Origin of the sequence: Fibrivirga algicola (assembly GCF_011742925.1) — a bacterium.
GTDB classification, from domain to species: Bacteria; Bacteroidota; Bacteroidia; order Cytophagales; family Spirosomataceae; genus Fibrella; species Fibrella algicola.
Genome location: NZ_WAEL01000007.1, coordinates 346,030 through 403,700, shown reverse-complemented (window position 1 = coordinate 403,700; position 57,671 = coordinate 346,030). Strand labels below are relative to the sequence as shown.

The 57,671-nt window shown below is 52.9% G+C and carries 42 protein-coding genes (2 of these 42 only partly in view); 25 read left to right on the top strand and 17 right to left on the bottom strand.

Annotated elements, in window-relative coordinates; all coding sequences use genetic code 11:
* The 3 genes from gyrA to F7231_RS19830 form a co-directional block, all read right to left on the bottom strand.
* Window positions 1-952, bottom strand: the start of a protein-coding gene (gene gyrA, locus F7231_RS19840; RefSeq protein WP_166693270.1) for a DNA gyrase subunit A. Its footprint begins 1,586 nt before the window's first position; 952 of the gene's 2,538 nt are visible here — the first part of the coding sequence; the start codon lies at window positions 950-952; the stop codon falls past the left edge of the window.
* A gap of 331 nt (window positions 953-1,283) precedes the next feature.
* Window positions 1,284-1,727, bottom strand: a complete 444-nt coding sequence (locus F7231_RS19835; protein ID WP_310589359.1) for an RES family NAD+ phosphorylase — start codon at window positions 1,725-1,727, stop codon at window positions 1,284-1,286.
* A gap of 9 nt (window positions 1,728-1,736) precedes the next feature.
* Window positions 1,737-2,120 carry an Xre family toxin-antitoxin system antitoxin gene (locus F7231_RS19830; protein ID WP_085413908.1) on the bottom strand — a complete coding sequence of 128 codons (384 nt, stop codon included), beginning with the start codon at window positions 2,118-2,120 and terminating at the stop codon, window positions 1,737-1,739.
* 188 nt (window positions 2,121-2,308) lie between these two features.
* On the opposite strand from F7231_RS19830, the gene F7231_RS19825 reads away from it, so the two are divergent.
* Window positions 2,309-3,025: a DUF4488 domain-containing protein gene (locus tag F7231_RS19825; protein WP_166693268.1), complete on the top strand. Its 717-nt coding sequence runs from the start codon at window positions 2,309-2,311 to the stop codon at window positions 3,023-3,025.
* A 23-nt stretch (window positions 3,026-3,048) separates the two neighbouring features.
* On the opposite strand, the gene dapA is transcribed toward F7231_RS19825, so the two are convergent.
* Entirely contained in the window at window positions 3,049-3,945 is an 897-nt protein-coding gene (dapA, locus tag F7231_RS19820; RefSeq protein ID WP_166693267.1) for a 4-hydroxy-tetrahydrodipicolinate synthase, read from the bottom strand.
* 149 nt (window positions 3,946-4,094) lie between these two features.
* Window positions 4,095-6,164, bottom strand: coding sequence for an NAD-dependent DNA ligase LigA (gene ligA / locus F7231_RS19815; protein ID WP_166693266.1), 2,070 nt, complete (start codon window positions 6,162-6,164; stop codon window positions 4,095-4,097).
* A gap of 170 nt (window positions 6,165-6,334) precedes the next feature.
* Between ligA and rpe the strand changes: the two genes are divergently transcribed.
* The 10 genes from rpe (at window position 6,335) to F7231_RS19765 (ending at window position 21,616) form a co-directional block, all read left to right on the top strand.
* On the top strand, window positions 6,335-7,006 hold the full coding sequence (gene rpe, locus F7231_RS19810) for a ribulose-phosphate 3-epimerase (RefSeq protein ID WP_166693315.1): 672 nt from the start codon (window positions 6,335-6,337) through the stop codon (window positions 7,004-7,006).
* Window positions 7,007-7,078: 72 nt separating this feature from the next.
* Window positions 7,079-8,509, top strand: a complete 1,431-nt coding sequence (locus F7231_RS19805) for an alpha-amylase family glycosyl hydrolase (RefSeq protein WP_166693265.1) — start codon at window positions 7,079-7,081, stop codon at window positions 8,507-8,509.
* A 20-nt stretch (window positions 8,510-8,529) separates the two neighbouring features.
* Window positions 8,530-10,668, top strand: a complete 2,139-nt coding sequence (locus tag F7231_RS19800) for an OmpA family protein (protein ID WP_166693264.1) — start codon at window positions 8,530-8,532, stop codon at window positions 10,666-10,668.
* A 62-nt stretch (window positions 10,669-10,730) separates the two neighbouring features.
* A complete protein-coding gene (locus F7231_RS19795) occupies window positions 10,731-12,524 on the top strand; it encodes a glycosyltransferase family 39 protein (protein WP_166693263.1) in 1,794 nt (597 codons plus the stop codon).
* Window positions 12,525-12,537: 13 nt separating this feature from the next.
* Window positions 12,538-14,304: a hypothetical protein gene (locus F7231_RS19790; protein ID WP_166693262.1), complete on the top strand. Its 1,767-nt coding sequence runs from the start codon at window positions 12,538-12,540 to the stop codon at window positions 14,302-14,304.
* Window positions 14,305-14,317: 13 nt separating this feature from the next.
* On the top strand, window positions 14,318-15,481 hold the full coding sequence (locus tag F7231_RS19785; protein ID WP_166693261.1) for an acyltransferase family protein: 1,164 nt from the start codon (window positions 14,318-14,320) through the stop codon (window positions 15,479-15,481).
* A 135-nt stretch (window positions 15,482-15,616) separates the two neighbouring features.
* Window positions 15,617-16,378, top strand: a complete 762-nt coding sequence (locus F7231_RS19780; protein WP_085413917.1) for a glycosyltransferase family 2 protein — start codon at window positions 15,617-15,619, stop codon at window positions 16,376-16,378.
* Window positions 16,379-16,428: 50 nt separating this feature from the next.
* The gene (locus F7231_RS19775) at window positions 16,429-17,820 is read left to right on the top strand and encodes a protoporphyrinogen/coproporphyrinogen oxidase (protein WP_085413918.1); all 1,392 of its coding nucleotides are present in this window, start codon (window positions 16,429-16,431) and stop codon (window positions 17,818-17,820) included.
* A gap of 62 nt (window positions 17,821-17,882) precedes the next feature.
* Window positions 17,883-20,588 (top strand): hypothetical protein, encoded by a 2,706-nt coding sequence (locus F7231_RS19770; protein WP_166693260.1) that lies wholly within the window; start codon window positions 17,883-17,885, stop codon window positions 20,586-20,588.
* Window positions 20,585-21,616, top strand: coding sequence for an alginate O-acetyltransferase AlgX-related protein (locus F7231_RS19765; protein WP_166693259.1), 1,032 nt, complete (start codon window positions 20,585-20,587; stop codon window positions 21,614-21,616). Before F7231_RS19770 ends, F7231_RS19765 begins: the two co-directional genes overlap by 4 nt.
* On the opposite strand, the gene F7231_RS19760 is transcribed toward F7231_RS19765, so the two are convergent.
* The 5 genes from F7231_RS19760 to F7231_RS19740 all read right to left on the bottom strand — a co-directional run bounded on the left by F7231_RS19760 (window position 21,611) and on the right by F7231_RS19740 (window position 31,000).
* Entirely contained in the window at window positions 21,611-22,393 is a 783-nt protein-coding gene (locus F7231_RS19760) for a hypothetical protein (protein WP_166693258.1), read from the bottom strand. The two genes, F7231_RS19765 and F7231_RS19760, sit on opposite strands and share 6 nt — an antisense overlap.
* A 235-nt stretch (window positions 22,394-22,628) precedes the next feature.
* The gene (locus tag F7231_RS19755) at window positions 22,629-24,119 is read right to left on the bottom strand and encodes a glutamate synthase subunit beta (RefSeq protein WP_166693257.1); all 1,491 of its coding nucleotides are present in this window, start codon (window positions 24,117-24,119) and stop codon (window positions 22,629-22,631) included.
* A gap of 79 nt (window positions 24,120-24,198) precedes the next feature.
* Window positions 24,199-28,794: a glutamate synthase large subunit gene (gene gltB / locus F7231_RS19750; protein WP_166693256.1), complete on the bottom strand. Its 4,596-nt coding sequence runs from the start codon at window positions 28,792-28,794 to the stop codon at window positions 24,199-24,201.
* Between the two features lie 444 nt (window positions 28,795-29,238).
* The gene (locus tag F7231_RS19745) at window positions 29,239-30,048 is read right to left on the bottom strand and encodes a sialate O-acetylesterase (RefSeq protein ID WP_166693255.1); all 810 of its coding nucleotides are present in this window, start codon (window positions 30,046-30,048) and stop codon (window positions 29,239-29,241) included.
* A gap of 109 nt (window positions 30,049-30,157) precedes the next feature.
* Complete coding sequence (locus F7231_RS19740; RefSeq protein WP_310589358.1) at window positions 30,158-31,000, bottom strand: sugar phosphate isomerase/epimerase family protein; 843 nt, start codon at window positions 30,998-31,000, stop codon at window positions 30,158-30,160.
* A 200-nt stretch (window positions 31,001-31,200) separates the two neighbouring features.
* On the opposite strand from F7231_RS19740, the gene F7231_RS19735 reads away from it, so the two are divergent.
* Both F7231_RS19735 and F7231_RS19730 read left to right on the top strand, forming a co-directional pair.
* Window positions 31,201-32,196, top strand: coding sequence for a glycoside hydrolase family 43 protein (locus F7231_RS19735; RefSeq protein WP_166693254.1), 996 nt, complete (start codon window positions 31,201-31,203; stop codon window positions 32,194-32,196).
* A gap of 57 nt (window positions 32,197-32,253) precedes the next feature.
* The gene (locus F7231_RS19730; RefSeq protein ID WP_166693253.1) at window positions 32,254-33,384 is read left to right on the top strand and encodes an FG-GAP repeat domain-containing protein; all 1,131 of its coding nucleotides are present in this window, start codon (window positions 32,254-32,256) and stop codon (window positions 33,382-33,384) included.
* 89 nt (window positions 33,385-33,473) lie between these two features.
* Here F7231_RS19730 and F7231_RS19725 read toward each other — a convergent pair whose 3' ends face one another.
* The 3 genes from F7231_RS19725 to F7231_RS19715 form a co-directional block, all read right to left on the bottom strand.
* Complete coding sequence (locus tag F7231_RS19725; protein ID WP_085415203.1) at window positions 33,474-34,268, bottom strand: acyl-CoA desaturase; 795 nt, start codon at window positions 34,266-34,268, stop codon at window positions 33,474-33,476.
* A 94-nt stretch (window positions 34,269-34,362) separates the two neighbouring features.
* Window positions 34,363-35,040, bottom strand: a complete 678-nt coding sequence (locus F7231_RS19720; protein WP_085413927.1) for a DUF4159 domain-containing protein — start codon at window positions 35,038-35,040, stop codon at window positions 34,363-34,365.
* Between the two features lie 46 nt (window positions 35,041-35,086).
* Window positions 35,087-35,806 carry an RsmE family RNA methyltransferase gene (locus tag F7231_RS19715; RefSeq protein ID WP_085413928.1) on the bottom strand — a complete coding sequence of 240 codons (720 nt, stop codon included), beginning with the start codon at window positions 35,804-35,806 and terminating at the stop codon, window positions 35,087-35,089.
* Window positions 35,807-35,902: 96 nt separating this feature from the next.
* Between F7231_RS19715 and F7231_RS19710 the strand changes: the two genes are divergently transcribed.
* Both F7231_RS19710 and F7231_RS19705 read left to right on the top strand, forming a co-directional pair.
* Window positions 35,903-38,128: a S9 family peptidase gene (locus F7231_RS19710; RefSeq protein WP_085413929.1), complete on the top strand. Its 2,226-nt coding sequence runs from the start codon at window positions 35,903-35,905 to the stop codon at window positions 38,126-38,128.
* A 321-nt stretch (window positions 38,129-38,449) separates the two neighbouring features.
* Window positions 38,450-39,004 (top strand): fasciclin domain-containing protein, encoded by a 555-nt coding sequence (locus F7231_RS19705; RefSeq protein WP_085413930.1) that lies wholly within the window; start codon window positions 38,450-38,452, stop codon window positions 39,002-39,004.
* A gap of 90 nt (window positions 39,005-39,094) precedes the next feature.
* Here the strand turns inward: F7231_RS19705 and F7231_RS19700 are convergent, their stop codons facing one another.
* The 3 genes from F7231_RS19700 to F7231_RS19690 form a co-directional block, all read right to left on the bottom strand.
* Complete coding sequence (locus F7231_RS19700; protein WP_229370133.1) at window positions 39,095-39,973, bottom strand: DUF4249 domain-containing protein; 879 nt, start codon at window positions 39,971-39,973, stop codon at window positions 39,095-39,097.
* Entirely contained in the window at window positions 39,974-42,424 is a 2,451-nt protein-coding gene (locus F7231_RS19695) for a TonB-dependent receptor (protein ID WP_229370131.1), read from the bottom strand.
* Between the two features lie 95 nt (window positions 42,425-42,519).
* Window positions 42,520-43,365 carry an AraC family transcriptional regulator gene (locus tag F7231_RS19690; protein ID WP_166693251.1) on the bottom strand — a complete coding sequence of 282 codons (846 nt, stop codon included), beginning with the start codon at window positions 43,363-43,365 and terminating at the stop codon, window positions 42,520-42,522.
* Window positions 43,366-43,547: 182 nt separating this feature from the next.
* Between F7231_RS19690 and F7231_RS19685 the strand changes: the two genes are divergently transcribed.
* Window positions 43,548-44,531 (top strand): phytanoyl-CoA dioxygenase family protein, encoded by a 984-nt coding sequence (locus F7231_RS19685; RefSeq protein WP_166693250.1) that lies wholly within the window; start codon window positions 43,548-43,550, stop codon window positions 44,529-44,531.
* 106 nt (window positions 44,532-44,637) lie between these two features.
* Entirely contained in the window at window positions 44,638-45,972 is a 1,335-nt protein-coding gene (gene mtaB / locus F7231_RS19680; RefSeq protein WP_085415206.1) for a tRNA (N(6)-L-threonylcarbamoyladenosine(37)-C(2))-methylthiotransferase MtaB, read from the top strand.
* Window positions 45,973-46,231: 259 nt separating this feature from the next.
* On the opposite strand, the gene F7231_RS19675 is transcribed toward mtaB, so the two are convergent.
* Window positions 46,232-47,602 carry an NAD(P)/FAD-dependent oxidoreductase gene (locus F7231_RS19675; protein WP_166693249.1) on the bottom strand — a complete coding sequence of 457 codons (1,371 nt, stop codon included), beginning with the start codon at window positions 47,600-47,602 and terminating at the stop codon, window positions 46,232-46,234.
* A gap of 138 nt (window positions 47,603-47,740) precedes the next feature.
* Here F7231_RS19675 and F7231_RS19670 point away from each other — a divergent pair, with 138 nt between their 5' ends.
* The 8 genes from F7231_RS19670 to F7231_RS19635 form a co-directional block, all read left to right on the top strand.
* A complete protein-coding gene (locus F7231_RS19670; protein WP_166693248.1) occupies window positions 47,741-48,817 on the top strand; it encodes a Gfo/Idh/MocA family protein in 1,077 nt (358 codons plus the stop codon).
* 324 nt (window positions 48,818-49,141) lie between these two features.
* Complete coding sequence (locus F7231_RS19665; protein ID WP_166693247.1) at window positions 49,142-49,681, top strand: gluconate 2-dehydrogenase subunit 3 family protein; 540 nt, start codon at window positions 49,142-49,144, stop codon at window positions 49,679-49,681.
* A 44-nt stretch (window positions 49,682-49,725) separates the two neighbouring features.
* Complete coding sequence (locus F7231_RS19660) at window positions 49,726-51,444, top strand: GMC oxidoreductase (protein WP_166693246.1); 1,719 nt, start codon at window positions 49,726-49,728, stop codon at window positions 51,442-51,444.
* A gap of 89 nt (window positions 51,445-51,533) precedes the next feature.
* Window positions 51,534-54,083, top strand: a complete 2,550-nt coding sequence (locus F7231_RS19655; RefSeq protein WP_166693245.1) for a family 20 glycosylhydrolase — start codon at window positions 51,534-51,536, stop codon at window positions 54,081-54,083.
* A 28-nt stretch (window positions 54,084-54,111) separates the two neighbouring features.
* On the top strand, window positions 54,112-55,287 hold the full coding sequence (locus tag F7231_RS19650; protein ID WP_166693244.1) for an acyltransferase family protein: 1,176 nt from the start codon (window positions 54,112-54,114) through the stop codon (window positions 55,285-55,287).
* 148 nt (window positions 55,288-55,435) lie between these two features.
* Window positions 55,436-56,488 carry an FUSC family protein gene (locus F7231_RS19645; protein WP_166693243.1) on the top strand — a complete coding sequence of 351 codons (1,053 nt, stop codon included), beginning with the start codon at window positions 55,436-55,438 and terminating at the stop codon, window positions 56,486-56,488.
* A gap of 50 nt (window positions 56,489-56,538) precedes the next feature.
* Window positions 56,539-57,594: a sialidase family protein gene (locus tag F7231_RS19640; protein WP_229370129.1), complete on the top strand. Its 1,056-nt coding sequence runs from the start codon at window positions 56,539-56,541 to the stop codon at window positions 57,592-57,594.
* Between the two features lie 56 nt (window positions 57,595-57,650).
* Window positions 57,651-57,671, top strand: the 5' portion of a protein-coding gene (locus tag F7231_RS19635) for a sugar phosphate isomerase/epimerase family protein (RefSeq protein WP_166693242.1). 903 nt of this gene lie beyond the right edge of the window; the window shows 21 of its 924 coding nt (coding positions 1-21); its start codon is at window positions 57,651-57,653; its stop codon lies beyond the right edge, outside the window.

Below are 57,671 nucleotides of genomic sequence, written 5' to 3'. Positions count from 1 at the left end.
TGGCGTTGGCATCCCGCTTGATGTCATACACGACACGCATCCCGTCACGGTCCGATTCATCCCGGAAGGCAGAGATACCCTCGATCTTCTTTTCGTTGATCAGATCGGCCGTTTTTTCAAGCATCACCGATTTGTTCACCATGTACGGAATTTCCGTTACGATGATCTGCGTCTTGCCCCGGTTTTCTTCGATCGTTGCATTGGCCCGGATAACCACCCGGCCACGCCCCGTATGAAACGCCGAGTGCACGCCGCTCATCCCGAAGATGGTTCCGCCCGTTGGGAAGTCAGGTGCCACAACAAACTTGATCAGTTCGTCGATGGTGATCTCCGGATTATCCAGGAATGCGCTGATGCCATCGACGACCTCGATCAGGTTATGGGGAGCCATGTTAGTAGCCATACCAACGGCAATACCCGACGAACCATTGAGCAACAGGTTGGGCAACTTGGCCGGCATGACCGTCGGCTCCTCCAGCGAATCATCAAAGTTAGGCTGGAAATCAACCGTTTCTTTATAGATATCGCCCAGCATTTCATCGGCAATCCGCTTCAGGCGAGCTTCTGTATACCGCATGGCCGCCGGTGAATCACCGTCTACCGAGCCGAAGTTGCCCTGGCCGTCCACCATCGGGTAGCGCAGTGACCAGTCCTGGGCCATACGTACCATGGTATCGTAAACCGACGAGTCACCGTGCGGATGGTATTTACCCAATACCTCGCCAACAATACGGGCTGATTTTTTATGCGGTTTGTTATAGTTTACACCCAGTTCAGCCATGCCAAACAATACGCGGCGGTGAACGGGTTTAAGGCCATCACGCACATCGGGCAAGGCCCGGGAGATGATAACCGACATCGAATAATCGATGTATGCCCCACGCATTTCATCTTCGATGTTAATCGAAACGATGCTGTTGGGATTCTCCATTTCGGGAGTCTGTTCTGCCATAAACGGAAGGGGGGAATTTCGCGAAAATTTGCAATTTCTGGCCGCACCGTTTCACACGGGAGGGCTATATACAAATATACAAAATTTTCATCAAACGGTGAAACCAAACGCGCAAATCCACTCTGTAAGGGCGTATACGGTCCACGCTCACTCCACTCCTACCAGGTACGTTCGTCACCGTGGAACACTAGTATATTCTTACTGAAATACAATTATCCGTTTTCTAAAACAGTACCGAAATAGGCCGCTGTTTATTTACCTTTTTCCGCTTGACATTGAGTTGGTTACCAAGTGAATTGCCTGAAAAACACACAACTACATAGCCTGTTTTTCAACGCGTCAATCGGGGGTCGAACGCAAACGCTTCCGTTCGAACCAGCTCAATCGTTGAGAACTGGGGATGAGCTGGATTAAGCAAATAATTCCATTCCTGGGTAACAATCGCCGACGGCACACGCAACACCGGGCTGGCTCCGCGGAGAAGCCACATTTCGCCGCGTTGCTGGCAGACATCATAGTTCTGGTAATCGGACCAATCGGGTGGTAAATCGGCAAGCGTTATCGTTTCTACGGGTAGCGTGTCAGGTACGTCGATCACCATAACCCGAAATAAATCCTGCAAGCCCTCACCGCTCCGATGCACTACGTTTTCCAGACAGGCGAGTGCCCGACTGCCCGCTGTGTAAATCACGAAGCGACCACGTGCATTCCAGCGGGCTGCCCCACCCGACGCTACCAGCCTGTCAGTATACAGGGCCCGGGTGATTCGATACACTTCCACAGACTAGGCCAGATCACCGTAATCGATACGGATTAACTCGTCCATAATCAGGTCAATCCCCCCGGAAGTATGGAGCAGCGCAAACGGTACCTGTCCACCTAACCCGAAAGCAGGTTTATCCATCCAACGCCGAAAAGCCTCGGCCGAACCAAACACATCGGCTCCCCGGCCGAAAAGCGCCTGAATTTTAAGGATCTTTTCGCTATCCTGTGGATTTAGCTTCCGTTGCTCCCGTTCATACCGCTGAAAGGTTTTCAGAGACGTATCAAATACCTCTGCTACCTGCTCCCGCCGATAACCAGTCTGGTCCGCCACTTCAAAGAAAAGCAGCGCCGGTACACCCCGCAATGCGGCTAACACCAATCTGTTTCGATCCTGAACTACCATACATTTCATTGGTTACGTTGCCCAAAGGTAGGCAATAGACATTTGTCTGACAAACGCAGAATTTTGTCTAAATGTTCGAATACTGCTCGTCACCTAATCAGTAGGTACGGATGTTTCATTGATTTAATAAGCAAACAAGCGGCTTATCTGCTTCGTTTTCACCCTACAACCAAGACCCAAGACCAGTGATGAAACGATACGTACCTAGTCTATTGCTACTCTTAGTCAGTTGCCTACAGGGGTTTGCACAAACAGCGACTAAGCTAGAGGGTGCCTGGACAGGCACTGACAACACAAGTGCATCGGTGCTGTTAACGATTGTAGACGGATATCTGATGCAGACAACTTATACCCCCGATAAATTTATAGCTACCCGTGGCGGAACATGGCAACGCAACGATACAGGAAACCTGGTGCTAATGGTTGAATTCGACTCGCAGGACAGCAGTCGTGTTGGACAGGAAGAACAGTATCCCGTGGTCATTACGGGCGGCCGGCTGACGATCACGGGCACGTCCGGCAAGCAGGTACTAAATCGGATGACTGAATCCTCAGCCCAAAGCTCCCTTACTGGCCTCTGGCGAATTACCAGGCGGGTGAATGAGCAGGGAGAGCGAACCACGATGCAGGCAGGCCCCAGAAAAACAATCAAGCTTCTGACGGATAGCCGCTTTCAATGGGCTGCTATTAACCCGAAAACAAAACAGTTTATGGGAACCGGGGGAGGTACGTACCGGGTAGATGGGAATCAATACACCGAAACGATTGATTTTTTCTCCCGCGATAACAGCCGCGTGGGCCGATCACTTACGTTTACCGTTAATCTGACGGGCACTGATTGGCAGCATACCGGGAAAAGCTCAACCGGTGGCGCAGTTAATGAAGTATGGAGCCGGGAGAAGTAGCGCTTCCCCCGGCCTGAATCTGTTTAGGCTACTAACTCCAGCAGGTGATCCTGTTGAAGAACCACTTTCATCCGTTCACCAAGGTCGTCAGACGCCTTCATCAAGGGCAAACGAACCTCTGAACTGCACAGACCCATAATTTCCAGGATCTTCTTCACACCAACGGGGTTTCCTTCTTCGTAAAGGAGCGGATCGATACGCAGGAAATGACCAAGTTCACGACCAGCGGTGCGGAAATCACCTTGCAGGGCCGCGTCGATAACGCCGCAGAAACGAGCTGGCAAGGCGTTGGCAATCACTGACATTACGCCTACCCCGCCAATACTGATGATGGGTACACCCTGCACATCATCACCGGAGATCAACAGGAAGTCCTCAGGCTTATCGCGGGCAATTTCCATACACTGCTCAATCACGCATGACGCTTCTTTAACACCAATGATGTTGGGATGCTGCGCGAGTTCGACGATCGTCTCGGCCGACATGTTGATGCCCGTACGGAACGGAATGTTATAGAGAATGACCGGTACCGGACTGGCATCGGCTACGCGCGTGAAGTGCTCAATCACGCCCCGTTTTCCCGGCTTATTGTAATAAGGGCATACCGACAGAATAGCATCGACCCCTTCGAAATCGATATCCTTCATCCCGGCAACAACATCGGCTGTTACGTTGCCGCCAACGCCGAAGACGATCGGCAGATTTTTTGGGTTATTCTCTTTGACGAATTGGAGCAGTTGCTTCTTTTCAGCTTTGGTCACCGTTGGCGACTCTCCCGTAGTGCCTTGAAGCACAATGTAGCGCACACCTCCTTCTGAGATGTGATTAATAACCCGGCCAAAACCATCGAAATCGATAGTGTGGTCCGTATTGAAAGGTGTTACGATGGCAACACCCACACCGTGAAACTGTGTGTGCATGAGCAGAGAAAGGTCATATTGGCCACTACAAAGGTAAGGGATAAGGGTTAAGTTTCAGGTCTCACGTGACAGGTTTCAGGTAACGCTGCCTAACTACCATCAGATTGACTGGCAACACCACCTAAAACCTGTAACGTGAGACTTAAAACTTAACCCAACATAGCGATGAACTCATCCTCACTAAGTTGAGTAACGTTCAGTTGCTGAGCCTTCTGCACCTTAGAAGGGCCGGCGTTCTCGCCAACAATCAGGTAATTCAGTTTCTTGGAGACCCCGCTCAGCAAACGCCCTCCGTTGGCGGCAATTCGCTCTTCGAGTGCCTCGCGACTAAAGTTGGCGAACGTACCGGTATATAGAAAGGTCTTACCAACCAGCGACTCGCTTTCCTGAGCTACCTCTTTTTTCTCAGAAATGAATGTCAGCCCAGCCGCCCGCAATCGGTCAATGTAGCGTTTATTCTCTTCGTCCTGAAACCAGAGATAGGCACTTTCGGCAATACGCGGCCCCACATCCGGAACACCAGACAGGGTGTCAAGCGGAGCAGCCATCAGGGCATCGATTGAACCAAAATAATCGACCAGCCGATCGGCGGTGGTAGTACCAACGTACCTGATCCCCAGCGCAAACAGCACATTGGCAAAAGATTGTGCCTTCGACCGTTCGATCGCAGACAGGATATTATTCACCGTTTTCTGCCCAAATTTTACCGTCCTGGTTTTACCAGGCTCTTCCGCTCCATCTTCATGAACAACCGGAGCAGCTGGGTACGTCTTCTGAAGGCCCAATAGTTTTTCGTTCGTCAATTCATACAGATCAGCAGGCGAGTCAACCAGACCTCGATCGATGAGCAGTTCGATCTTACCCTCACCCAGGCTTTCGATGTTCATGGCTCGCCGCTGGATAAAATGCTCAAAGCGGGCCTGTCGTTGCGGCGGACAGTGCTTTTCGTTGGTGCAGTAGAAATGGGCTTCTTTCTCACGGCGAACTAGTTCGGTACCGCAAGCGGGGCAGTGAGTCGGGTAAGCGATCGGTTGTACGGCATCTGTCCGTTGCTCCAGGTCGACGCCCGTTATTTTCGGAATGATCTCCCCACCTTTCTCCACAAAGACCGTATCTCCCAGCATGATACCAAGGCGGGCAATCTCATTGGCGTTGTGGAGCGACGCCCGCTTTACCACAGTACCGGCCAGCAACACCGGAGTCAGGTGCGCCACGGGCGTTACCGCGCCCGTACGGCCTACCTGGTAACTAACACTGTTAAGCGTCGTGGTAGCAGCCACGGTCTTGTATTTATAGGCAATTGCCCAACGCGGACTCTTGGCTGTATAGCCCAGTTCGCGCTGCTGATCATAGCGGTTCACTTTGATCACGATCCCATCGGTATTGAGCGGCAACGAAAACCGCTTGGTCTCCCACTTGGCAATGTAAGCCATAACCGCATCAATATCGGCGCATTTCTCCCAGGTTGGCGACACATTGAATCCCCATTTGGCCATTTGCATCAAACTTTCTTCATGCGTACTGAACACACTTTCGTCGGAAAGAAACGAGTAGAGGTAACAGTCCAGACGGCGTTTGGCCACGGCCGCCGAATCCTGCTGCTTGAACGTACCTGAAGCCGCATTACGGGGATTAGCCAGTAAGGGCTCACCAATATCTTCCCGCTCCTTGTTAATCCGTTCAAACTCGGCCAGGGGCAGAAAACCCTCACCACGCACCTCGAAAAGAGCGGGCAAGGACTCAGCCGAAATACGGAGTGGCACCGTTCGAATGGTACGGATATTGTTGGTGATATCATCGCCACGAACCCCGTCACCACGCGTGGCTCCCTGCACCAGGAGACCATTCTCGTAGGTCATGCTGAGCGCAACCCCATCAAATTTTTGTTCACAGATATACTCATACACCTCCCCATTCAGGCCTTTACGCACGCGTGCATCAAACTCGGTCAGGTCAGCCTCAGAGTACGTATTACCGAGCGAGAGCATCGGAAAACGATGATAAACTGTCGGAAACTCTTTACTAATCGTGCCCCCCACACGTAGTGTTGGCGAATCGGGCAACGTAAATTCAGGATATTGCTTTTCAAGCGACTGGAGTTCAGCCAGCAGCTTATCGAACGTAAAATCATCGATAACCGACTGACTATGTTGGTAATACTGATCGTTGTAATAATTGAGCTGAGCGGTCAACTCCTGGATACGGTCTTGTGGAGACATGGACAAAGGGGCAATAGCGGCAATTGAGTCGCCGTTTAGAAATGGCAGATTCTGAAAGTTACGAAGATGGGAGCGTTTCGGCGTTCAGGCAAAAAAACTTAGTTTTACAGACGTAGCTTTACAGTCCGCAGGCGATTAAAGGACTACCCATGCCTGCTCACGAGTTCATGATGACCGATTTTCTACTGGCCCCGTCGATATTAGCCGCCGATTTTGCCAATTTACAACGTGATGTTGAACTGATTAACCGCAGCGAGGCTGACTGGTTTCACATTGATGTGATGGACGGTGTTTTTGTGCCGAATATCTCGTTTGGCTTTCCCGTGATGGAAGCCGTTCACCGTTTTGCCACCAAACCACTCGACGTTCACCTGATGATTGTGCAGCCCGAGCGCTATGTCGATGCCTTTGCAAAGGCGGGAGCCGCCGCCATCACCGTGCACTATGAAGCCTGTACGCACCTGCACCGAACACTGACCCAAATTCGGGAGGCTGGCTGCCGGGCGGGTGTGGCCCTGAATATGCAAACCCCGGTAGATGTACTGGCCGACCTCACCGACACCTTCGATCAGGTACTGATTATGACCATCAACCCTGGATTCGGCGGGCAAAAATTACTACCACTTTCCATTCCAAAAATACAGAAGATGCGCCGATTGCTTGCTGAAGCAGGTAGCCCGGCGTTGATAGGCGTTGACGGGGGCGTTGACCTGAAGACAATTGGCTCGGTACTCGCTGCTGGCACCGATTATGCCGTAGCAGGAACAGCCGTGTTTGGCGCCGACGATCCCCTACGAGCCATTGAACAACTAAAAAGTCCCCCGACCCCCACGCTCGCTTAACTTGCTTACTCCGAATTGGCAAGCAAGATTAGGCACCTCAACGAGACCACCGTACTGATACGATCATCCCTTATGAAACTTACCTTTATTCACCTGACCTTACTGCTGGGATTATTGACTGCAGGGGGGTGCAGAAGCACAACCGAGCAGACAGAAACCCAGACAGGATCGCCCAGTGATACTACACTTGCTGACACAACCGCTCAAACTGGCAGCACACTTCCTACGCCAGAGTGGACCAAGAACGCTACCATCTACGAAGTCAATGTACGGCAGTTTTCGGCTAAAGGGGATTTAGCGGGCGTAGAAACGCAATTACCCAGACTCAAAGAACTAGGCGTCGATATATTGTGGCTGATGCCTATTTACCCAATAGGAACCGAGAAAAAGAAAGGAACGCTGGGCAGCCCCTATTCAGTGGCAGATTACAAGGCGGTAAATCCCGAATTCGGCACGTTCGATAACCTGAAGCAGCTCGTACAGCGGGCGCACGACCTGGGCATGCGCGTCATTCTTGATTTTGTACCAAACCACACCGCCTGGGATCATCCGTGGGTGAAACAGCATCCGGACTGGTATACACTCACTAACGGTAAAATGACGGCTCCACTCGATGAAAAAGGTAAACCTACTGGCTGGGATGACGTTGTTGACTTAAACTACAACAACCCGGACATGCGAGCTGCCATGATCGATGCCATGTCATACTGGGTCCGGGAAGCCAATATCGACGGCTACCGGATGGATGTGGCTGGCCTGGTCCCTAATGACTTCTGGCAGGAAGCCCGCCCCGCTCTCGATAAAATCAAGCCGGTCTTCATGCTGGCCGAATCAGAGGGTGATCCTGCCCAATTCCGTTCGTGCTTTAATATGAACTACGGGTGGGCTATGCACTCCCTGCTGAAGAACATTGCCAAGGGCAAAGCCAAAGCTACCGACATTGATTCCCTGCTGGCACTACATAAGAAGAAATACCCACGTTGGGCGTATCAGATGAATTTTACGCAGAATCACGACGAGAACACCTGGAACGGAACCCTGGCGGAGTCTTTTGGGGCCGGTGCCAAAGCATTTGTCGCACTGACCAGTACCTTCAACGGCATGCCATTAGTCTATAATGGCATGGAATCCGGACTCGACAGACGACTGCCCTTTTTTGAGAAAGCCCCTATTGAATGGGGTACGTACCCAGATGCTACCTTTTACAAATCGCTGCTGACGCTAAAGCACCGGAATCAGGCCCTCTGGAACGGTGAAGCAGGCGGCGATCTGGTCAAGATTCCGACCGGCCGCGACGAACAGGTATACGCCTTTTTACGGCAGCGCGACAATGACCGAGTGGCCGTAATAGTCAACCTGAGCAATCAGTTGCAGACAATTCGGCTGGGCGGTGATGGGTATGCGGGCCTGTACACCGATGTATTCGAGCATAAGCCACTGGAATTGAAAACAGGGATGACCATGACTCTCAAACCCTGGGAATACCACGTGATGACCAACTGATTTCTTCTTTTCATCAACTTATGCAATCGGCTCTTTCTCTAGTTTCTCATCTATTTCGGGTACGCCGGTGGTGGCTGCTAGCCCTGCTATGGCTACCAATGGTGGGGTACGGGCAACCCATTCAATGGGCAAACCGGGTCGTGGCGGTTACCTCAGAAGGCAAGGGAGACGGCGGTGGCCGGCAGATGAAAGCATCGCAGGCCCTAGGCCCCCCAAGCGTACTGCAACCGATAAAACTTAATCCCTGTGCCTGGGCTCCAGCCACTACCGACGGAAACACCGAAGAGTGGATTACCGTAGAGATGGCCCGGCCACAACCCATTCGTCAGGTCTTGATCGCCGAGTCCGGTGCGGTTGGGGCCATTGTTCGGGTGATCATTATCGACAGCAAGCAGGGAGAGCACGTTATTTTCTCCGAGAAACAGGCCGCCATCCGGGCAACCGACAAACCGATCGACCCCATGCTGCGCGTTATTCTGGGCGACAGTTCATTGGTTGGCCAGCGCGTGAAGGTGGTGATCAACCCAGGCCGGGTGAAAGGGCTGAACCAGATCGATGCTATCGGAATTACCTCGGCCGATAAACCGGTGGTTATGAGCGTGCCCTTAGCCCCAAACATTCCAAAAGCAGGTGAACGAGAAAACCTTGGTCAGGCCGTCAACTCAACCGGTCAGGATGTAGCGCCAGTCATTGCTCCTGATGGCAAGACCATTTACTTTACCAGAACGCATAAAGACAATATCGGTAACACCAAATTACCAGAGAAAGATAGAACGCAAGACGTATGGTATGCCACACAGACTACCGACCGGACTTGGGGCGAAGCAAAAAACCTGGGTGCACCGATTAATACCACGGGCAACAATGCCATCAGTAGTATCTCACCCGACGGCAAAACGATCTACCTTCTAAACATTTACAATCCAGACGGAACTCAGGATTTCGGTGTATCGAAATCCACGTTTTCGAAAGGAGGATGGTCTTTTCCTCGCGAGTGCAAAATTGCGAACCACTATAACGAGTACCAGAAAGACCCGGAGGAGGAAAAAGAAGGCAATAACAAAGAGAAAAAGGCGAAAAGTTACAGTAAAATGGAGTTCACTGTTTCGCCCGGGGGAACAGCTATGGTATTAGCTATTCGACGAAAAGATACAGAGGGCGATCGCGATTTGTATGTTTCATTCCGCCAACCCGATTTTACCTGGAGCGAACCTATATCAATGGGAGCTACTGTGAACACAGCGGCCGAAGAATGCGCGCCGTTTATTGCTCTCGATGATAAAACAATATACTTCACCTCGGAAGGACATCCAGGATTTGGCGATGGTGACATCTTCGTTAGTCACCGCCTAGACGATACCTGGACAAAGTGGTCTGTACCCGAAAATCTTGGTCCAGTTATAAATACCCCGTCGTGGGATGGTTATTTTACAATTCCAGCATCGGGCGACTACGCCTACCTGAGCTCACGAGCTAATTCGTTGGGCGATGACGATATTTTCCGTCTGCTCCTCCCCCCTTCCATGCGTCCGGAGCCTGTTGCCATCATTTCGGGACAAGTACTTGACGCCATCAGTAAAAAACCGGTTTCGACGGAGGTGGTTTCGGGGCTACTCGAAAATGACAAAGACTTCAGCAAAGTAGAATACGACCCCGAAACGGGTGAGTACAAGATGGTGCTGCCCACGAAAAAAGCCTATCGGCTGTCGGCCCGCAAAGATGGGTACTTTCCCATGACCGAAACGATTGACCTCAGTAAAGACAAACGCTTCCGGGATATTCGGCGTAACCTCTACGTGATGCCCGTTCAACCGGGGGCTAAAGTTGTCTTACGGGGCGTACTCTTTAAGCAAAGCGAAGCCGAGTTGTTACCGGGTTCTGAAGATGAACTGGATCAGCTCACCGGTCTGCTGACCCAATACCCGAACATGACAATTCTGGTTGAGGGGCATACCGATAACCAAGGTGAATGGAACCTGAATATGAAGCTGGCCGAAGACCGGGTTCAGCGGGTAAAGAAATACCTGGCAACCAAAGGAATTCCGGAGGCCCGCATTCAAACGAAGGCCTGGGGACCAAGCAAACCCATTGCCAGCAACGAATCGGAGGAGAAGCGAAAACTTAACCGGCGGGTAGAATTCACCATCCTGACTTTGTAAGTTAGAGGGGGCTTGGCTTACTTTGTAGCCATCCCCCGATCGCCTGCGGGCTAATCTCACCCATGAATTTTCGCCAAACCGGCTCTGATTTTGCTTCCCGAAATGCCCTGCTCGTCCTCTCGTTGATTTTGTTGGTGGCAGTCGGTTTACGTCTCTATAAACTAGACGCTCACGGCATTTTCCTCGACGAAAAGTTTACCCTGGTGTGTACGCAGGGCGTTGTGCAGGAAGGCTCCAATCAGAAAGACGTCTTTTTTACCCCCGGTAAAACCTACTTCACTCCCGCCGAATTCTGGAAGCCAAAAACGCTGTCTGACTACAACGAGGCCATTATTCGCAGCGACATCAGCAACAGCCCGGCCTATACGGGTCTGCTAGCGCTCTGGATCGAGGTGTTTGGCATCGGCGACTATGCCATTCGGTTTTTGTCGGTTCTCTTTAGTCTGGGCGTTGTGCTGTTAACGTACCTGCTGGCCGTTCGTTATACAGGTTCTGAGCGAGTGGGGTTATTCAGCGCCGCCCTGGCCGCTACCGAGCCTTTCTTTGTAGCCTATGCTCACGTTGCCCGAAGCTACAGCATGACCATCCTCGTGTCGCTGCTCTCAACGTACCTGTTCCTGTTGATCCTGGAACGGCGTAGCGCGGGAAAACACCCCTGGGGACTGTACATTGGCTATGGCGTCACCTATGCATTTACTATTCTGGGACATAGCCTGGGGGCTACCGTATTTGTCGCCCATGGCCTTTACTTACTCTTCTACGTACGCGACATAAAGACCTATGTCGCGCTGGGCACCACCTGGCTGATCGCAACGGCTACGTTGTTGGTTCCCTGGTTTACGATTGGTGGTGGCCGCTACATCTTTATGACGATGGCGTATCAGGCCCAGTTTTACCGGAACCTCGCCTATACCAACCCAACGGGCAATAGCTTCGGCTACATGTTGCCCGGCACATTACCCAATGTGCTGAAGATGGCTCTGCCCGTTTTTGCCGATCTGTTTTGGCTTACCAACGGCCTAACGCTCGATGCACTGGGTCGACGCAATACAATCATGGGGCTTGTTGCGGGTCTGCTGGCGTTAGCGATTGTATGGCGTTACAGACGGGCTGTGGTCGCACCGGTTTGGGTGCCGGCTGCCGTGTGCCTTCTGCTGGGCGGCGTAATGCTGGTAGCTACCATCAAAACAGGCCAACAGGTTGTACTGGCCGCCGTGCCGCTATTCGGGTACGTCCTTTACGAAGCAATCAACTACTACCGCCAACCCGACCAACGCCGTTTTGTGGTGTTGATGGCTATGTTGCTCATCACCCCGTTGCTGTTTCTGCTACTGATGGCCCTGAAAAACGATCACACGTATGGCATTACCCAACGCTACACCAGTTTTTCGTTTCCGTACGCCCTTATTTTGCTGGGTATGTTGTTGGACCAATTGTTCCGGATGCCCCGCTTCCTGCTGGGTGCGTTAGGTGCTATTGTCCTCATCCAGGGCTATTACATTCTGTCGCTCAATAAACGGATTCTGGATGACCAGGCCCCTAAGTACACGCAATTCGGTAACCCCCGCGTCAAAAACCCATACATGACCGCAGCCGCGTCTATCAAGCAGCAGTATGCAGTCGGTGATACAGTGCTTTACCCGGCTATCCGCCTTCAGCCCGCCGATGAGATTGAGAAAACGTATTGGCCATTCTCGATTAAAGATGCCCAGATGACCAACCTCTACCTCCCCCGCGACGCGACATACTACCAGCGAATGGACACGACTCAGCAGGATCGCATTTGGCTGGTGAAGGGGAAAACCGGGGAACGGGTGCTTATCTTTGATTTTAAAGGTCAAACGTACCGGTATTAAGGCCACGAGTCATATGTCGTTTACCCAGAGCCATACCCCCCAGCAACCAGCTCATACGCGCCTGTCCACACCTAGCAGTTCTACTGAATGGGTTGGCTGGGTGTACGCAGTGCTGTTCACCGTTGGGCCCATCGCGGTCCTCATCTGGGCCTGGACGACTATGGCCGTCAACGTACCCAAGTGGGATGATCATGCGCTCAAAGCGTTTCTAATTGCGCTCGAACAAGAGACAGCGCCTCTAGGCTGGTTCAGGCAGGTGGTTAAACAACATAACGAACACCGTATTGCTTATGACCGATTGCTGACCTGGGCCGATTATACGCTGTTTGGCAAGCTGAGTTTTAAGCGGCTGATGGTCTATGGAGACCTAAGCCTCCTCGCGCTGGTCGCCCTATTTGGCCTGTTTTTGAGACGCTACAGCAAGCAGTGGTATTTATTTCTGCCACCCGTAGCGCTGTTTATCATCACACTGGCGCAGTGGGAAAACCTCTACTGGGCCCTGTCATCTATCCAGAATTTCTCAATCGTTGTCTGGTCACTGACTTGTTTGTATGTCTTGACGCACCAGCCTAAAATCGGGTGGGCAATTGGTCTGGCCATAGTGGCTACACTCGTCAGTGGCAATGGGTTTTTAGTCTGGCCAATCGGGTTTGTCCTGCTACTCGCACAGCGCCGGTTTTCCCTGTTACTCCCCTGGGGGATTGCCGCCCTGATCCTTATCGCCGTGTACTTTGGTGACTATGTGCAACCCACCACCCACCCGGCAACAAGGGGAAGTATTCTTGAGCTGGTGGGCGGCTGTCTGGCCTTTTTAGGTGCCGCCGTTGAGGCCTTGCCAATCACTAATCCGTACGGTCTCAGCATGCTGCTTGGTGGTGTTCTGCTGCTGTATTGGGCTTTCATTTTCAGTCGCTCACTGACAGCTTTTAGAACAAAAACCAGTTGGACACCCTTACAGGCATTTGGTCTGGGGGCCGTTGCATTCATGGTCGGCACGGCCTTCGTTGTGGTGTGGGGCCGGTTTGGCTACGGCCGCGACACATTGCTCACAAGCCGATACAGGATTTACTCCCTAACACTGTTAGCTTTAACATATTCCTACTGGCTATCAGCTTATTATATAAAACGGCCGGTTTCCTTAAAAATGGCGTGGACCGCTGCCCTGATTGGCCTTTTTGGTAGTGGTATCCTATGGTGGAGTGCCTTTCGACTCAATACACACGAGAGCATCGCTCTCCGTAAAATGCTGCTGACCGGTCAGTACAACTGGACTTACACAACTACTACACCCGTCTCGACAATCGATGCCACAACCCGTCGGCTGATCGATAATGCACCGGCTTTTTATGATGCGTCACTGGCGCGCTTTTTTACAGCCGTTCAGGGCGTACCCTTTCCTATCGATTCGCTTTACAAAACAGAGCAGTCGTACCGGATCAGGCTTGGCGACGATGTACTGGCGAAAGGCCTTGTGCCCTCCCTGACTCAGCCCGATGCAGGGCTACACGTGGTACTTCGCTCGGCCAAACGTACCTACCTGTTTGCCGCCCTACCGGCACCGCGCCGCCATTGGCGCGTACTGCTTAATTTGCTTCCACTCTACCCGGAGAACCAGCCAATCGAGGTTGTGATTCCAACAAATGAAATCGATGCGGGTACGTATCAGGTCGCTGTGGTCCTCTATAGCGCAGCGCAGCCGCAGGGCGTTATCAGACCAACCAACCAGCTGCTTACGGCGGCTCCTCACCAACTTGTAACTGGCCCAGCCAAAAACTGGTAGATCAGCAAACGTTATGACCCCTACTCAAAAACCAGCGACCCGTGCTGCTCTTGGCCACCTCACCCAATTAGATGGTGTCCGGTTCCTTGCCGTAGCTCTTGTTCTGGTTGATCACTGGACCGCTGAACGACTACCGGCCGCCATAACTTTTCCACTTGGCTCATTAGGCGTAACCATCTTTTTTGTTCTAAGTGGTTTTCTCATTTCGCGTATCTTACTGGCCGGGAAAGACAAGCTGCCCGAGCCCAAAACAAACTCCCTGGGGGGCTACCTTAAGACGTTCTATATCCGGCGGACTCTACGGATTTTCCCGATCTACTACCTTACCCTGTTTCTCCTGTATCTGCTGAACGAGCCACCTGTTCGCCGGACCATCGGGTGGCTCGCGCTCTACGCCAGCAACATCTACATTGCCAAATACGCCACCTGGATGGGTACCGTTGACCACCTCTGGTCACTGGCCGTTGAAGAACAGGTCTATTTATTTATGCCTCTGCTGCTGTTTCTGATTCCCCGCTCGTGGGTGATGCCAACGGCACTGCTTATGCTGGTAGGTAGCATCGCCCTCCGATACGGTTTACTACTACATGGCAAACCGTGGTTTATTGGGTACGTCTCCATGCCTACCTGTCTCGATTCGTTTGGTTTGGGTTTGGCAATGGCCTGGCTCTGGTTGTATCACAAAGAGCGATTCGAATCGTTGTTCAACTCATCGGTAGGCTTGCTGGGCAGCATTGCCTTGTTTGCACTGGTCGTATGGGCATCTAAGTCCTATGCGGCCGCCCATCCACAGGTAGATCACACCTTCAACGTGTATACGCATGTGTGGGAACGGCTAACCGCCTCGCTTATTGGTTTCTTCCTGATCGGTAAAGCCATTATTGGCTTTAAGGGGCCGATGAAAACGGTTTTGGAACACCCAGCCAGCCAATATCTGGGGCAGATCAGCTACGGATTGTACTTGTATCATAACTTTATCTACAATGCCTATCATACCCCACCTACTCATATTGTATTGCGGACATGGGGGAAAATTACCAGTTGGGTTCCGGTCTTCGGCAGTTCGTTTGCTTTCCAGTTCGTCTATATTTTAGCGCTTACCATCGGCCTGGCATCTGTATCCTGGTACCTGATTGAAAAGCCAGTTAACAAGTTAAAAGACCGCTTTGCCTATTAATATGGGGCCACTCCCTAACCGAGTAGGCCAGTGAGAAGACCGGGTCGAACAAATACCTATCTTTGTGTAGTTATCTATCAAGAGACCCTTATACGCTGTTTCCATCATTCAGCCCCCATTGACCAACTAAATTACATGAGCGTATTGTTATCGATTGTCATGCCGGCCTACAACGAGGAAGCCTGTATTGAAGACGTTGTAAATCTGTGGACAAGCTTATTAGACCAGCAGTTCCCAACGGAAACCACCCGGCTGATCGTCGTAAATGATGGCTCAAAGGATAAAACCGGCGCTATACTAGACCGGATAAAACCGAACTATCCTAAACTGATTGTCGTCCATCAGCCAAACGGGGGGCATGGAAACGCGGTGGTCAATGCGTATCGGCAGTCAGTGGCTATTGATTCCGAGTACGTATTTCAAACGGACAGCGATGACCAGTTTGTTACCGATGACTTCATGAAGCTATGGGCCAAACGCCATGAGTCGCCTTTCATTTTGGGTTGCCGCGAAGTACGCTACGATGCTTTTGCCCGCCTTGTTATCACCCGGATTCTACGGCTAAGCATTTTCCTCATTTACGGTACGTATATAAAGGACAGTAACATTCCGTTCCGGCTTATTCAAGGCAGTTACCTAAAGCGACTACTTGCCCAACTGCCGACCCCAACGCCCTTTGCCCCCAATATCTTTCTGGCCGTGATGGCTCGTAAAGCTGGCAACAACCTCTTCAATATCCCGATTACGCATAAAGAACGGCTTACAGGTACGGTATCCATTCTAAAATGGAAACTGCTGAAAGTCTGTATGCAAAGCTTTAAAGAATTAGCTCAGTTCCGCCTCGATCTGAGCGATAAAGTAGCGGCCCTGCGTAAGCCTGAGCCCGTTTTACACTAAGTCACTACAACGACTTTTCCGTTGTCGATTCGTTTTATTTATTCTCTCAAATGCACACTAAATACGTAATAATCGGCTCTGGACCTACGGGTTTGGGTGCCGCTTACAGACTCAACGAATTGGGCGTCACTGATTTTGTCGTCCTGGAAAAAGAAAATCGGATCGGAGGCCTATCAAAAAGCTTCGTCGATGAAAAAGGCTTTACCTGGGACGTGGGCGGCCACGTGCAGTTTTCGCACTACAAATATTTCGACGATCTAATGCTGAAGGCGTTAGGCGAAGATGGCTGGCTTAAACACCAGCGTGAATCGTGGGTATGGATCGAAAACCGGTTCGTGCCGTATCCGTTTCAGAACAACATCAAGTACCTGACGACCGATACCATGTGGAAATGCCTCGAAGGGATTATCCACGTGTATAAGAATCCGACGAATAATAAGCCGAAAAACTTCCGCGAGTGGATTCTGCAAACGTTTGGTCCCGGTTTGGCCGAAACGTTCATGTTCCCCTATAACTTCAAAGTTTGGGCGTATCCAACGGAAGAGATGAACGCCGTTTGGGTTGGTGAACGCGTTGCCGTAACCGATCTGGGCCGGGTCACCAAAAACATCTTGTTCGATCAGGACGATTTCTCATGGGGTCCCAACAGTACGTTCCAGTTCCCCAAACACGGTGGTACGGGCGGTATCTGGGAATCAGTGGGTAACCTGGTTGGTCGCGACAAGATCAAACTCAACGCTACAGTAGAAAAGGTCGTAGGTCCGGAGAAGAAGATTGTTCTGGCCAGCGGCGAGACAATCACGTATGATCACCTACTCAGTACGGTACCGCTCGACATCTTCACCCGTAAAGTTGAAGGTCTTGATGCACAGATCGTTGAGACAGCTCAGGGGCTGAAACACTCATCGACCAATGTGGTGGGTATTGGGCTGAAAGGCAAGCCAAAGAAAAGCCTGGAGACCATGTGCTGGATGTACTTCCCGGAATCAAATAGCCCGTATTACCGGGTGACGGTTTTCTCGAATTACAGTCCAAACAACGTACCCGACGCCGAGCAGTACTGGTCACTGATGACCGAAACGAGCGAATCGTCGGCTAAGCCGGTAAACCGCGAAACCCTGATTGCCGATACGATCCAGGCCCTCATCGAAGATCAGTTGATCGAGTCGGCCGACGATGTAGTATCTACGTTCCACAAGGCTTTCGACTACGGTTACCCAACGCCTTCAGTTGAGCGCGACGGCATTCTGAAAGCCGTTCTGCCCGCTCTGGAGCCGTTTGGCATTAAATCACGTGGTCGGTTCGGTGCCTGGAAATATGAGGTTAGTAACCAGGATCACTCCCTGATGCAGGGTGTTGAATGGGCTAACCGGGTTGTTACCGACGTACCTGAATTGACGCTCTTCTTCCCAGAAACGGCTAACGCCATGTGGGGTAAATAACTATTTTTCAGGTGGTTGGCTACCTCGTGTAGCCAACCACCTTTTATGACTAACCCTGCGCAATGAAACGACCCGTCTGGTGGCTCCTTGGTAGCGCCGTGCTGGCGTTGCTGGGCTGGTTTGGTTATCAGTATTGGGCCGACAGTCAGCAATCCATTGCCCGCTACGTGCCAGCCGATGCGCTGCTGATTATTGAAAGCCGTGAACTCCAACGCGGTGCGGTTCCCTTGACGAACACGGCTCCACAGGGCTTATCGATTCGTCAGCTCCCCCTTTTCGCAACCGCTGCCAACCGGCTTCAACGAATTGTTGGTACCAGCCTCGATTCGAGCGGTGCCGCCCGGTTTCTACATCGAAAACTGATTCGGTACTCCCTGCACCCGGTCACCCGTGATGTGCTTGATTTCGTTTTTTACGTACCTGTCAACAACGATCAGCAACTTCTCGAGCAGCTTCAGCAACCTGATCCGAACCGGTTTCGGGTGTTAAGCCGTCAGTATGAGGGGCAGACGATCTACAACCTGCGCGATCTGACCAATCAATCGTACGGTTTTTTTCTCCTGTATCATAACTGCCTGATTGGTAGTGCGTCGGGGGTTCTGGCTGAAAACGTGGCCCGGCACCTACAGAAGACCATACCTGGCAAAGGCATTACCTTTCCCGATGCGCCAGACGATCTGGCTACGCTATTTGTTGACACCGAAACGTTAGACCAATTGGTGGCTACCGAAGCCTCGGCGGGGTCGCTGTTGCGCGTATTCTTGCCCCAGACCATGACGCTGCAATTCAGACGCTCCGCCTCGCCAACGCATTGGCTGGGTTTTGCCTCTGATGCAGTGGGCAACCGACAGGCTATTGCTGATCTGTTTACGGGTCAGACCCCCCATCGAATTCGCAGTGGTAATCTTATACCATCACGCGTAGCTACCCTCTATCACGTCGGACTATCTGACAGCCCTTCGTTCGGCAAGTCAATGGCCCGGCTCATGAAAGACACGGAAAATGAAGGGCTTCGCGAACGCATCGAACGGTCCGAAAACCTGCTACCCGATTTCTACGCGGCCCTGGCTGGCGATCTGCTGCTGTGTCGGTCCGAAGCCAGTAATGAGGCAACGAATCAAATCCTGTTACTCGAAGCCACCGACGTCAGAGCCCTGAGCCAGAGTATCCAAAAGATTGCTTACCGCCTAGGGGCCAGTCGGGCCGGGACGCCACGTACGTTCCTCGGCCATCAACTGTTACCACTGTCGATCAGTGAATTACCTGCTACTTTATTATCTAATCTCTTTACCGGCTTTCCTCAAACCTGGATTACGCAACACGACAGGTACGTTGTACTGGCCAACTCAGAAGCCGCACTTCAAACGTACCTGACTCAGCTGACCAGCAAAGCGGTCTGGAGTAACGATGCCAAACTTGCTCAACTTCTCAACCAGACCTTACGACCAGCCCATCTTACCACCTTTACACAACTCAATCGATCAGGACTGTCAGTAACACGGCGCTGGCCAACCACCTGGCAATCGTTACTCGGTGAATTTCCGTTTGGTCAGGTTGAAAATCTGGCCTATCAGGCAGCTTATGGAAAGGATCATATTTTGTCGACTATTGTTCTAGGGCGCACCACACGACAGGCTGACACCACAGTGCTCAACAAGCTTCTCCTACGCAAACGAATACCATTCAATGCCAGTCTGATTGCCTCGCCTGTTGTTATTGGCCGGTTGTCGGACCCATCGGCGCAGATTTGGGCGCAGAACTCGGCACAGCAGTTTGTTCTGCTGACTACCGACAAAGACAAGATTGTTCAGGACACAACCGACGGCCCAATTCGAAGTAATGTGATTGGCGTCGACTGGCGTAATAACGGCCGGTTGCAGTACCTCTTCATGACCGATCGTTCACTCTACGTGGCCGATTTAGGCAACCGAACCGTACAACTTCAGCGGATCAAACGGCCACCAGGCCTAGAATCGGCGCTGATTACCCGTTTCAGCGGTAGCAGTAAGCTACCAGACATAGCGGCATTGATCGCGCATAAAGACGGGTCGATCTATGGGCTAGATCGTCGGCAGCAACTGCTCATCCCTTTGTTCAGGAGCCGTAAGCCCTCGCCCCTGCTGTTGCCTTTCCAGGTGATCAATCAAGGGCAAACCGCTGCTGTCCTGGGTTTGCAGACTAACAAATTCCTAAATCGATGGACAGATCAGGGCGGTAAAGAAGGCTTGCTACAAACGCCCCGTTTTCCGGCACTTCTTGATTTACAAGGCGATAGTACAAAGTTCGCGGGTCCGGCCTTGTGGCTGCCCGCAGAAGATCGCATTGCTACTATCACCACCGACGGTGAATTACTTTCATTAAAAGCGAACGGGTTGATTGCCGCCCGCAAGCAACTGTATCGACCGTTGCGGGGTGGTCAGTTCCGGCTGTTTCCTGATACCGAACAGACAGGATATGTGCTGCTCCGGTCTACAGACACCGACGTAGCGGTGCTCGACGCCCTGGGGAACCGCCAGTTTGAGCTGCGTAATCTACGGCCCGAAGAAACCCACCTGCAATACCACCGACTAGGTAACGGCGTAGAGATTTTGGCCGTGAAATCCGGTAATTTTACGACGCTATACACCTTGAAGGGACAGCGTATTGGTGACCGGCCTATTCCCAGTCTGTTCCCGGTTACGCTACAGTATGATGCCCAAATGAACGAGTTGTACATTGTGAGCAGTATCCAAAAAGCCGTCCAGTTATTCACGATTCGACTTCGATGAAGGTTGCCAAGTACACCATTTTACTGCTTATTTCCCTGCTATGGATTGGGGGCTGTTCACAGCCAGTAATGCACCTGCTGTATCAGGTACAGGTTATCGCCGATGACTATAAATACGGTGATTTGTACCGCCTGTCTAATCTGCCCCAATTTAAAGACCCCGTTTCCCCCTGCCCGCCCAGAAACGTACCGCACGATTCGACCCGTACTCACCTCTATGTAATTGGCGACAGCTTTACGGAACCGGAACGATTGAGCAAGCAGGATTTTCCTGTTTCTTATTTCCGGCGGGTGAAGTGGGAAAAGCAACAATCAATTCAGTTAGATTCATCGGCTCGCAATATTCTATTGATCGAGTCAGTTGAACGGCATTTTCGGGAACACGCTGCCGCGGGCTCATCGAGTCCTATACAGAACTTTATTGTCGTTATTGATTCAACTAAAACGATCAGTCCAGAATTATCTCAACCGACATTAGGTAAGCAGCTTGTCGACTTGATTCATGCCGATGGAATTGAAGAACGCCTTGAAACAATTCTGTTTAGTCAGCCCTTCTTCCTCTGGTTCAGGGAATTAAAAGCGGCTGTTACGCTAGCCTGGTTTAACCGAGTCAGTCCGAACGTAGCTCTTTCGCAGGACGGGACACAGTTGTTTATCGCCCTTGATACCGATTCGACCAAACGGCTGAACGCAGGAACAGCTACCCTGACAAATGCTGAAGTCGCGTCGCTGGTGCGGACTGTCAATGAGGCAGCAACCCGCTATAAGTCAGCCGGTTTTGATGATGTGATCCTTGCCATCATTCCAAATAAGGCCACCATTCTCGAACCGACACGACAGCCATATAACCACCTCATCGAGCGGGTACAAACGCACCCAGCCCTGAACGTACCTGTAGTCGATGTACTCACCCCCTATCGGCAGCAGCGGCAATCTGTATACGCCCTCGGCGATTCGCACTGGAACTGCACAGGCCGGTCCATCTGGCTCGAGGCCGTTACAGATCGACTTAAAAGAAAGTCATTATAAATTGTTACCCATCTGTTCCAGCGTCAGTGAATAGCGGTGTATCATGCTATTCCCGATTGGGTACCGCTTCAGTGCTTTCTCAGATTGCTTAAATAAAGCGTGTGCTTTTTGAGCGTCGGCAGTCGTAGCATAGAGCCTGGTCCAGGTCGCGGTTGAATCAAATTTAATAATGACCCGGGTACCACCTCTGAAATAGCGAATAGGCATACTGATGGCCGCTGGCTTGAACCGATTAAATTGATTCGTATAAATGGTCTTGAAGAAGAGCGAGTAGAAGTATAGGCTATTCTTGACCCGCTCCCGAATTTGCGCGTCTGTTTCTGGTCGAGTTGGGTTAGTGAATACAGCCTTGGCCAACGACGTAAACCGCATATCATCCACGCTAAAATTCAACCGGTAGGCCTTTTGTTGAAACTTAACTACTTGACCGTTAATAAGTTTATCGGTAACCATAGACAATGATTGTCGACCTGACCTAACTACATAATAGTCGTCAGCACCGAGGATCAAGTCACCAGCGGCCAACTTGTATTTTCCTTTGGTAAATTGCCCATTCCGCAACCACATGTAGCTGCTGTCTGGCGAAAAAAAGTAAAAACTATACGCCAGCTCTCTGGCGTATGCTTCCCGTGCCGAGTCGTCAGATACAGAAAGTGCCGGCCTCCCCCCTATTTGCCGTATGGTTGTCAGTAGGTACGTGCCGGTTAGTTGCTCTGCTGTTATCGTAGCTGACTCCTGACGGTCTGACACGTGCTGGCAAGCAATCAGCCATGCCATTAGGCAGCCTACGCTTAGTTGTAGCATAAGCCTGCGCGGCGCAGAACGAGTTGACAGGTTGGTTTGTAACAAGACGGTCGGCAGAAAGGATAGATTTATCAATGAACCGAGCAGTGTGCTACCACTACGTAGTCGAATGATGAGTCAATTTACAACCCGGCAATTGCTCAAAAAAATAGCCCGCACGTTGAATCCAACACGCGGGCTATTAATCAGTAAAGTAAATATAAAGACACTAAGCTGTCGCCAGCATCGATACGGCTTTGGCCTCCAGCATACTTTCACCCATCAGGTACGTATCAGCAGCGCGGGCCGCTTCACGCCCTTCCGAAATAGCCCACACGACTAATGATTGACCGCGGCGCATATCGCCCGCAGCAAATACATTGGGATTCGAAACTGTCTGGTAATTCAGCGTTTTAACGTTACCCCGTTCATCACGTTCCAGATTCAGGTCAGACAGCAAACCCTCATGCTGTGGGTGCAGAAATCCTGCGGCCAATAAAGCCAGGTCACAGGGTACATCACGCTCAGTGCCGGGTTGCTCAACCATCTGCATCCGGCCATTTTCATTTTTCCACTCCAGATTCACCAGGCGCAATGCCTTCAGGTTCCCATTTTCATCACCAATAAACGCCTTGGTGTTGATCGACCAGTGCCGCTCGCAGCCTTCTTCATGGCTGGTGCTGGTGCGCAACATCATGGGCCAGTGTGGCCAAGGTGTACTATCAGCACGCTCTTTAGGTGGCATGGGCATTAGTTCAATCTGCGTGACACTGATTGCTCCATGCCGGTTCGACGTACCTACACAGTCAGATCCGGTGTCGCCGCCACCAATCACAACGACATGTTTGCCCGTGGCCAGCAACTCCCCATTGCCGTAGGGAACGCCCCGGTGGTCAACCGCAACATCACGGCCGGCAACCCGCTTGTTCTGCTGGCTCAGGAATTCCATGGCAGGGTACACACCGGTCAACTCACGGCCCGGAATGGGCAGATCGCGTGGCACGGTGGAACCACCCGTGAGCATAACCAGGTCAAAGTCAGCGAGTAAGTCTTTCGCTTTAATATCCACGCCAACGTTCACACCAGGCCGGAAAGTGATTCCTTCCGCTTCCATCACAGCCAAACGGCGATCAATCGTCCATTTTTCCAGCTTGAAGTCAGGAATGCCGTAGCGTAACAAGCCCCCAATCTGATCAGCCCTTTCGAAGACAGTGACTGTATGGCCAGCCTTATTTAACTGAGCAGCCGCCGCCAGACCAGCCGGACCAGAACCAACAACAGCCACGGTCTTACCCGTCCGCTTCAATGGGGGGGTTGATTTCACAAACCCTTTGGCGAAGGCCACCTCTGCAATCGACTTCTCAACAAATTCAATGGCAACGGGCGGTTTATTGATACCCAGTACGCAGGCCGACTCGCAGGGTGCCGGACAGATACGTCCGGTAAACTCAGGAAAATTGTTGGTCGACGATAGGATCTCCCAGGCGTATTCCCAGTTCTGTTCGTAAACCGCATCGTTGAATTCCGGAATGATATTGCCTAGCGGGCAACCGCTGTGGCAAAATGGCGTACCACAGTCCATACAACGAGCGGCCTGCTTTTGGCTATCAGACTCCGAAAAAGGCTGTTCAATTTCCCTGTAATCATGCAACCGCGTTGACACGTCACGCTTCTTTGGCAACTCGCGGGTAAATTCTAAAAATCCGGTAGGTTTTCCCATTTTACAAGGAGTGAATGTATTGCTGCCCGACGAATCGGTGAATGATTAACTACTTATTTTCGGCGTACAAATAACCAGGTTACCCCTGCGCTACATCCACGACAATGTCCTGATAAACAACGCTCTTGTCGCGAATTTGATCGCTGAGGGCAATACCCCGGCTGGCTAGTGCCTGCTTGAAATCATCTGGCAGCACCTTCACGAACTTCCCGATTTGCGCATCCCAATCCTGAATCAACGACAACGCTACGTTGCTGGTTGTGTGTTGGAAATGCTTCTCCACATACTGCCGCACAATGCCCTGATCTTCATCATTCAGCACATCAAGGCTCACCATTTCACGATTCACTTTCGGAGCGAAAGTACCGTCGGCGTCGTAGACATAAGCTACTCCACCCGACATACCAGCGGCAAAGTTTTGGCCTGTTTTGCCTAGAATAATGGCTAGTCCACCCGTCATGTATTCGAGACCGTGATCGCCCACGCCTTCAACCACAACCTTGGCACCTGAGTTACGCACACCAAACCGTTCGCCCGCCATGCCCCGGATGTAGGCCTCGCCCGATGTGGCGCCGTAGAACGACACGTTACCAACGATACTATTTTCTTCCGGTTTAAACGTAGCTGTGCGGTCAGGGTAGACAATCAGTTCGGCACCGCACAAACCTTTACCAAAGTAGTCATTCGCATCACCCTCCAGTTCAAGGCGTACCCCGGCGGTGGTGAACGCACCGAAACTCTGGCCCGCCGTACCGCGTAGTTTTACGTGAATCGTATTCGTGGGGAGACCGGGGCCTCCGTACACTTTCGAGATTTCATTCGATAGCATCGTACCGATACTCCGATTGATATTCTGCACGGGGAATTCACCGTACACTGATTCGCCACGTTCAAGTGCAGGCTGAGCCAGTTCAATCAGCTGACGGTCAAGAATGTGCTCAATCCCGTGGTCCTGATCTTCCTGTTTATACAGCGCAACGTCAAGGCTGGCCGGCTCGCGGAACAGCAGCCCCGACAAATCAAGCGTTTTGTATTTCCAATTGGTAATGTCGGGCCGCATCTGCAGCATCTGTACCTGACCAATCATCTCGGCCACCGTACGGAAACCAAGCTCGGCCATAATCTCGCGCAGTTCCTGAGCCATGAACGTAAACATGTTTACTACATGCTCTGGCTTACCCGTGAAGAGGGCACGTAACTCTTTATTCTGGGTTGCCACACCAACCGGGCAGGTATTCAGGTGGCACTTCCGCATCATGATACAACCCGCAGCAACCAGTGCGGCAGTAGCCACCCCAAATTCTTCAGCGCCCAACATGGCAGCTACCGCCAGGTCACGACCCGTCCGGATTTGGCCATCGGCCTGAACCGTTACCCGACCGCGAAGCTTGTTTTTCACCAGCGTCTGGTGCGCCTCGGCCAGACCAAGTTCCCAGGGCAATCCAGCATGCCGGATACTCGACAGTGGTGAAGCACCTGTTCCTCCATCATGACCCGACACCAGAATATGGTCGGCATGCGCTTTGGCAACACCGGCAGCAATGGTACCTACACCTGCTTCCGACACCAGTTTCACACTGATACGGGCGGCTCGATTGGCATTTTTAAGGTCGAAAATCAGTTGGGCCAGATCCTCAATCGAGTAAATATCATGGTGCGGCGGTGGCGAGATCAAGCCAACACCAGGCGTACTGTGCCGGGTACGTCCGATCCAGTCATCCACCTTATGCCCAGGCAATTGTCCGCCCTCACCAGGCTTGGCACCCTGCGCCATTTTGATCTGTAGCTCACGGGCATTGCTCAGGTAATAACTTGTTACCCCAAACCGGCCCGAAGCCACTTGCTTAATGGCCGAATTCATATTGTCGCCGTTGGCCAGTGGGGTGAACCGCAGTTCATCTTCGCCCCCTTCACCTGAGTTGCTCTTACCACCAATGCGGTTCATTGCAACAGCCAGCGTCGTGTGCGCTTCCCAGGAAATAGAGCCAAATGACATGGCCCCGGTAGCAAACCGCTTGAAGATCGCTTCAACAGGTTCAACCTCCTCAATCGGAACCGGTGTTGCCTTCTTGAAAGCCATCAGACCACGCAGGGTGAGTGCATTTTTGGTCTGGTCATCAATGAGTTGACTGTATTTTTTAAATAGCTTGTAATCGTTCTTCTGCGTCGACTGTTGCAGCAGGTGAATTGTATCAGGGTTGAAAATGTGCTTTTCGCCACGCTGTTTCCACTGATAGATACCACCTACTTCTAACCGACGGGCCGATACCGACGGAATGGGTGGGAATGCCGTATGATGGCGCACCAGCACCTCGCGGGCAATTTCGGCCAGTCCCATGCCGCCGATGCGCGAGACCGTTCCGGTGAAGTATTGATCAACGACCGATTTGTTCAGGCCCAGGCACTCGAAAATCATGGCACCCTGATACGACTGAAGCGTTGAGATACCCATCTTCGAGAATATCTTCAGCAATTCGCCGTTGACAGCCTTGATGTAGTTTTTGCTCAGCTTCTCAATATCGTAGTCAACCTGCAGTTGGTTTTTCTCTTTCAGGCTCGCGATTGTCTCGAATGCCATGTAGGGGTTCACCGCCGAAGCGCCGTAGCCGATCAGGGTGGCTACATGATGCGTTTCCCACACATCGCCCGCCTCGACAAGGATACCAACTTTACCGCGCAGCCCTTCCCGAATCAGGTAGTGGTGAACCGCCGCCGTTGCCAGCAAAGAGGGGATTGGGGCGTGATTGGAATCAATGGCCCGGTCTGACAGCACGAGGATCGAGTAGCCATCTTCAATGGCGTCTTTCGCGTAGCGACACACCCGGTCGATAGCCCGGGCAAGCGACTCACCTTTGCCATCGGCCAGGAAGAGGGTGTTTACTGTCTTTGCCTGGAAATTAGGCCGGTCGATAAACCGCAGCTTATCAAACTCCTGAGTAGTTAGTACGGGCTGCTCCAGCTCTACCTGACGGCAGTGTTCCGGCGTCTCCGACAGCAGGTTGCTTGTCGCTCCCACAAAAGAGATCAGCGACATGATGGCCCGCTCCCGAATTGAATCGATGGGTGGGTTGGTTACCTGCGCAAACAGCTGCTTGAAATAGTGGCTGAGGTGCTGGCTTTGCTCAGACAGCACGGCCAGCGGCACGTCGGTACCCATTGAACCCAGGGCTTCTTTCCCCGTTTCAACCATCGGTGCCAGAATCATACGCAGGTCTTCGGTGGTAAAGCCGAACGCCTGCTGCATTTTCAGTAACGATTGCTCATCGTAACGCCGGTAGGTACGTGCCGGCGCCGTCAGATCAGCGATACGTATTTTGTTATCGTCGAGCCACTGCTGATATGGCTGGGCGGTACAGATCGAATGCTTAATTTCTTCATCCGCAATGATCCGTCCCTGCTCCATGTCAACGACGAACATCTTACCGGGCTGCAAACGACCTTTGCTAACTACCTTACTCTGGTCGATGTCGAGTACACCGGCTTCAGAAGCCATGATGACGATATCGTCATTGGTAACCCAGAAACGCGAAGGCCGCAGTCCGTTCCGGTCGAGGGTTGCCCCCACGATCCGGCCATCGGTGAATGAAATTGAGGCGGGGCCGTCCCACGGCTCGATCAGGGCGGCATGGTATTCGTAGAACGCTTTGCGGGCGGGGTCCATGTGTGTATTGCCGTCCCAGGCTTCTGGAATCAGCATCATCATCACATGTGGCAGCGAGCGGCCACTCATCACCAGCAGTTCAATAGCATTATCGAGGTTGGCCGAGTCAGACTGTCTGTGGTCGCAGATCGGCAACAGCATATCCATTTCCTCCGGCGTAAACTGGCTCGACTCCAGCAGCGATTCGGCCGCTTTCATCCAGTTCACGTTCCCTTTCACCGTGTTAATCTCGCCATTGTGGGCAATGTAACGGAACGGCTGGGCCAGTTTCCACGAGGGGAATGTATTTGTAGAGAAACGCGAGTGTACAACACCCAGCGCCGACACCACATCTTCGTGTTCCAGATCCGGGAAATACGACTCAAGCTGCTCAGTTGTTAGCTGCCCTTTATACGTGATTGTCCGGCACGAGAGCGACGAGAAGTAAAAGTCGCCAACGCCCGAGATACTTTCATTGACAATCCGGGTACTCGTATTCCGCAGTACGTATAGTTTTCGCTCAAAATCGTCGGTATTCGTTACAGTGGCCGGGCGCTTGATGAACACCTGCTCCATCTGCGGCTCACAGGAGCGTGAGGTTGCGCCCAGATCACCATTATTAACGGGGACTACCCGGTAACAAAGCAATTCCAGCCCCAGCTTTTTCATTTTCCGGTTCAGTACGGCCCGGCACTCTTCGCGCAGCCATACATCTTTCGGAAAATAAACCATGCCTACGCCATAGGCCCCAGCTGCTGGCAGGTGAACACCCAGCTTGCGGCACTCATCAACGAAAAACTCGTGGGGAATCTGGATGAGCAGACCGGCACCATCACCGGAATTACCTTCGGCACCTACCGCGCCCCGGTGTTCCATTCGACGCAACATGGATAGCGCGTCAGAAACAATACGGTGCGATTTACGGCCCTTGATGTGGGCAACAAATCCGATACCGCAGTTGTCGTGCTCAAATTCGGAACGATACAAACCCGCTTGAGCAGGTTGATCTGTACCCAGGTCGACTTGGTCAGCCATGAACGAGATATAGGTTAGATGGCCGGTAGCCGACGAGCCGAAAGGTGGCTCTGTGGAACCGACGCTGTATTACGATGAAACAACGAGCGATTCTGGTCACGAATAAACGACGTAATCAGTAGCCGTGTATCCGTGTATGTTTGTGATGAAAGCCACGCAATATACACGTTGGTTTCTTTGGTAAAAAGGCGAAATGACCAAATTTCGTTCGCAAACCTCCAATTATACTTTTAGTAATAAAACTCCTGTAAAAATGACTATTTTACAATGATCGCTTTCAACTGTAAGCAAGTTTTCAGCCGATTTGCTACAACACACTCCCCGACCACGTACCTATATGTTATCTACAACCCAATTATAATACGGCAGTTCCTGCTGTGAGTTGCTCATTCGATAGGCGTCAATGGCGGCCAGTTCATCAACCTGCACCTGGGTGCTGAAAAACTACTTTCGACCCTTCTTTTCTAGCTTTTTCATCGCGTTAGCGTAGCGTACGCCCAGTTCGCGCGCCGACAAGGCGTTGAAATGAGTGGCATCGCCCCCATCTGTCAGGCCCGCCGCGTCGACGCAGGCAATCTGGGGTAATTTACTGGGCAGAGTCAGCAATAACGTGTTTATCTGAGCCGCCGCGGGATTTTTAGCTACGAAAAAATCACCCAGCGTACCTACCACCACCGGAACGTCCGGACTAGCGAATACCTGACGGAACCGTCCGATGAGTTGCGTGAGCTTCAATTCATAACTGGTTACCAGTTCAGGCTTGCTATCGCTTTCGCCCTGATGCCACAGGATACCGTGCAACGTACCGGTCTCCTGCGCCGTTTGTACACGTTTCACGGCCTCGTCGTACGGATGGTTTTTTGTCTGCTCATGATAACCTCCCGGCTGCCAGGCATCGATAGGTGATCCACCCACAGCGGTAGGGATCAGGCCAATAAATAGGGTGGTGTCCAGATCGGCAAGTTGTTTTCCGAAGGCTAAACCCGGCCCCACGCCCACCACGGCCGGTTTGTCAAAATGCATCGGCTCAGTGGCAGGCACCCACTGATTGGCTTTGTTGAGCATCCAGACCCGGGGATGTGGCGTTTTATCAGCAGCTTCAACCGTACCCCGACCAGCCATATTCGACTGCCCGGCCAACATATACAGGTGAAATTTCGACGGCGACAATCCTGAAGGCAATGTCGGCTGCGCCTGCACTATGTGCTGCATAGCCACAAGAAACAGAGTGGATAGCAAGAAACGGCTTATCATGGTCAGTATGAAAGTAAGGGTAAACAACCTCGTAACGTACCTGGCCCGGCTGCCAGAGACGCAGCCTAGTGCGGGCGCTACGTAGGAGCAGCACTGAAAGCAGAGACCTTTACTTCAATGAGTTCAGATAAGCAATCGTCTGCGGCACCTGCCGGGCATAGCTGGGGCTCTCATCCTCGATGTAATAATGCTTGATGCCTGATTTTTTGGCCGCTTTCAGGATCGTGGGCAGATCCAGCTGACCGGTGCCAAGGGCTACATCGTTTTCAACCGGCGTGCCACCCGACAGGTTACCGACAACGCCTTTCCGCAGGTCTTTCAAATGCATCAGTTTAAACCGCGTTGGGTACTTGTTGATCAAGGCGGCAGGGTCGGCACCTGGGAAAAACGTCCATAAGATATCAATCTCGAAACTGACGTACTTCGGGTCGGTATTCTTGATGATATAGTCCATCAAGGTTCCGTCTTCGTATGGTTCGAATTCGTAGCCGTGGTTATGATAGCAGAATGTAAGTCCGAACTGATCTTTCAATTGTTTACCAAAACTGTTGAAGTCGGCCACCGTCTGCCTAGCCATCTCGAGAGTAAAGGGGCCTTTATGGGGCACCCACGCTACCCGTACATAATTGGCGCCTAACGTCCTGGCATTCTGCCCTACTTCGGCGAGCTTAGTCTGCAAATCAGGATAGCCGACCCCAAACGATGAGCAGGTCATACCCCGCTCATCGAGCAGCTTTCGCAGGTCGGCGGCGGTTTTACCAAACAGGTTCGAAAATTCCATATCAGTAATGCCCATTGCCTTGATGGTATCGAGTGTGGCGGCTGCATTTCTGGCAAAACTCTGGCGATAGGTGTAGGAAACCATGCCTGGTTTTTGGGTGAACACCTTCTTCTGGGCTTGTACTGAGCCTACTGTGAGCAGAAGGAAAAAAATATAGATGCTCTTTTTCACGGGCGGTGACTGATTGGGAAAGTAGTGAATACGCTAAAGTCCTAAAAGCCCCGACAACGCCATTGCCTACTTGATTAAACGCGTGCTTTGCTGAATCATACTAGGTCATCTTCCTAAATTACCCGGTGGTGACTGTCCACTTCGTTATCGGGTATACACCAGCTAACTTTGCCTTTCAACGTAAATTAACTGTCTCGTCAATGCGCTTACTCACACTCACGATTGGCATTTTGCTCTCATTAGGGGCTTCTTCCTTCGCTCAGACCTCCACCAAAACTACATCTGGTAACCCTATCTTTCCCGGCTGGTATGCCGACCCCGAAGTTGCTGTTTTCGGCAAAGAATACTGGGTCTACCCCACTTTTTCGGCCAAATACAATCAGCAGGTATTTATCGACGCCTTTTCATCGCCCGACCTGGTTAACTGGACAAAGCACCCGCGTATCATTGACACCACGGCTGTAAAATGGGCTAAACGAGCCATGTGGGCACCATCGGTCATTGAAAAAGGCGGGAAGTACTTCTTGTTCTTCGGCGCCAATGACGTGCACGAAGGCGAAGTAGGTGGCATTGGCGTGGCCGTAGCCGACCAACCAGCTGGCCCTTTCCGCGACTACCTCGGCAAACCGCTGATCGGCCAGATACACAATGGCGCCCAACCCATCGATCAGTTCGTATTTAAGCATACAGACGGCAACTACTACATGGTGTATGGCGGCTGGCGGCATTGCAACATCGCCCAGCTTACCGACGACTTCAAGGGGTTCAAACCATTCAGCGACGGCAAAACCTTTCGCGAGATTACGCCCAAGGGCTACGTTGAAGGGCCAATGATGTTTATCCGCAACGGGAAATACTATTTTATGTGGTCGGAAGGAGGCTGGACAGGGCCGGATTATTCGGTAGCCTATGCTATAGCCGATTCGCCCTTCGGTCCGTTTGAACGGGTAGGTAAAATTTTACAGCAAGACCCTAAAGTGGCTACCGGAGCTGGCCATCACTCCATTCTTCGGGTACCCGGTAAAAAGGGAACAGCTACCGATGAGTGGTACATTGTGTACCACCGCCGCCCCCTCACCGAGACCGATGGCAATCACCGCGAAACATGCATCGACCGGTTGGAGTTTGACGAGAAAGGGGCCATCAAGCCCGTTCAGATAACCGTTGAGGGCGTTAAAGCACGTCGCCTCAATTAACCTCGTTCTCGGGTCGGTGGTTTCTGTCTGCTCACATACCTGATTTCGTTTCGACCTATGAAACAGCTGCTCGCCCTAACCGGTCTGATCCTGTCCGGATTCACCCTCTCCCAATCGGCCAATCCGCCGCGCTTTGTGAAATACTTCGTTGCGGCCGAGAGCTATGAATCGGCTGGGGTGGTGGATGTTGATGGAAACGGCACGCTGGACATTGTGTCGGGCGACTTCTGGTATGAAAACGAAGGCGGAAACGCCAGGCCAACGTTTCGCAAACGTCACCTGATTGGGCATCAGAAACGGGAAGATCAGTATTATGATGATTTTTCGACGATTCCGTTCGATGTCAACGGAGATGGTCGGCCCGACATTGTAACCGGTGGCTGGTGGAGTGGCAAACTTCGCTGGCTGGAGAACGTACCCAAAGGCGATTGGCCCATCCATGAGATTGCCACGGTAGGTAACGTAGAAACTACCCGTGCGTGGGATATCGATGGCGACGGCAAACCAGAAATCTGCCCCAACAACCCCAGCAAACCCCTTGTCTACCTGACCTATCAGTCTGATCGCTCGTTCAAGCCCGTTCAAGTGCACCAAACTCAGGGACATGGCCTGGGCTTCGGCGACCTGAACGGGGACGGTCGGGGTGATTTCATTGTCAGCGATGGCTGGCTACAACAGGGAGGAGACAAGCGAAACCCGACCTGGACCCACTATCCTGAGTTCAGCCTGGGTACGGCAAGTGTGCCGATTCTGATAGCGGATGTTAACGGTGATAAACTAAATGACCTTATCGTCGGGCAAGGGCATGGCTATGGGCTTCACTGGTACAGCCAGGGAGTTTCGGGAGGCAAACGCACCTGGACTAAGCACACCATTGATGAAAAAAATTCACAATACCATGTTATGGAATGGGTGGATATCACCGGCGATGGCAAGCCCGAATTAGTTACGGGTAAGCGATTCCGGGCCCATAACGATTCGGACCCTGGCTCTGACGACCCGGTGGGCCTCTATTATTTCACAGTCGAGCATGGCGCGTTCAAAAAGAACGTCATCAGCTACGGCCCCGCCGGAGAAGGCAAAGGCACCGGTATTCAGTTTGCCACCGCCGATCTGCGGCGTAACGGCCGAACCGATCTTGTTGTCGCCGGGAAAGATGGCCTATATGTGTTTTTCAACGAAAAGTAGCGAACCGTTTTTTACAAAAAAGGTGGGTAATCCGCTGAATCTCCAGGATTCAGCGGATTACCCACCTTTTTAATTGGCGCAGAGTTGGTCTAGGCGACCTCTTCTACGCGGCGCTCATGGCCCGTTTCGAATTCGGCGGTCACTTTTGCCGGACGCATCTTGATGATGTTGAGGCCAGACAGCAACTTGATCATTGGGTACGTTGGATCGAACTCAAACCACTTGGCCCCAAAGTTGGCAGCATTCGGACGTTTGTGGTGGTTATTCTGGAACAGTTCACCCATCATGACCACATCCAGAATCAGTGAGTTTTTCGACTTGTCGTGGTTATCGAAGTTTGAGTAGCCGTATTTATGGCCGCTCCAGTTGATGATTGCACCGTGTACGGGCCCCATCACGAAGTGAACAGGCAGCAGGAAGAAAAAAGCCCAGTGCATATCCAGGTAAATAAACGCGAAGATATAGAACAGGCTATACGCCACGCCCCACCCGGCGCGAGACACCCATGAATCGCCCAGTTTTTCGATCAGGTTCCACTCGGGGTAGTTCCGGTCAAACTGGCGTTCGATGGCCTGCTTGCGGTGCAGTACCGCGTTGTAAATGTTTTTCGTCTGCCACATCATCGTAAACACATTTTTGGTGTGGTGCGGTGAGTGTGGATCCTTTGGGGTGTCGCTAAACGCGTGGTGCATGCGGTGCAAAACAGCATACGCCCGGGGGCTTAGGTACGAAGATCCCTGCGAAACGTAGGTCAGGGCATAGAAGAAACGCTCCCAAAACTTACTCATCGAGAACATCTTATGAGCCGAGTACCGATGCAGGAAAAACGTTTGGCAAAAAAGAGAGAGATACCAGTGCGCGACAAAGGCGGCTACGACGTATATCACGATAAATACATTAAAAGGTGTTAGACAACAAACAGAACAAAAATACAATTTTTCCGGGTTGCTATGCCTTATATACGAAAATTAGGGCGGTTTAGTTGGCTATTGTCGTGGCGTACTGCAACAAATTTGCGCCCATTCGTAAAGCAGCCTGCCTAACTGACTCGGGATCATTGTAGACAGCCTGATCTTCCCAACCGTTTCCGAGGTCACACTCGTAACTATAAAAGCACACCAGCCGTCCCTGATAAATGAGCCCAAAGCCCTGAGCTGCTTTGCCATCATGTTCGTGCACTTTCGGCAAGCCATTCGGAAACTTGAACTTCTGGTTGTAAATGGGGTGCGAAAACGGAAGCTCTACAAAGGAGAGGTCAGGAAAAACCCGTTTCATCTCGCGACGAATGAACTTATCGAGGCCGTAATTATCATCAATATGAAAGAATCCGCCCGACATCAGATAACGACGGACGTTCTGCACCTCGGCCTCTGAGAACGCAACGTTTCCGTGGCCGGTCATGTGGACAAACGGGTAAGAAAAAAGGTCAGGGCTACCTACATCTACAATATCCTCTTCAGGGAAAATATTCATGCGTAGCTGCTGATTGGCAAACTTGATCAAATTGGGCAGGGCCGTTTTATTGGCGTACCAGTCGCCTCCACCGTTATACTTCAACTTCGCAATTCGATAGGCATATGGCTGTGCCCATGCAGTGGCGACAGACAGCAAACAGACGACAACAAACAGGGAGGCGATGACAAGAAGCTTCTTCATATATCGATTTAAACCGACAAGGTCTTCAAAACCAGTGTGGGTCAATTTATTGATTCAAAAAACTCAACGCCTGACAAGCCGACAGGGCGGCCGTTTCAGTACGCAACCGGGTTGGGCCAAGCGTTACCATCTGGAAACCAGCCTGCACAGCCTGTTGCAATTCCGATGCCGAAAAATCCCCTTCAGGCCCAACTAAAACGGCACATTGGCTGCCTGGGCTGGCGGCACGAATCAACGGCTTAGCGCTGACAGGCCGGCCAGGTACGTTGTCGGGCAGATGAGCAATGTAGCGATGGGCCTCTCCTACTGTGTTCAACAGGTTCGCAAAGGGTACAGCTTCGTCAAGTTGGGGCATCCAGGACTGTAACGACTGTTTCATGGCAGCCACGGCAATTTTTTCGATGCGTTCCAGCTTCAATATACGCCGTTCTGAGTGCTGGCCGATGAAAAAACTGATTCGCTCGATACCTATTTCTACGGCCTTTTCGACAAACCACTCAATCCGGTCCAGGTTTTTAGTCGGTGCCACGCAGATGCGTACCGAAAATGGCCGTATCGGTGTGGTTTCGATGGAATCGACACGAAACGCGCAATGCTTGTCTGCTCGTGTAATAACGCTGTCGAACCGATTTCCGCGCCCGTCAGTGACAGATAGTGGATCGCCAACGCCTAATCGCAGCGTTCGGGTGGCGTGCCGGGCATCTTCGTCGGAGAGCAGCCCGGCGGCATCGGTTGGGGTAAGGGTTGGCTGGTAAAAAAGGTGCATAACTGGCAATTGGTACCCGTAAAAATAGTGAAACGCGGCGAAGGCCGGGTCACCTGTTTAAAAAGCACGTAACTTCACTCCTTCAATTCATCATGTATGCTCGTTAAACGATCCCTGCTCCTCATTACCGGGTTGCTGTTAGTTCATTTGGCACCAGCGCAATTTCGTTCGCGCGCCCTCCGCTGGTCGGCCGATGGCAATGCTACTCTCTCCACTGCTAGAAACGGCATCAGCCGCACCGATGTTCGTACAGGAACTGAAACAGAACTGGTCTCGGCCGCTGAGCTAACACCAACTGGCACCCAAACACCGATTACCGTCGCCGATTTCAGCTTCAGCCGCGACTCAGGCTCCGTACTTATCTTCACCAATACAGCCCGCGTTTGGCGGTACAACACCCGCGGTGACTACTACGTCTACACCCGCCCAACGGGCGGAAAACCGGGTACGTTACGTCAGGTAGGTGCCAAACAGCCCAGCCAGTCGATGCTCTACGCCAAACTGTCGCCCGATGGCAAGCGCGTGGCTTACGTGAGCAAAAGCAATCTCTTCTCAGAAGAAATCGCCACGGGCAAAACTACCCAGCTCACCACCGATGGTACCAGGAAACGCATCAATGGCACCTTCGACTGGGCCTATGAGGAAGAATTTGGCTGCCGCGACGGATTCCGCTGGAGCCCCGACAGTAAACAACTGCTCTACTGGCAGGTCGATGCCAGCAAGATTCGCGATTTCCTGATGATCGACAATACCGATTCGATCTACTCCTACACCATTCCGGTCGAATACCCCAAGGTGGGCGAATCACCATCGCCAACACGGATTGGCGTGGTTTCGGCCACGGGCGGCGCAACGAAGTGGCTAGCCATTCCCGGCGATCCGGCACAGCACTACCTGGTTCGGGCCGAGTGGTTTCCTACCGTGAGTGCAGCAGGTAGCGAACTGATTGTTCAGCAGTTGAACCGCAAGCAGAACGAAAGCATCCTGTATGTTTGCCAGCCGGCGACAAACAGGGTCACGCCTATTTTCACGGAAAAAGACAACGCCTGGATCGATATTAAAGCCCGCTGGGACCGCGATGACCCGACCGGCTGGGAGTGGCTCAACAATGGCAACGCCTTTTTGTGGGTGTCTGAAAAAGACGGCTGGCGGCATATTTACCAGTTTAGCCGCGACGGCAAGACCCAGACGCTGCTGACACCCGGCAACTACGATATGGCCGAGTTGGAGCGTATCGATGAAAAAGGTGGGTACGTCTATTTTACCGCCTCGCCCGACAACGCCACACAGCGGTATCTGTACCGCGTGCCGCTGGCAGGTGCTGGTAAACCGGCGGCTGGTCCGGCCGAGCGTCTGTCGCCCGCCAATCAGAGCGGTACGCATGGCTACGATGTATCCCCGAATGGTCAGTTGGCCATGCATACATTCACGAACGCCTCTACCCCGCCCAGCCGAAGCTGGATAAAACTGCCCGACCATTCGCCGTTGCGGGCTGGCTCTGCTGCCTCTCGGCCCGCTCAGGCGCGCAATAAAAATGTTCGGTTCTTTACTGTAACCACGTCTGACAATGTGACGCTCGATGGATGGATGGCCCTCCCGGCCGACTTCGACAGCACCAAACGGTATCCGATTGTTTTTTATGTCTATGGCGAACCAGCGGCCGTTACCACCAGCGATGTCTTCTCGGCAGGTAACAACGACCTCTTTACGGGCGACATGCAGCAGGCAGGGTATATCTACGCGGCACTCGACAACCGGGGCACTCCTGCCCTGAAAGGAGCCGCCTGGCGCAAGAGTATATATCGTCAGATTGGCCGCCTCAATATACGGGATCAGGCACTGGGTACACGGGCATTGCTGGCCCGCCACCAATTCATCGATCCTGCCCGGGTAGCGGTTTGGGGCTGGAGCGGCGGTGGAGCTACTACGCTAAACCTGATGTTCCAATACCCGGAAATTTACCAGACCGGCATTGCAGTATCGGCCGTAACAAACCAGCTGACCTACGATAATATCTACCAGGAACGCTACATGGGTCTGCCTCAGGAAAACCGGGAGGATTTTGTGGCCGGATCACCACTGACACACGCTAAAGGACTGAAAGGCAATCTATTGTACATTCATGGTACCGGCGATGACAACGTACATTATGCCAATGCTGAGATGCTGGTAAACGAGTTGGTCAAGAATAACAAGCTGTTCCAGTTTATGGCCTACCCGAACCGTTCTCATGGTATCTCAGAGGGCGCAGGTACCCGTCAGCACCTGGGCGCGCTCTACACTGACTTCCTGAAGAAGAACTGTCCGCCGGGTGCCCGGTAACTTACAGTGACGAATGTTTATTCTGCTGCTGTCTAGAACGACACGGCAAGCAACGCACGAAAGGGGATCAGGTACGTCTTGATTAATCAAGACGTACCTGATCCCCTTTTTTTAAGTAATTCCAAGTCTGAAAATTAAGTAGAAGTAGCGCATAGTCTTTAAATTCAGAAAGTATTTTTCTTTTTAACAATCTGATATACAGCTAATTGAAAATAACTTTTATAAATCAAAAATCCAAGCCCTGAATATATGCCGTAGGTCTTTCCGTCGATCGATCACACACAGTTTCACACACAAATCAAGTAAAACGAATCACACAACATGAAGACGATTAAACTTCTTTTTTCAATGCTCGCCGTAGCCGCTATCAGCACGGGAGCTTTCGCCCAGGAGAAAACAGTAACGGTAGGTGGTGCCCCCATGTACCCTTCTAAAAACATAGTTCAGAACGCCGTTAACTCAAAAGACCACACCACCCTGGTGGCCGCCGTTAAAGCTGCTGGTCTGGTTGAAACGCTGTCGAGTGCTGGTCCCTTCACGGTATTTGCGCCTACGAACAAAGCATTTGATAAACTGCCCGCCGGTACGGTTGAGACCCTGGTGAAGCCAGAGAACAAAGCCACACTGACCAGCATCCTGACTTACCACGTTGTATCGGGCAAAGTAAGCGCGATGGACTTGATGAACCAGATCAAAGCTGGTGGTGGAAAAGCCACACTGAAGACGGTAGCTGGCGGTACGCTGACGGCTACGCAGAAAGGTAAAAAGATCATGCTGACTGATGCCAAAGGTGGCATGTCAACCGTGACTATCGCCGACGTAAATCAGTCAAACGGCGTGATTCACGTAATCGATACCGTGTTGATGCCTAACTAGCCACACGGGTTACTTACCTATGACGATGTGCCCGGGCCCAACGGCCCGGGCTTTTTTTGTCGCCTACCGCTGTTTCCTGCTCCGTTTAACTTATTGCGCTTTCACGTTCACATACAGCGTGTCGGTGTTCACACCGGTGAAGATACCCAGACCGTTGACAACCGTGGTTGGCGGCGTAGCAATGTTCTGGGTCGAGGTGCTGTTCTGCTTGTACAGCGCGGCGTAATCGGGGTTAAGGTGAAAGAGGATCATCCGGTGTTTGCCATAATACTGAAAGCTCTGCCCCTGCACGTCGTCGAAATCACTTTGCGTGGGCTGATTACGAAAGCGACGATTCTGCGCTAGTGGCCGGTTCGGGTTCACATTCTGATTTATCAGCACCGGAATCGCCTCAACATTATCGACCACCACAAAATAATAATCGGCCGTTGGGTTCTGCCAGGTAAGCCGCACAGCCGCCTGTTGCTGAAGGGGACCGCCACCGCCGGGGCCGCTCCCCATACCAGGCGCTGTTCGGATTAGCTCCGTTACGTCTTGCTGGAAATTGACCGGTTTGGTCGGAATCTGTGTGGTGGCTGTCACCCGCTGCCCCAGGTACTCGAACGATAAGGCGTAAGTCTTCCCAACGCTGGGCTTCACGTCCGGATTCGACTGATACTGCCCGTCGCCAATGTATCGGAGTGGGTACGTACTGGCACCGCTACTGATGCTGATCGACAGTCCTGCGATGGGCTTACCCTGCCCGGTTGTGTCAATCGAAAACGGAATCTGTTTGGTCACGCGCACTGTCATGGGCTGACCAACGGCCAGGTACGCTTCAATAACGGGTTGATCGTCGGGAGCAATGGCCGTTGTTTTTTCGGTGCAGCCTGCCATCGTCAGCAGCAAGCCCAGGCAGGTCAACGCCAGCCAGGTACGTAGACTGGTAAAGGCAGGACGGTACATTGGTTGCTTTATAACTTGTTTCATCTAGCGAAGGCGGTAAGAAAGGGTGAGGTTGGGCGTAATGCCCAGGTACGTTACATCGGTGACTACCAGTTGGCTGTTGCTTCCATCGCTGACCGACGTAAACTTTTTGTACCAGACGTTTTTGCGGTCGTATACATTGAACACAGACAAACCGATACTCCCCTGCTTGAAGCTATAAGTTGCCGATAAGTCGAGGCGGTGGTAGTCGGGAAAGCGGTTGGCGTTCTTACCGGAGGGTGTCGTAAAGGTTTTGCTGGTTCCGTCGAGCAGTTTCACGCTGTATTCGCCCACGATCGACGTGTAGGGCTTGCCGCCGGCATAGATAAACGTAGCGGCAACATCGAATCGCTTGTAATGCAGCGTGTTGATCGACTTAAACTCGTTGCGTACATCCTGATTGGCATAGTAAGGCTGATCGCCAAAGGCGGCAATGTTGCTTTTGGCCATGGCATAGGTATAGCCAACCCACCCGGTGTAGGCACCGAACTTCTTCTGCACCAGCACATCGACGCCGCGCACCGTACCGGTTCCATTAAAAAACGTTTCGCGGGGCACCAGTCCACGCCCAACCTGCGGCGCAAACCGGAGGGTGTATTCCGTGACGCCACTCAGGTCTTTGGCGTAGGCTTCCACATCGAAGAGGTAGCCTGCCGTTTCGTAGCTTGCCCCGGCAATGTAGTGCATAGCCGAGGCGACGGGCAGCGATTCCGTTCCCGACAGCAGCCAGAACGTACGGTTTCCCTGCGAGATGTCTTCCCGCGTAACCTGCTTAATAAACTGGTAGTACTCTCCGACCGCTGCCTTCAGTCTGATTTGTTGTGAGGCCTGGTATACCGCCGCCAACCGAGGCTCGGCATACACCTTACCCGTTACGCCGTACTGTGTGAGGCGGATACCGGGGGTGAGGGTCAGCTTGTTGCTGATCAGACGAATACGATCCTGCACGTAGGCAGTGAACAGTTGCCCCCGGTCGTTTTTCCCCAGTACCGTCAGCGTATCGTTTTGTTTGTAGGCATAATCGATCGCCAGTCGTGAATACTGAAGGCCCGCCTCTACTTCCTGCGAGGCCGACGGCTGCCAGGTAAGATCGGTTTTGGCCGACTGGTCGACGAGGTTATTATCTTCCAGCGTGCCGAAGTTGGCGTTATTTCGCGTGGTTGGCCCACGCTGAATCGACACCTGGTTCGAGATATTCCGGTAGCTGTAATAATTGGAATAGCTGACCAGCGTATTCGTATACACCTTGTCGGACCACCGGCGCGACCATTTCAGGCTGCTGCCCGTGTTCCCCCAGTTCGACAGGTCGGTATTGCTCAGGCTTCCGCCAATGGCGGCGGTCGTGCTGTTTGGTCCCCGGTTAAAGGCCGGGAGGGTTATGTTTTGCGAATTATCAAGGTAATCCTGCCCGTTATAGACACTCAACGTTACCTGATCCTGATCGGTAGGGCGGTAGGTAACGCGGCCATTCAGGTCGTAGAAATACGAGGCGACTGTTTGCGTAGTGGTCAGCTGGTTCAGCCGTCCCCGGCCAGCGGGCACCTGCGGTTGCGTCGACTGCGTAGTCTGAAACTGATCGAAGAGCTTCGTATATAGCGGCCCTTTGAACGATCGCCGCCCGGCCAGCATTACCGTCACCTTAGTACCAATCGGCCCTTCGACAAACGCGTTTACGCTCAGTAAGCTGGCGTCGCCCCCCACGTTGAAGCCCTTGCGGCTGCCTTCCTTTCCGGTCATTTCGGCCACGCCCGACAGTCTACCACCATACTTGGCGCCGAAACCACCCTTTTGCAATTGGATGTCTTTTAAGGCATTGTAATTAAACGCGGAGAAGAAACCGTAGAGGTGATCAACCTGATAAACAGTAAATCCATCGAGCAGAACCAGCGTCTGGTCGGGGGTACCGCCCCGCACATACAGGCCCGCCGATGACTCATTGGCGGCACTAACGCCGGGCATCAGTTGTAGCGCCCGAAACGGATCACGCTCCCCCATGTTTGGCAGCTTGGTCAGGTTTCGGGGTGTCAGTTGCACCATGCCAATCGTTTCGGCTGCCCGCATCACCTCGGCTTTCTGCCCACTTACCTGAATTTCGTCAAGGTCGGTTCGGGTTTGTTCCAGTTCGATCACCAGCCGCCGGGCCGATTCGCCCGGTGTGAGCGCGACTATAGCATCTTTGAAACCGATATAACTGATTTCCAGCGTACAGGTATCGCTGGGTACGTTCAGGAGGGTAAAAAACCCATCGACATTGGTTTGTGCAATGAGTTTGGTATTCCTGACCCGAACATAGGCAAAGGGCAGATTTTCGGCGTTTTTGGCGTCAGTAATTCGCCCCGAAACAGTAATATTCCGTTGTTGGGGCACTCGTTTGATCCGTATTGGCGGAAGATCCTGCGCCCAGACATGGGAGGTCAGTAAGAGCAGGCACGATACAAGTAGTTGTTTAACCATAGACATAAGTAGCTGGCTGTGCAGAGTACTTTGTCTTACGGGAATTACGGCGCTCCTGTTGCAGTTTTATGCCTTTTTAATTGCGTTACGCACGACTACGCAACGTGGCGCTTCTTGAATTGCAGCGGGTTCTCGCCCGTTACCCGTCGAAAAATCTTGTTGAAATACGATAGGCTCTCGAACCCGCTGGCCTCGGCGGCCTCGGTCACGGTATGGTCGGCCAGGAGTAGTTTTTGAGCTTGATTGATCCGGTACTGGTTCAGAAACTGGGTGAATGTCAATCCGGTCATGCGTCTGATATACCGGCAAAAAGCAGCTTCGGTCAGGCTGGCTACGCTGGCCGCTTCCGGAATGTCGATCTTCCGGCTAAACTCCTCCTCGACAAACTGATACAACCGCCGCAGTCGCTGCTGCTCCCGCAGGTTATAGGCATTGGTAACCGGTTTCCCGTGGAGTGAGTCCACTTCCTGGCTGGTAGCCATCTGCTGAAAAATGCTGAGCAGCGCCATCATTCGTTGAAACGGCGGCTGGCTGGCTAAGGCTTCAAGCTGGGCACCCACGGCCCGTTTGGTCTCTCCGCTAAAGGACAACCCAGCCCGTGCCCGCTCAAAAAGGGCCGTGATCTGCGCAAACTCCGGCGCTTTCCAGAAGCCTTCGCCCAGAAACGATTCGTTTAACTGGACAACCACTTTGCGGTACTCGGTCCTGACGCCGTAATCGAAATTGAGATGCGGAATATTCGGCCCGATAAACACAAGGTCGCTGCCTTCGTAACGAGATATATGGTCACCCACATGCCGGGTTCCGCTGGCTCCATCGATATATACAATTTCGTATTCGGGATGATAATGCCAGAGAAAGACGTCCTGTAGGTGGGGGGTCAACAGAATGTGGAACGAACTGTCCGCATCGGGGTGGATTTCTTCAAAGGCGATTTTCATAAACGATATCGTACTGTATCTGGTGCTTTAGGGCTACTCAGTTTCACTTATTTACTCTTTCGCTCGTCATTGTAGCCAATATAGAGCAATATAGTGCAAAAACGAGTCAGGTACGTGCTAACGATGCTATCGCGCAGGTTCCTAGTTTTGTCTTATTCATTCATGATAAAACAAAATCAGCCATGACGCCAACCATGCAGCCAACGATGACACCGAATATGGTGCCAGACAATGCCCACACCGATATCCCGGGAAATCCATCAACTGCCACCAGCAGTACACAACCGCTGAATGACCGATCTAATGGGAAGCCCCTGCGCGTGTTGTCGGAAGCTGACTGGACGTTCTGGCGCGAGAATGGGTACGTTATCATCAAGCAGGCTGTGCCCCGCGAGCAGGCCGAACGACTGGCGCAGACCATCTGGGAATTTGAGGAGAAAGATCCCGGCGACAAAGCAACCTGGTATGCCCCGCCCCGCGCCGAGATGCGTATGAAAGAGCTGATCGGTTCCGGTATGGTCGAACTCTACAACCATCAGCATGAGTGGGATAACCGGCAAACGCAGCGCGTATACGACGCCTTTGTGGATGTGTGGGGCACCGAGAAATTATGGGTGACCATCGATCGGGCGAACCTCAACTTCCCGGTTCATCCCGATCAGCCGTTCAAAGGTTTCATTCACTGGGATTATGACCCCGAAACCCGCCCCCAGAATGTACAGGGCGTACTGGCCCTGGCCGACCAGACCGATGAGCACATGGGCGGTTTTCAGTGCCTGCCCGAGTTGTACCGGACCTACGATACCTGGAAACTGACCCAACCCGCCGACCGTGACCGGTTCAAACCCGACACCACCGGCTTCGAGTTTGTCAAGGTGAAGCTGGAAGCCGGCGATCTGCTCATTTTCAACAGCACGCTCGCTCACGGTATCCGGCCGAACCATTCGGCCGATAAAGTGCGTATTGCCCAGTACATTTCCATGATGCCCGCGCAGGAAGACAACGAAGCCCTCCGGCAGTGGCGCATCACGTCGTGGCGCGAACGGCAGGCCCCCGAAGGATACGCTTTCCCCGGTGACCCGCGCAACTGGGAAAAGACCCGCTACCAAACTGCCGAGCTATCGGAACTGGGCAGGAAACTGTTGGGGTTGGATGCGTGGGCATAATGGCTGACGCGCGCATATTGCTGACGCCTGTAGAGACCGGTCCAACCAGAATGTTGTATTTTTGCCGGATGAAACCCCGATGGCATGCCGGGTGTTAGGAATGAATATGAAAAAAGTGGCTTTTTACACGCTTGGCTGCAAGCTGAATTTCTCGGAAACCTCGACCCTCGCCCGCATGATGGAGAAAGAGGGCTACGAGCGCGTCGAATTCAACCAGCAGCCCGATATTTTCATCATCAACACCTGCTCGGTAACCGATAACGCCGACAAGAAATGCCGCAAGATTGTTCGGGAAGCCCAAAAGGTGAATCCAGATGGGTTTGTGGCTATTTTGGGTTGTTATGCACAACTGAAGCCTACCGAAATATCAGAGATTCCGGGCGTCGATGCGGTGCTGGGTGCGGCCGAAAAATTCAGGCTGGCCGAGTTGATGCCGACCTTTACGAAGGCCGCCGTTGGCCAACCGGGGCGGGTGTTGAACTCAAGTATCGAAGAGGCTATCGATTACCACGCCGCTTATTCACTGAACGACCGCACCCGAACCTTCCTGAAGGTACAGGACGGCTGTGATTACCCCTGCGCGTACTGCACCATACCGCTGGCTCGTGGCAAAAGCCGGTCTGATACGATTGAAAACGTAGTTCGGGCAGCCCATGAAATTGCGGAGCGCGGGGTTCGAGAGATCGTGTTGACCGGCGTAAACATCGGCGATTTCGGGCTTATCGCAGGGGAACGTACCCAGACGTTTCTGGAGTTGATTCAGGCGCTCGATGACGTGGCAGGCATCGACCGATTCCGTATTTCGAGCATCGAGCCAAACCTGTTGACCGACGAAATCATTGCCTTCGTCGCGCAATCGAAACGGTTCGTGCCGCACTTTCACGTGCCGCTTCAGTCAGGCTCCAATACGGTACTTGGTCTGATGCGCCGCCGGTACAAACGTGAACTGTACGCTGAACGGGTCGCGAAAATCAAGTCGCTCATGCCACACGCCTGCATCGGTGTCGATGTGATTGTGGGGCATCCCGGCGAAACAAATGACCTGTTCCGCGAGACCTACGAGTTTCTGAACGAGCTACCAATTTCGTACCTGCACGTATTCACCTACTCGGAGCGGCCCAACACCACGGCCATCATGATCAAGCCGGTGGTGCCCGGCCAGGTACGTGCCGAACGGAGCAAGATGCTGCATATCCTGTCGGATAAAAAACGGCGGGCGTTCTATGAATTGCAGATCGGGCGGTCGGCAACGGTACTGTTTGAAGATGATGTAGACCAAGCAACCGGCCGCATGCAGGGCTTTACTGAGAATTACGTACGCGTGGTGGCCAATTATGATCCACTACGCATCAACGAATTGATTCCAGTTCAACTTTCGGCTATCAATCCGGAGGGGTTAGTGGAGGTTGCCGAGCCGGAGTTCGCATTTGAGACGCACTAAGCAATACCTTTCAAGTAACTGACAACTTGCTATTTATAGAAATGTCGCTTACTTTTCTACCTGGAAAGTGAGCGACATTTTTGTTCACTGAAGCCGCCATTAAAAATTAAACTTCAGACCCACCTATGGCCCTCGCTGGTGCATTATTCGAAATCCTGATTGCCATATTACACGCTGTTTGGGTGAATGTTTTTCCTGACGGAGAGTAAAACATGTACGCAGCATTAAGCATTAAAAGCTCGCAACATTCCGCCGTCCTCTACTTCCCAAACAACGCAAACAAGCCCTTCTTAGCACGCAATCGCAACGGTGCATCAGGATGTTGCGCATTGTAAACGGCCAGTACATCGGCTTCGTGCTGACGGAAAAATTCGGGATCGAAATTGGCTTCGGCCAGATGTTCTAATACGTATTGAAGTGGACGTTTTTCGGTAATCCAGCGTGTCCAGACATCCTGCCGTTGCCGGATTCCGAATGCGTTCATGCCCGTTACGGCCCCGTCGGACGTTTGGTAGTTTATCCTGATAGCCTTCTGTGCGTCCGGGTGTTCCCAGTAAAGTGACTGAATCGTGCCATCGTCGGGCAGATTAGCAGGTACGTCGCCATAGGTCTGGTATTCGATGTCGAAGAATTTGGCCGAGTTGAAAAAGACACCGGGTTGGTAAGCTGTTTTCTTACCCAACAGCGTCTGAGCCAGCGTTTCACCCATAATGCGGCCCGTATACCAGATCTGTTCAGTGGGCTTGCGGCCCGGTGGCGGCGTTCGGTGCTGCACGCAGTCGCCAATGGCGTAGACGTCAGGTACGTTCGTCGCCAGGTACGTATCGACCAGAATACCGCGATCGGTTTCCAGCGCCGTCCCTCGAAGCCATCCGATGTTGGCCGACACCCCCACCGACACCCCCACAAACTCGCAGTCAATGCGTTTTCCGGCGCTTGTCGTTACGGCACCAACACGGCCTGTTCCGTCGTCATGAATCTCGGTTACCTCCATTTCCAGTTGCAGGTCAACATGATGTTCCTGAATGTGGCGGGTAATCATAGCCGATTCTTCTTTCGGCAATACGCTTCGCCAGAAACTAGCCTCCCGCACCAGAAACGACACTGGAATCTCACGCGAGAGCAGCATTTCGCAGAGTTCGATACCGATCAGCCCGCCACCAATCACCACCGCCCGGTTTACCGACGTACCTGACTGTTTGGCATCGGTCAATACTTCCATTTGCTCCAGATCGGGCATTCCGTAGAGACCCTGTACCCCTCGTAGCTCCGTTTGTAATACGCCGGGGCGGTTTGGTGAGGAGCCAAGGGCTAGTACCAGTATATCGTACGTCAGGTTTTTGGTCGTGCCATCCGGTTGGGTGGCGGTCAGGGCCTTTCTCTCGAAGTCAATTGTCGACACATGCGCCCGGAGCAGGTCGATTCGGTTTTTGGTCCAGAACCAATCCTCGTACGGTTTCGTGTGGGCGTAGGTCATATGGCCCATGTAGATGTACATGAGCGCCGTTCGGGAGAAATGGTGATCGGTTTCTGACGAGATAACGGTGAGCTGATCAGCGCCCCCTTTTCGGAGTTCTCGGGCGGCGGTAATTCCGGCAATGCCGTTACCAATAATGACAATGTGACGCATGGATGGCTAATTACGATATACGGACGGTTGACTAACGAAGCCATACTGTCCCGGCAAACCTTCGCCACAATATACGGGTGTTTTGCCACCGGGGTTCATCAAGCGTTATATTGCGTCTATTTCCTGACTCAATATACTATGTCTTCTTCTCCCCTACGCGTGCTGGTTGTTGGCTGTGGCAACATGGGCGCTTCCCACGCAACCGCGTACCATACCCTCGACGGTTTTCAAATCTGCGGCATCGTGTCGACTGGCCAAAGCAAATATGTACTCAACGATAAACTGGGCGGCGGCTATCCCCTTTTCGACGATTATGCCACAGCACTGACCGAGACAAAACCAGATGCGGTCTGTATCTCAACGTACCCGGATACCCACGAAGCCTTTGCTATTATGGCCCTGGAAGCAGGCTGCCACGTATTTATCGAAAAACCACTGGCCGACACGGTAGCGGGATCGGAACGGGTTGTGGCTGCGGCTCAGAAAGCAGACAAGAAAGTCGTCGTTGGCTATATTCTGCGCGTTCACCCCTCGTGGGCCCGGTTCGTTGAGGAAGCACAACAGTTGGGCAAACCGCTGGTGATGCGCATGAACCTGAACCAGCAAAGCCACGGCTACATGTGGACGGTGCACCGCAACCTGATGAAATCGCTCAGCCCAATTGTTGATTGTGGGGTGCATTACATTGATGTGATGTGCCAGATGACGCGCTCAAAGCCCGTTTGGGTATCGGCTATCGGTGCCCGGCTAACGGATGATATTCCGGCTGACAACTATAATTATGGGCAGCTTCAACTGCGTTTCGAAGACGGGTCGGTAGGCTGGTACGAAGCCGCCTGGGGACCGATGGTCAGCGAAACGGCTTTCTTTGTAAAAGACGTAATTGGCCCCAAAGGATGCGTTTCCATCGTGGCGAAAAATGCCGGTGCGGTAGGCAAATCAGACAATGTGGATTCGCATACCAAAACCGAATCGCTCCGGGTTCACCACGCTCATCTGACAGCCGACGATCAATTTGCCCAGCCCGACACCTGGATCGATATGCAGGACGAGCCTGATCATCAGGAGCTTTGCAACCGCGAACAACGCTATTTCCTGCAAGCCATCACCGACGATCTGGACCTGACCGATCACCTCGCCGACGCCGTAAACAGCCTCCGCATCGCCTTCGCCTGCGACGAAAGCGTACGCACCGGAGAGGTTGTTCGGTTGTGAGACTTCAGGTAGGATATTGGCCCGGATTTTAGTAACTTGTAGTTCAGTTTCAGCTGTAACACAGAAGGTTTACACTTGAATGGTCAGCTTCTTCAAACGGAAGCTGACCTACCTGAAGCTCAACAACGAGGTGGTAGCTCTGAACGGTGAACAGAGGTCGGTTTGGGCGGTTCGCCGGGTTGGGTGTAACTTTTTATCAGGTACGTTATCAGTAATTTGATAGGGCCGGATGGCTTTTTACGTAATGCAGCTGCCAGTTCAAACTGGTTGTGTTGCTACCTCAGGGTGCATGCTTTACACTGCAGTTAACTTACTTCTCATCAAATGCAAAGACGAACTGCCCTTCGGGGATTGGCCGCTACGCTTGGGGGTTTTATAGCACTCCCCACCTGGGCCACAAATTGGACACCCGACTCCCTTGGGTTCATTTCTGCCGTATCGGTCGACGAGGAAGCTCTGCTGGGGGAACTCGTAGAAACGTTGATCCCTGAAACCACTACCCCAGGCGCTAAATCGCTGAAGGTGCATCAGTTTGCCCTACGGATGATTAACGACTGCTATGGCGAACAAGCACAGAAAACCCTGCAACAGGGGCTTGCGCTGACGGAAACGACCGCTCAACAGACGTACGGCAAGGCTTTTGCTGAAGGCGACGCAACACAGCGCAAAGATGTGCTGGCTAAACTAACGGCGTCGGCAGACCCGGTAGGCAAATCATTTGTCAACCTGATCAAGCGGCTGACGATTCAGGGTTACACAAGCTCTGAGTATTACTTGGTGAACGTACAGAAGTTCAACATGGCACCGGGCTATTACCACGGCTGTGTACCCGTTGAAAAGTTAACCGCTGCGGGTAGCCGATAAACCGGCTGATCTGCTTTTCATTCGTCCGTTAATTCCAACAAGGCATGTCTTTTTTGAATATAGATTCGGTTAAAGAGCGTACGTTCGATGCGATCGTTATTGGCTCGGGTATTAGTGGCGGCTGGGCTGCCAAAGAACTCACCGGCAAAGGGTTACGCACCCTCGTACTGGAACGGGGCCGGGATGTAAAACACGTAACCGACTACCCCACAACCATGATGCAGCCCTGGGAATTTGCGCACCTGGGGGCACTGTCTAAAGAATACATAGACGCCAACCCCGTTGCCAGCCGCTGCTACGCGAACCGGGAAGATGCCAGCCATTTCTTCGTTAAAGACGCCGATCATCCCTACGTGCAGGAGAAGCCCTTCGACTGGATCCGGGGTTACCAGGTAGGCGGCAAATCGCTGATGTGGGCCCGGGGTACGCAGCGCTGGTCGCAGTTTGATTTCGACGGCCCCGCCCGCGACGGTTTTGCCGTTGAGTGGCCCATCAGCTACGCCGAACTGGCCCCGTGGTACAGCCATGTGGAGAAATTCGCGGGCATATCGGGCAACAAAGATGGGCTCGCCCAGCTACCCGATGGCGAGTTTTTGCCTCCCCATGAGCAGTCGTGTGTAGAGAAACACTTTGCCGACCAAATGGCAATCCGCTACAACGGAACGCGCCCCGTTATCATCGGCCGTTGCGCGCACCTGACCGCTCCGCAGCCCATTCACCTCAAGCAGGGCCGTGGCCAGTGTCAGAACCGGTCGCTTTGTCAGCGGGGTTGTCCCTACGGCGGCTACTTCAGCAGTAATTCATCGACGTTGCCCTGGGCCGCCAATACCGGCAAGTTGACCCTTCGCCCCGACTCGGTAGTACACTCAATCATCTTCGACGAGAAGAAAAATAAGGCGACGGGCGTGCGGGTGATTGATGCGCACACCAAACAGATGACCGAGTATTATGCCCGCATTGTATTTGTTAACGCCGCCACGCTGAACAGCAACCTCATTCTGCTGAACTCAACGTCGCACCGTTTTCCGAACGGGTTAGGCAACGATAATGGGCTGCTGGGCAAATACATCGCGTTCCACAATTTCCGCACAACCATTTCGGCCGAACACGACGGTTTCAAGGAGACAACAACCGACGGCATCCGCCCCAACGGCAGTTATATTCCCCGCTTCCGCAACGTATTTAAGCAGGAGACCGATTTCCTGCGGGGCTACGCGGCAGGCTTCAGCGGGTACCGCTCTACCGAAACCGACACGTCGGGCATGGGAGAAGACCTGAAAGCGAGCCTGATGAAGCCAAACTACGGTCCCTGGCGGGTTGGCTCGCACATGATGGGCGAAACCATTCCGAAAGAATCAAACTACGTGGCGCTGGATGCCGCCCTGAAAGATGCGTGGGGTGTTCCGCAGCTAAAAATTTCGGTAGCCTATGACGATAACGACGAAAAAATGATTCGTGACTTTCATGAGCAGATGACCGAAATGCTGACCGTATCGGGCTTCAAAAACATCCGGACCAACGACAAACCCGACAAAGCACCGGGCCTGGATATTCACGAAATGGGCGGCGTGCGTATGGGAAAAGACCCGAAAACGTCGCTGCTCAACAAGTGGAATCAGTTACACAACTGCAAAAACGTATTCGTGACCGATGGCGCCTGCATGACCTCAACCTCAACGCAAAACCCGTCGCTCACATTTATGGCCATCACGGCCCGGGCGGCCAACCATGCCGTGAGTGAGCTGAAAAAAGGCATGCTCTAGTCCATTTTCTACCCCGGTAGTTTGTCAGTACAGGCAACATACCGGGGTATTTTTTTATACTCAACCGGTAGCTTTAACCTGCCTTTTTCATGCGCTTCATCCTGCCCGGCATACTGCTGGCCACCCTGCCTGTCTGGCCTTGCTTTTCACAATCTGCACCGGCAACCAGGTCATCGACCGCTTCGGCCAGCCAGGTCAGGCCGCTGGCGATTAGTCTAACCCTGGTCAGCAATGATGGAAAGGCGGGCTCCCGTATGGCCCTGAAACTACAGAATACCGGTACGAATCCCTTGCCGGCCACTGGCTGGACATTGTTTTTCAACGGTGGCTCCTACACCAGTACCGATGCCAGCCTTGCCCGGGTGAAGCCTGTCAACGGCGATTTACACGCGCTCAGCCCCGGTGCCGGCTTCAAATCAATTGCCGCGGGCCAATCGGCCACCATCGAGATCACCTCCCGCCGACTGCGCAACCGAACCGATTTCCCATCAGGCTTTTACCTTGCTTTAGACAGTAATCTGGCGCAGGCTTTCCCGGTCGACGTGGCCGTTAACATGGGCAATCTGTTCGAGGCATCAGACCGAAAGCTGACCGAACGAATCTTTGCCCAAAATGCGGTTATTCAGTCTGTCTCAGACCAGCAGCTGACGAAGGTATTTCCTACCCCGGCCTCGTATCAGGAAACAGGGCAAGCATTTGTCCTCGATGGCCAAACCACAATTGTAGCCCCGGCGGAGTTCAAACCCGAAGCTGATTTTCTGGCGAATAGTCTAGTACCGATCCTTAGCAAAAAACCTGCGATTAAAACCCAGGGAACGGGCAAAACGATTACGCTGCGCAAGAATCCCGCTCTGGCTACCGAAGCCTACGAGTTACAGATCAACCAGAACGGCATTGTGCTGTCGGCGTCGGCCAGGGCTGGGGTTTTCTATGGCATTCAGTCATTGCAGACGCTTATTCCGGCGAGTGCACTAAGCGGAAAATCCGGCTCTGTTCAGGTGCCGGGCCTGGTGGTCAAGGATGCGCCCCGCTTCGGCTACCGCGCCCTGATGATGGATGTGGCCCGAAATTTTCAGCCGAAATCAGAAGTCCTTAAAGTGCTGGACTTGATGGGTCTATACAAACTGAACGTACTGCACCTGCACTTTAGCGATGACGAAGGCTGGCGGGTAGCCATGCCCTCGCTGCCTGAACTAACCACAGTAGGCGGCACACGCGCCTACGCAGCCGATCAGACCCAAAGCCTGCTTCCCTCCTACGGTTCCGGCCCCGCCGCCAGCAATCCGGCAGGCACCGGGTTCTACACAAAAGCTGACTTTATCGACATTCTGACATACGCCCGCGACCGGCATATCGAGGTGATCCCCGAAATTGAATCGCCGGGTCACGCCCGCGCCGCGCTGAGGGCGATGGATGTCCGCTACCAGGCCCTGATGAAAGCCGGCAAACAGGCAGACGCGGAACGTTATCTGCTGCGTGATCTGGCCGACAAGTCTGCCTACGAATCGGTGCAGGGCTGGCACGACAACGTGATCGACGTCGCACTTCCTTCAACCTATACCTTCCTGGAGCGGGTGATCGACGACCTGATCGGCATGTACCGCGAGGCGGGCGCCCCCTTGAAAACCATTCACATGGGTGGCGACGAAGTACCATCGGGCGTTTGGCAAAAATCGCCGGCCGTTCAGCAGTTGATGGCCAGCAACAAGGCCATCAAATCGACCGACGATTTGTGGTATTATTACTTCGGCAAAATGAATCAGGTGCTCAAAAAGCGGGGTTTATTCCTGTCGGGCTGGGAAGAAGCGGGGCTGAAAAAAGTCGTGCAGAATAAAAAAACGGTCTGGGTGCCCAACCCCACCTTTGCGGCCGAACGCTTCCGGGTGAATGTCTGGAAAAACGAACCGGGCTCTGGTGCCGAAGACCTGGCCTATCGCATGGCGAACGCAGGTTATAAGGTCATTCTGACGGGCGTTACGCACCTCTACATCGACTTGGCCTATAACGCGATGTCGGAAGAAGCCGGTCAGTATTGGGGTGGGTACGTTGATATCGACAAGCCGTTTTATTTCATTCCGTACGATTACCTACGCAACCTGAAAGACGACAATACGGGGCAGCGAATAGACCAGAGCCGGATCAGAAGCCGGGAGGCGATTACGGAAAAAGGGAAGGCCAACCTGGTGGGCATCGAGTCGCCGCTCTGGTCAGAAACCAACCGGAGCCCCGGCCAGTTCGAGTACAAGCTGTTGCCTAAATTGCTGGCCGTTGCCGAGCGGGCCTGGGCCAAAGACCCTGCCTGGGCGCTCGAAAAAGACGAGAAGAAAAGTGAGCAACTTTACAACCAGGCCTGGTCGGCATTTCTGCATACTGTAGGAAACCGCGAGCTCCCCCGGCTCGATACCTACGCGGGCGGTTTTGCGTACCGTATCCCCACGGCGGGCGCTAAAGTGGTAGACAACAAGCTGGTTGCCAACGTACAGTTTCCCGGCCTAACGATTCGCTACACCACAGATGGCACCGAGCCAACGGCCGCCAGTCCGGTTTATATAGCTCCGATTTCCTTTACGAGCCCCATCAAACTGCGGGTGTTCAACAGCGCAGGCCGCGCCGGACAAACCGTGACAATCAGGCAATAACGTACCTATTCACCCTCACCTACCCGCCATGGAAGACTATACGCTATCACCACCCCGGCCACCTGTACTCGACATAGACAACCGCTTTCTGTCGCTGGATGTATTCCGGGGCCTGACCGTTTGTTTCATGATCGTGGTGAACACGCCCGGCGCCGGCGCAACGCCGTTTGCCCCGCTGAACCATGCCGAATGGCACGGTTTCACCCCTACCGATCTGGTGTTTCCATCGTTTCTGTTTGCCGTTGGCAATGCCATGAGCTTTGCCATGAAAAAGTACAGCGCGCTGGGTACGTCGGCGGTGCTTGGCAAAGTAGCCAAACGAACGGCGCTGATCTTTCTGCTGGGTTACCTGATGTACTGGTTCCCGTTTTTCCGGCTGGGCGAATCGGGCGAGTTGCTCAGTTTCCCTATCAGTGAAACCCGAATCTGGGGCGTGTTGCAGCGTATCGGCGTTTGTTACGGGCTGGCTTCCCTTATGGTCTACTTTTTTTCGACCCGCACCGTTTTCTGGCTCAGCATCAGCCTGTTGGTGGGTTACTGGTTCATGCTTCTGGGCTGGGGCGACCCGGCCGATCCGCTAAGCTTGCTGGGTAACGCCGTGCGCCGTATCGACCGGTTTCTGATCGGTGACGCGCATCTCTACCACGGCAATGGCGGCGTGGCTTTCGATCCCGAAGGCCTGTTGAGCACCCTGCCCGCCATTGTCAACGTGATCATCGGCTACTATGCAGGTACGTTCGTACAGCGGGTGGGCAAGAACTACGAAAGTGTTGCGAAGCTGCTGTTGGCGGGAGCTCTGCTGCTGTTTGTATCCCTGTGTTGGGACATGGTGTTTTCGATCAACAAAAAGCTGTGGACCAGTTCGTTCGTTCTGCTAACCACCGGACTTGACCTGACCATACTGGCCACACTGATATACAGCATCGAGATCAGTAACTGGAATCGGGGTAACTGGACGCAGTTTTTTGTGATTCCGGGCAAAAACCCGTTATTTATTTACCTGCTCTCGGAAGTGCTGGTCATCATCGGCTACATGATTCCGGCGGGGAACGGCGAAAGTGTGATCAGTTGGATTGGCATCCACCTGTTTCAGTCTATTGCGCCCGGTCCGCTTGGCTCATTACTTTTTGCCCTTGCCTTCATGCTCCTCTGCTGGAGCGTAGGCTGGGCCCTCGACCGCCGCCGTATTTACGTTCGGGTGTAGCGTTATGATGCTTCGCCAGGTAGGCCCTTCGACCAGCGAAAGCAATCATAGAATTAACCTCAGCGCACAAAATCGATAAAGTGGGCAGTTAAGCGAAGCGAGCCGCAGAAAGGAGTACTTTCCAGACTGAAACCGAACTGACAGGACCATGTTGAAGCAGCTTTTGGAATTCAGGGAGACAGACAGGAAGTGGCACATTCCCGTTTTGGCCGGGCTCAGCGTTGGCCTGCCCATCCTGGGTGGTTACGTGATGGGCGCGTTGCCGGGTGGTAAACTAGCGTCGATGGCCGGACTGGTCATCCTGTACATTCACTCCCTCAGCATTGCCAACCGGCTCATCATCCTGATGGCCTGTTCCTTCGGCATCATGGTTTCCTTTGCCGTTGGTAGCCTGTTCAGCTTCAACCCGCTGCTAGCCCCCGTGGTGCTCGGACTGTATGCGTTTATCGTGCACCTGGCCCTGTATTACCTGAAGATGACCCGTCCGCCAGGCAATTTTTTCTTTATCATGATCGCCTCGGTAGCCATCTGCATGCCATTCAAGCCCGAAGCCATTCCGCAAAACATCGGGTTCGTAGGCATCGGCACCATGATTTCCTTTGCCCTGGGCCTGATTTACAGCCTGTTGACGCTCAAAAACCAGCCAGTTGATAATCAATCGGTGAGTATTGCCAAGAGCAAATACGTCAATTTGGTTGAGTCAGTTACCTTCGGTTCAATGGTTGGCCTGGCCCTGCTTGTTGCCAACCTGTTGAAACTTGAAAATCCTTATTGGGCACCTACCTCCTGCGCAGCGGTGATGCAGGGCATGAGCACCAAGCACATCTGGCAGCGCAGCATTCAACGTATTGTGGGTACGTTTATCGGGCTGGGCATAACCTGGCTCATCCTGCTTTTGCACCCATCGCTGCTGGTGCTCTGTCTCAGCGTCATCGGGTTACAACTGGTGGTTGAGTTCCTGGTGGTGCGCAACTACGGGGTCGCGGTCATTTTTATCACGGTCCTCACCATCTTTCTGGCCGAATCGGGCCGATCACTCACCGCCGACCCTACCTCGCTGATCATTGCCCGGTTTTTCGACATTTTGATTGGCTCGGTGATCGGTGCGTTTGGCGGATGGATGCTCTACAACGAACGACTTCAGTACAAGGCTACCCGACAAATTCGCCGGACCAAACTGCTGATGGCCAGCCGTAAATAAAACCCATCAACGGCAGACTGGCTACCTCGCCCCAACCCATCGCTTTACCCATGCCTATCTTGCTCTTCATACTTAGCGTGCTTGTTCCGCTGCTTCCCACTGACCGGTCAACCAACGGCGGAACCCGGCTGGCAGCGGGGCATTTACCCGTTGTTGTGACCGATCCAACAGGAACAGTGCATCTGACCTTCGGGCAAGACTCGACCATCTATTACGCCACCGCCACCGGAAGCCCTGTCCGTTTTTCGGAGCCTGTGGCCGTGGCTACGCTGCACGAACTGGTAGCCGGGGCCAAACGCGGACCGCAAATCGCCGCCTCTGACCGGTACGTCGTGATCTCGGTTGTAGACCGGACCGGCGACCTGTTTGCCTACACCCTGGATCGTCGCAAGGGTACCTGGTCGAAGCCGACCCGCATCAACGACGTACCCGCGGTGGCCAAAGAAGGTTTTCAGGCACTAACCAGCGCCTCGTCGAACACCTTTCATACCGCCTGGCTGGATTTGCGCGGCGATAACCAGAACAAAATCATGGGAGCCACCTCTACCGACGGGGGACGTACCTGGACCGCGAACCGGATTATTTACCAGTCGCCCGGCGGGTCGGTTTGCGAATGTTGCCGGGTATCGATAGCGGCCCGCAACAACGACGTGTTTGTTCAGTTTCGAAACTGGCTCGACGGCTCCCGCGACCTGTACCTCGCCCACTCTTCCGACGGGGGACGTACCTACCCGTCGGTACAGAAGCTTGGCAGCGGAACCTGGAAACTCAACGCCTGCCCGATGGATGGCGGTGGCCTGACCCTGAACCAGGCTGGCCAACCAACCACCGTTTGGCGGCGCGAAAAAATGCTCTACACCTGTCGGCCCGGCGAGCCCGAGAGCGAGTTGGCTACCGGCCAGAACGTGACCGTCACCAGTCATCAAACCGAAAACGCAACCGCCTGGGATGATAACGGTACAATTTGGCTCCGGCACAATACCAATGTACCTACCGCCCTGGGTACCGGAAAAATGCCCAGCCTCGCGTTGACGAGCAAAGCAGTCATCTGCGTTTGGGAAGCCAACGGCCAGGTGATGACGGAGACATTACCCGCCCAAAACTGATTCATCTCTTTTTCAGTGCAGCGCCCCTAACAGGCTACCCTCCCCAGCTATCAGCTATGAGCCAACTCCCCGCCACC

Bases quoted from the DNA above. Each gene is read 5' to 3' on its own strand.
- mtaB (WP_085415206.1), top strand. From the start codon at position 44,638: ATGAAAAAAGTGGCTTTTTACACGCTTGGCTGCAAGCTGAATTTCTCG.
- F7231_RS19685 (WP_166693250.1), top strand. From the start codon at position 43,548: ATGACGCCAACCATGCAGCCAACGATGACACCGAATATGGTGCCAGAC.
- F7231_RS19665 (WP_166693247.1), top strand. From the start codon at position 49,142: ATGCAAAGACGAACTGCCCTTCGGGGATTGGCCGCTACGCTTGGGGGT.
- F7231_RS19670 (WP_166693248.1), top strand. From the start codon at position 47,741: ATGTCTTCTTCTCCCCTACGCGTGCTGGTTGTTGGCTGTGGCAACATG.
- F7231_RS19770 (WP_166693260.1), top strand. From the start codon at position 17,883: ATGAAACGACCCGTCTGGTGGCTCCTTGGTAGCGCCGTGCTGGCGTTG.
- F7231_RS19790 (WP_166693262.1), top strand. From the start codon at position 12,538: ATGTCGTTTACCCAGAGCCATACCCCCCAGCAACCAGCTCATACGCGC.
- F7231_RS19700 (WP_229370133.1), bottom strand. From the start codon at position 39,973: ATGAAACAAGTTATAAAGCAACCAATGTACCGTCCTGCCTTTACCAGT.
- F7231_RS19640 (WP_229370129.1), top strand. From the start codon at position 56,539: ATGCCTATCTTGCTCTTCATACTTAGCGTGCTTGTTCCGCTGCTTCCC.
- F7231_RS19705 (WP_085413930.1), top strand. From the start codon at position 38,450: ATGAAGACGATTAAACTTCTTTTTTCAATGCTCGCCGTAGCCGCTATC.
- F7231_RS19655 (WP_166693245.1), top strand. From the start codon at position 51,534: ATGCGCTTCATCCTGCCCGGCATACTGCTGGCCACCCTGCCTGTCTGG.
- gltB (WP_166693256.1), bottom strand. From the start codon at position 28,794: ATGGCTGACCAAGTCGACCTGGGTACAGATCAACCTGCTCAAGCGGGT.
- F7231_RS19720 (WP_085413927.1), bottom strand. From the start codon at position 35,040: ATGAAGAAGCTTCTTGTCATCGCCTCCCTGTTTGTTGTCGTCTGTTTG.
- F7231_RS19825 (WP_166693268.1), top strand. From the start codon at position 2,309: ATGAAACGATACGTACCTAGTCTATTGCTACTCTTAGTCAGTTGCCTA.
- F7231_RS19745 (WP_166693255.1), bottom strand. From the start codon at position 30,048: ATGATAAGCCGTTTCTTGCTATCCACTCTGTTTCTTGTGGCTATGCAG.
- F7231_RS19780 (WP_085413917.1), top strand. From the start codon at position 15,617: ATGAGCGTATTGTTATCGATTGTCATGCCGGCCTACAACGAGGAAGCC.
- F7231_RS19830 (WP_085413908.1), bottom strand. From the start codon at position 2,120: ATGGTAGTTCAGGATCGAAACAGATTGGTGTTAGCCGCATTGCGGGGT.
- rpe (WP_166693315.1), top strand. From the start codon at position 6,335: ATGACCGATTTTCTACTGGCCCCGTCGATATTAGCCGCCGATTTTGCC.
- F7231_RS19715 (WP_085413928.1), bottom strand. From the start codon at position 35,806: ATGCACCTTTTTTACCAGCCAACCCTTACCCCAACCGATGCCGCCGGG.
- F7231_RS19755 (WP_166693257.1), bottom strand. From the start codon at position 24,119: ATGGGAAAACCTACCGGATTTTTAGAATTTACCCGCGAGTTGCCAAAG.
- F7231_RS19730 (WP_166693253.1), top strand. From the start codon at position 32,254: ATGAAACAGCTGCTCGCCCTAACCGGTCTGATCCTGTCCGGATTCACC.
- F7231_RS19800 (WP_166693264.1), top strand. From the start codon at position 8,530: ATGCAATCGGCTCTTTCTCTAGTTTCTCATCTATTTCGGGTACGCCGG.
- F7231_RS19710 (WP_085413929.1), top strand. From the start codon at position 35,903: ATGCTCGTTAAACGATCCCTGCTCCTCATTACCGGGTTGCTGTTAGTT.
- F7231_RS19775 (WP_085413918.1), top strand. From the start codon at position 16,429: ATGCACACTAAATACGTAATAATCGGCTCTGGACCTACGGGTTTGGGT.
- F7231_RS19735 (WP_166693254.1), top strand. From the start codon at position 31,201: ATGCGCTTACTCACACTCACGATTGGCATTTTGCTCTCATTAGGGGCT.
- F7231_RS19675 (WP_166693249.1), bottom strand. From the start codon at position 47,602: ATGCGTCACATTGTCATTATTGGTAACGGCATTGCCGGAATTACCGCC.
- F7231_RS19760 (WP_166693258.1), bottom strand. From the start codon at position 22,393: ATGGCATGGCTGATTGCTTGCCAGCACGTGTCAGACCGTCAGGAGTCA.
- F7231_RS19765 (WP_166693259.1), top strand. From the start codon at position 20,585: ATGAAGGTTGCCAAGTACACCATTTTACTGCTTATTTCCCTGCTATGG.
- F7231_RS19690 (WP_166693251.1), bottom strand. From the start codon at position 43,365: ATGAAAATCGCCTTTGAAGAAATCCACCCCGATGCGGACAGTTCGTTC.
- ligA (WP_166693266.1), bottom strand. From the start codon at position 6,164: ATGTCTCCACAAGACCGTATCCAGGAGTTGACCGCTCAGCTCAATTAT.
- F7231_RS19650 (WP_166693244.1), top strand. From the start codon at position 54,112: ATGGAAGACTATACGCTATCACCACCCCGGCCACCTGTACTCGACATA.
- F7231_RS19645 (WP_166693243.1), top strand. From the start codon at position 55,436: ATGTTGAAGCAGCTTTTGGAATTCAGGGAGACAGACAGGAAGTGGCAC.
- F7231_RS19795 (WP_166693263.1), top strand. From the start codon at position 10,731: ATGAATTTTCGCCAAACCGGCTCTGATTTTGCTTCCCGAAATGCCCTG.
- F7231_RS19695 (WP_229370131.1), bottom strand. From the start codon at position 42,424: ATGGTTAAACAACTACTTGTATCGTGCCTGCTCTTACTGACCTCCCAT.
- F7231_RS19660 (WP_166693246.1), top strand. From the start codon at position 49,726: ATGTCTTTTTTGAATATAGATTCGGTTAAAGAGCGTACGTTCGATGCG.
- F7231_RS19805 (WP_166693265.1), top strand. From the start codon at position 7,079: ATGAAACTTACCTTTATTCACCTGACCTTACTGCTGGGATTATTGACT.
- dapA (WP_166693267.1), bottom strand. From the start codon at position 3,945: ATGCACACACAGTTTCACGGTGTGGGTGTTGCCATCGTAACACCTTTC.
- F7231_RS19785 (WP_166693261.1), top strand. From the start codon at position 14,318: ATGACCCCTACTCAAAAACCAGCGACCCGTGCTGCTCTTGGCCACCTC.